General features: G+C 53.9%; 57 protein-coding genes and 1 pseudogene (1 of these 58 running past the window's edge). 48 read left to right on the top strand and 10 right to left on the bottom strand.

The features are described from left to right. Positions 1–228, bottom strand: partial view of a plasmid pRiA4b ORF-3 family protein gene (locus ABS784_RS13515; protein ID WP_011232727.1) — the 5' portion only. 483 nt of this gene lie to the left of the window's left edge; only the first 228 of its 711 coding nucleotides appear in the window; it begins with the start codon at positions 226–228; its stop codon lies off the left edge, out of view. Between the two features lie 120 nt (positions 229–348). Here ABS784_RS13515 and ABS784_RS13510 point away from each other — a divergent pair. The 8 genes and pseudogenes from ABS784_RS13510 to ABS784_RS13475 form a co-directional block, all read left to right on the top strand. Next, positions 349–393: pseudogene (locus ABS784_RS13510) on the top strand (SEC-C metal-binding domain-containing protein); the annotation flags it as partial. 18 nt (positions 394–411) lie between these two features. Continuing rightward, complete coding sequence (locus tag ABS784_RS13505) at positions 412–588, top strand: zinc chelation protein SecC (RefSeq protein ID WP_352512830.1); 177 nt, start codon at positions 412–414, stop codon at positions 586–588. A 410-nt stretch (positions 589–998) separates the two neighbouring features. Beyond that, positions 999–2345: an N-acetylmuramoyl-L-alanine amidase family protein gene (locus ABS784_RS13500; protein ID WP_352512824.1), complete on the top strand. Its 1347-nt coding sequence runs from the start codon at positions 999–1001 to the stop codon at positions 2343–2345. 321 nt (positions 2346–2666) lie between these two features. Then, positions 2667–3977, top strand: coding sequence for a branched-chain amino acid transport system II carrier protein (brnQ, locus tag ABS784_RS13495; protein WP_352512823.1), 1311 nt, complete (start codon positions 2667–2669; stop codon positions 3975–3977). Between the two features lie 223 nt (positions 3978–4200). Next, positions 4201–5574: a UDP-glucose dehydrogenase family protein gene (locus tag ABS784_RS13490; protein ID WP_352512821.1), complete on the top strand. Its 1374-nt coding sequence runs from the start codon at positions 4201–4203 to the stop codon at positions 5572–5574. A 256-nt stretch (positions 5575–5830) separates the two neighbouring features. Continuing rightward, on the top strand, positions 5831–7159 hold the full coding sequence (locus tag ABS784_RS13485; RefSeq protein ID WP_014196895.1) for a helix-turn-helix domain-containing protein: 1329 nt from the start codon (positions 5831–5833) through the stop codon (positions 7157–7159). A 156-nt stretch (positions 7160–7315) separates the two neighbouring features. After that, entirely contained in the window at positions 7316–8545 is a 1230-nt protein-coding gene (locus tag ABS784_RS13480; RefSeq protein ID WP_011232722.1) for a Zn-dependent hydrolase, read from the top strand. A gap of 33 nt (positions 8546–8578) precedes the next feature. After that, positions 8579–9763, top strand: coding sequence for a M20 family metallopeptidase (locus ABS784_RS13475; protein ID WP_352512818.1), 1185 nt, complete (start codon positions 8579–8581; stop codon positions 9761–9763). A gap of 341 nt (positions 9764–10104) precedes the next feature. Here ABS784_RS13475 and ABS784_RS13470 read toward each other — a convergent pair whose 3' ends face one another. Next, the gene (locus ABS784_RS13470) at positions 10105–10335 is read right to left on the bottom strand and encodes a hypothetical protein (protein WP_015375947.1); all 231 of its coding nucleotides are present in this window, start codon (positions 10333–10335) and stop codon (positions 10105–10107) included. Between the two features lie 549 nt (positions 10336–10884). Here ABS784_RS13470 and ABS784_RS13465 point away from each other — a divergent pair. From ABS784_RS13465 to ABS784_RS13395, 15 genes are all read left to right on the top strand, one after another. Continuing rightward, positions 10885–11337, top strand: coding sequence for a VanZ family protein (locus ABS784_RS13465; RefSeq protein ID WP_011232703.1), 453 nt, complete (start codon positions 10885–10887; stop codon positions 11335–11337). A gap of 86 nt (positions 11338–11423) precedes the next feature. Continuing rightward, the gene (locus ABS784_RS13460; protein WP_013146530.1) at positions 11424–11540 is read left to right on the top strand and encodes a DUF3789 domain-containing protein; all 117 of its coding nucleotides are present in this window, start codon (positions 11424–11426) and stop codon (positions 11538–11540) included. Between the two features lie 307 nt (positions 11541–11847). Next, entirely contained in the window at positions 11848–12837 is a 990-nt protein-coding gene (locus ABS784_RS13455; protein WP_011232701.1) for a LacI family DNA-binding transcriptional regulator, read from the top strand. Then, entirely contained in the window at positions 12834–13727 is an 894-nt protein-coding gene (gene rbsK / locus ABS784_RS13450) for a ribokinase (protein WP_014196888.1), read from the top strand. Before ABS784_RS13455 ends, rbsK begins: the two co-directional genes overlap by 4 nt. Continuing rightward, on the top strand, positions 13727–14137 hold the full coding sequence (gene rbsD / locus ABS784_RS13445) for a D-ribose pyranase (protein WP_011232699.1): 411 nt from the start codon (positions 13727–13729) through the stop codon (positions 14135–14137). Before rbsK ends, rbsD begins: the two co-directional genes overlap by 1 nt. A gap of 21 nt (positions 14138–14158) precedes the next feature. Further along, a complete protein-coding gene (locus ABS784_RS13440; protein WP_044732746.1) occupies positions 14159–15652 on the top strand; it encodes a sugar ABC transporter ATP-binding protein in 1494 nt (497 codons plus the stop codon). Then, positions 15649–16593 (top strand): ribose ABC transporter permease, encoded by a 945-nt coding sequence (rbsC, locus tag ABS784_RS13435; protein ID WP_025038926.1) that lies wholly within the window; start codon positions 15649–15651, stop codon positions 16591–16593. The genes ABS784_RS13440 and rbsC overlap by 4 nt, the downstream gene beginning before the upstream one ends. Before the next feature lie 34 nt (positions 16594–16627). Beyond that, positions 16628–17563 carry a ribose ABC transporter substrate-binding protein RbsB gene (rbsB, locus tag ABS784_RS13430; RefSeq protein ID WP_352512814.1) on the top strand — a complete coding sequence of 312 codons (936 nt, stop codon included), beginning with the start codon at positions 16628–16630 and terminating at the stop codon, positions 17561–17563. A gap of 155 nt (positions 17564–17718) precedes the next feature. Next, positions 17719–17904 (top strand): hypothetical protein, encoded by a 186-nt coding sequence (locus tag ABS784_RS13425; protein WP_014196885.1) that lies wholly within the window; start codon positions 17719–17721, stop codon positions 17902–17904. 61 nt (positions 17905–17965) lie between these two features. Then, positions 17966–18349, top strand: a complete 384-nt coding sequence (locus ABS784_RS13420; RefSeq protein ID WP_352512812.1) for a DUF1360 domain-containing protein — start codon at positions 17966–17968, stop codon at positions 18347–18349. A gap of 224 nt (positions 18350–18573) precedes the next feature. Beyond that, on the top strand, positions 18574–18921 hold the full coding sequence (locus tag ABS784_RS13415; protein WP_352512810.1) for an ArsR/SmtB family transcription factor: 348 nt from the start codon (positions 18574–18576) through the stop codon (positions 18919–18921). A gap of 21 nt (positions 18922–18942) precedes the next feature. Beyond that, positions 18943–20010 carry an ACR3 family arsenite efflux transporter gene (gene arsB / locus ABS784_RS13410; RefSeq protein ID WP_014196882.1) on the top strand — a complete coding sequence of 356 codons (1068 nt, stop codon included), beginning with the start codon at positions 18943–18945 and terminating at the stop codon, positions 20008–20010. Positions 20011–20025: 15 nt separating this feature from the next. Continuing rightward, on the top strand, positions 20026–20445 hold the full coding sequence (gene arsC, locus ABS784_RS13405) for an arsenate reductase (thioredoxin) (protein ID WP_352512807.1): 420 nt from the start codon (positions 20026–20028) through the stop codon (positions 20443–20445). 49 nt (positions 20446–20494) lie between these two features. Next, entirely contained in the window at positions 20495–20821 is a 327-nt protein-coding gene (locus ABS784_RS13400) for a hypothetical protein (RefSeq protein WP_025038924.1), read from the top strand. Then, complete coding sequence (locus ABS784_RS13395; RefSeq protein WP_025038923.1) at positions 20800–21237, top strand: DUF4275 family protein; 438 nt, start codon at positions 20800–20802, stop codon at positions 21235–21237. The genes ABS784_RS13400 and ABS784_RS13395 overlap by 22 nt, the downstream gene beginning before the upstream one ends. A 159-nt stretch (positions 21238–21396) precedes the next feature. Here ABS784_RS13395 and ABS784_RS13390 read toward each other — a convergent pair whose 3' ends face one another. Both ABS784_RS13390 and gloA2 read right to left on the bottom strand, forming a co-directional pair. Next, complete coding sequence (locus tag ABS784_RS13390) at positions 21397–22383, bottom strand: Gfo/Idh/MocA family protein (RefSeq protein ID WP_352512805.1); 987 nt, start codon at positions 22381–22383, stop codon at positions 21397–21399. 104 nt (positions 22384–22487) lie between these two features. Then, positions 22488–22883 carry an SMU1112c/YaeR family gloxylase I-like metalloprotein gene (gene gloA2, locus ABS784_RS13385; protein WP_014196877.1) on the bottom strand — a complete coding sequence of 132 codons (396 nt, stop codon included), beginning with the start codon at positions 22881–22883 and terminating at the stop codon, positions 22488–22490. A gap of 654 nt (positions 22884–23537) precedes the next feature. Here gloA2 and ABS784_RS13380 point away from each other — a divergent pair. The 5 genes from ABS784_RS13380 to ABS784_RS13360 all read left to right on the top strand — a co-directional run bounded on the left by ABS784_RS13380 (position 23538) and on the right by ABS784_RS13360 (position 30290). Continuing rightward, positions 23538–24845 (top strand): dihydrolipoamide acetyltransferase family protein, encoded by a 1308-nt coding sequence (locus ABS784_RS13380; protein ID WP_110107493.1) that lies wholly within the window; start codon positions 23538–23540, stop codon positions 24843–24845. Positions 24846–24945: 100 nt separating this feature from the next. After that, a complete protein-coding gene (pdhA, locus tag ABS784_RS13375; protein ID WP_021322689.1) occupies positions 24946–26025 on the top strand; it encodes a pyruvate dehydrogenase (acetyl-transferring) E1 component subunit alpha in 1080 nt (359 codons plus the stop codon). Further along, positions 26026–27003 (top strand): alpha-ketoacid dehydrogenase subunit beta, encoded by a 978-nt coding sequence (locus tag ABS784_RS13370; RefSeq protein WP_044732739.1) that lies wholly within the window; start codon positions 26026–26028, stop codon positions 27001–27003. 109 nt (positions 27004–27112) lie between these two features. Next, positions 27113–28480, top strand: a complete 1368-nt coding sequence (locus ABS784_RS13365) for an FAD-binding oxidoreductase (protein ID WP_011232685.1) — start codon at positions 27113–27115, stop codon at positions 28478–28480. A 373-nt stretch (positions 28481–28853) separates the two neighbouring features. After that, the gene (locus ABS784_RS13360; RefSeq protein ID WP_014196870.1) at positions 28854–30290 is read left to right on the top strand and encodes a glycoside hydrolase family 1 protein; all 1437 of its coding nucleotides are present in this window, start codon (positions 28854–28856) and stop codon (positions 30288–30290) included. A gap of 5 nt (positions 30291–30295) precedes the next feature. Here the strand turns inward: ABS784_RS13360 and ABS784_RS13355 are convergent, their stop codons facing one another. Then, on the bottom strand, positions 30296–31051 hold the full coding sequence (locus ABS784_RS13355) for a MurR/RpiR family transcriptional regulator (RefSeq protein ID WP_011232683.1): 756 nt from the start codon (positions 31049–31051) through the stop codon (positions 30296–30298). Positions 31052–31175: 124 nt separating this feature from the next. On the opposite strand from ABS784_RS13355, the gene ABS784_RS13350 reads away from it, so the two are divergent. From ABS784_RS13350 to ABS784_RS13295, 12 genes are all read left to right on the top strand, one after another. Next, complete coding sequence (locus ABS784_RS13350) at positions 31176–32519, top strand: 6-phospho-beta-glucosidase (protein WP_011232682.1); 1344 nt, start codon at positions 31176–31178, stop codon at positions 32517–32519. Between the two features lie 213 nt (positions 32520–32732). Continuing rightward, positions 32733–33611, top strand: coding sequence for an Rpn family recombination-promoting nuclease/putative transposase (locus tag ABS784_RS13345; protein ID WP_014196869.1), 879 nt, complete (start codon positions 32733–32735; stop codon positions 33609–33611). A 219-nt stretch (positions 33612–33830) separates the two neighbouring features. After that, complete coding sequence (locus tag ABS784_RS13340) at positions 33831–34844, top strand: sugar-binding protein (RefSeq protein ID WP_352512801.1); 1014 nt, start codon at positions 33831–33833, stop codon at positions 34842–34844. A 162-nt stretch (positions 34845–35006) separates the two neighbouring features. Continuing rightward, entirely contained in the window at positions 35007–36476 is a 1470-nt protein-coding gene (locus tag ABS784_RS13335) for a sensor histidine kinase (protein WP_352512799.1), read from the top strand. Further along, positions 36454–37995, top strand: a complete 1542-nt coding sequence (locus ABS784_RS13330; protein ID WP_352512797.1) for an AraC family transcriptional regulator — start codon at positions 36454–36456, stop codon at positions 37993–37995. The genes ABS784_RS13335 and ABS784_RS13330 overlap by 23 nt, the downstream gene beginning before the upstream one ends. A 324-nt stretch (positions 37996–38319) precedes the next feature. After that, entirely contained in the window at positions 38320–39618 is a 1299-nt protein-coding gene (locus ABS784_RS13325; RefSeq protein WP_014196864.1) for an ABC transporter substrate-binding protein, read from the top strand. Positions 39619–39679: 61 nt separating this feature from the next. Further along, entirely contained in the window at positions 39680–40651 is a 972-nt protein-coding gene (locus ABS784_RS13320; RefSeq protein WP_011232676.1) for a carbohydrate ABC transporter permease, read from the top strand. After that, complete coding sequence (locus tag ABS784_RS13315) at positions 40651–41472, top strand: carbohydrate ABC transporter permease (protein ID WP_352512794.1); 822 nt, start codon at positions 40651–40653, stop codon at positions 41470–41472. The genes ABS784_RS13320 and ABS784_RS13315 overlap by 1 nt, the downstream gene beginning before the upstream one ends. 162 nt (positions 41473–41634) lie before the next feature. Then, the gene (locus tag ABS784_RS13310) at positions 41635–42507 is read left to right on the top strand and encodes an ROK family protein (protein WP_042379328.1); all 873 of its coding nucleotides are present in this window, start codon (positions 41635–41637) and stop codon (positions 42505–42507) included. Between the two features lie 207 nt (positions 42508–42714). Then, positions 42715–42855 carry a hypothetical protein gene (locus ABS784_RS13305; RefSeq protein ID WP_013146496.1) on the top strand — a complete coding sequence of 47 codons (141 nt, stop codon included), beginning with the start codon at positions 42715–42717 and terminating at the stop codon, positions 42853–42855. After that, entirely contained in the window at positions 42848–43771 is a 924-nt protein-coding gene (locus tag ABS784_RS13300) for a TetR/AcrR family transcriptional regulator (protein ID WP_352512792.1), read from the top strand. Before ABS784_RS13305 ends, ABS784_RS13300 begins: the two co-directional genes overlap by 8 nt. Continuing rightward, positions 43756–45363, top strand: coding sequence for an MDR family MFS transporter (locus ABS784_RS13295; RefSeq protein ID WP_069304529.1), 1608 nt, complete (start codon positions 43756–43758; stop codon positions 45361–45363). The genes ABS784_RS13300 and ABS784_RS13295 overlap by 16 nt, the downstream gene beginning before the upstream one ends. A 203-nt stretch (positions 45364–45566) precedes the next feature. Here the strand turns inward: ABS784_RS13295 and ABS784_RS13290 are convergent, their stop codons facing one another. The 3 genes from ABS784_RS13290 to ABS784_RS13280 form a co-directional block, all read right to left on the bottom strand. After that, positions 45567–45926: a DUF779 domain-containing protein gene (locus tag ABS784_RS13290; RefSeq protein ID WP_352512790.1), complete on the bottom strand. Its 360-nt coding sequence runs from the start codon at positions 45924–45926 to the stop codon at positions 45567–45569. A 208-nt stretch (positions 45927–46134) separates the two neighbouring features. Then, positions 46135–47655 (bottom strand): aldehyde dehydrogenase, encoded by a 1521-nt coding sequence (gene adh / locus ABS784_RS13285; RefSeq protein WP_131874209.1) that lies wholly within the window; start codon positions 47653–47655, stop codon positions 46135–46137. A 213-nt stretch (positions 47656–47868) separates the two neighbouring features. Continuing rightward, a complete protein-coding gene (locus tag ABS784_RS13280) occupies positions 47869–48456 on the bottom strand; it encodes a hypothetical protein (RefSeq protein WP_014196843.1) in 588 nt (195 codons plus the stop codon). 393 nt (positions 48457–48849) lie between these two features. On the opposite strand from ABS784_RS13280, the gene ABS784_RS13275 reads away from it, so the two are divergent. The 4 genes from ABS784_RS13275 (at position 48850) to ABS784_RS13260 (ending at position 52850) form a co-directional block, all read left to right on the top strand. Then, positions 48850–49284 (top strand): DUF1284 domain-containing protein, encoded by a 435-nt coding sequence (locus tag ABS784_RS13275; protein WP_025039145.1) that lies wholly within the window; start codon positions 48850–48852, stop codon positions 49282–49284. A 273-nt stretch (positions 49285–49557) separates the two neighbouring features. Then, on the top strand, positions 49558–50934 hold the full coding sequence (locus tag ABS784_RS13270; protein ID WP_023634590.1) for an aspartate kinase: 1377 nt from the start codon (positions 49558–49560) through the stop codon (positions 50932–50934). 380 nt (positions 50935–51314) lie between these two features. Beyond that, complete coding sequence (locus ABS784_RS13265; RefSeq protein ID WP_352512787.1) at positions 51315–52214, top strand: processed acidic surface protein; 900 nt, start codon at positions 51315–51317, stop codon at positions 52212–52214. A 6-nt stretch (positions 52215–52220) separates the two neighbouring features. Beyond that, positions 52221–52850, top strand: a complete 630-nt coding sequence (locus ABS784_RS13260) for a class D sortase (protein ID WP_144329780.1) — start codon at positions 52221–52223, stop codon at positions 52848–52850. Between the two features lie 56 nt (positions 52851–52906). Here the strand turns inward: ABS784_RS13260 and ABS784_RS13255 are convergent, their stop codons facing one another. Continuing rightward, on the bottom strand, positions 52907–53347 hold the full coding sequence (locus ABS784_RS13255; RefSeq protein ID WP_013146485.1) for a YwpF-like family protein: 441 nt from the start codon (positions 53345–53347) through the stop codon (positions 52907–52909). 269 nt (positions 53348–53616) lie between these two features. Between ABS784_RS13255 and ssb the strand changes: the two genes are divergently transcribed. After that, positions 53617–53976, top strand: coding sequence for a single-stranded DNA-binding protein (gene ssb / locus ABS784_RS13250; RefSeq protein ID WP_011232661.1), 360 nt, complete (start codon positions 53617–53619; stop codon positions 53974–53976). A 120-nt stretch (positions 53977–54096) separates the two neighbouring features. On the opposite strand, the gene ABS784_RS13245 is transcribed toward ssb, so the two are convergent. Continuing rightward, the gene (locus ABS784_RS13245) at positions 54097–54504 is read right to left on the bottom strand and encodes a helix-turn-helix domain-containing protein (protein WP_014196835.1); all 408 of its coding nucleotides are present in this window, start codon (positions 54502–54504) and stop codon (positions 54097–54099) included. A 208-nt stretch (positions 54505–54712) separates the two neighbouring features. On the opposite strand from ABS784_RS13245, the gene ABS784_RS13240 reads away from it, so the two are divergent. From ABS784_RS13240 to ABS784_RS13230, 3 genes are all read left to right on the top strand, one after another. Next, on the top strand, positions 54713–55222 hold the full coding sequence (locus tag ABS784_RS13240) for a hypothetical protein (RefSeq protein ID WP_011232659.1): 510 nt from the start codon (positions 54713–54715) through the stop codon (positions 55220–55222). Between the two features lie 182 nt (positions 55223–55404). Beyond that, positions 55405–56760: a C40 family peptidase gene (locus ABS784_RS13235; protein ID WP_352512784.1), complete on the top strand. Its 1356-nt coding sequence runs from the start codon at positions 55405–55407 to the stop codon at positions 56758–56760. A 43-nt stretch (positions 56761–56803) separates the two neighbouring features. Further along, complete coding sequence (locus tag ABS784_RS13230) at positions 56804–57583, top strand: hypothetical protein (protein ID WP_352512782.1); 780 nt, start codon at positions 56804–56806, stop codon at positions 57581–57583. The last annotated feature ends 88 nt before the right edge of the window (positions 57584–57671 follow it).

The raw sequence follows: 57671 nt of genomic DNA, 5'->3' as shown, positions 1-57671 counted from the left end.
AAGCTCGTGAAATGTCGCATGTCCGGGAACAAGGACGCGCCGCCAAATCGGCGGGCGGATGCCGTTTAATGTGATTTTCAGCTGGTAGGCTGTTTTGGACCGCCGCCGTTTGGAGGGGGGTGCGCTCTTTGGCGCCTCAACCCATCTGCCGTGTGGACGGTCCCGCTCTGTCGGATGGAACATGGCAGACAATTCGTCGATCAGTTTAGCAAGATTGTCGGGGTTCATAGCCCTCGTCTCCTTTCGGATAAACGTTTTGTATAATAGTAGTTTATCCTGTCCATAGTAGAATTTAAACATTATTGATGGAAATATTGAAAAAAGAAAGATGGGAGAGGAGGATGACGCATGTCGATCGGCTGGAATGACCCATGCCCGTGTGGAAGTAGGAAAAAGTATAAGAAGTGCTGCATGAACAAACAGCAGAATCATGAAATCAAACGGGTGCGCCAGCGCCGCTTTTTTGGCCAAAAATATGAGCTGTCGCAAATGGTGCAGCGATTTTTGGATGAATCGCTGTCTTACAACGAACAAGCAGTGGCGAGACGGACGTTTTACCAAAAAATAGAGGGTGTGAAGTATTTGTAATATTTTGGATTTTTTTGAAACACTTTGGTGCTTGTTCATTCACCGTTTTCCCAATGGAATGCGCGTCATTGAATGGTTCCAGCGCGACAAAGGACACCGTCTCCCGTTGGAGCACGGAGCGCTTTTGGCGCTTCTGCGTGTTTCTTCATGGGGACGGCTTATCCATTCGGACATCGGTTAGAGAAGCGATGGTGGTATGTCGGCCGTAGCTGGATGGTTCGACTGGGTTGCGCGTTGTGGCTGCTGTCGTGTGAAGAGGCATCATGCAGAAAAAGGAGAGCTATTGTCGGTTGATGGATGCCGCCCCGCTAGTTTTGTCGAGCGGTTTTCCCAAGTGACAGACAGGAAATTCCCCGTTGTGCGCGAACGATATAGTAGACAAATTGGAGACAACGGGGGAGGGAATGCGCATGAGGCGAGGAATATGGCTCGCCCTGTTGTTTTGTTTGCTATGGCTGGCTGCGGCTGCTTGGCCGGTGGGGGCGAAAGGGGAAAAGGAAATGGAGGAAACGAAGCGTCTGGCTGTGGTGACGGCGGATCGCGTGAATGTCCGCCAAGGGCCGGGGGTGCCATACCGTCCATTGGCGAACGTTCACCGCGGCGAGGCGTATCGGCTGATCGAGGTCAAGGATGGATGGGTGAACATCGAGTGGAAACCGAATCGAACCGGGTGGATCGCCGCGCGGTACGTCGCGTTGGCAAAAGAGACGGCCATCGTGCAAGAAAACCGACTCCGCCTTCGACAAGAGCCGAGCCGAGATGGGCGAATTATCGGGCATTTGGCGCGGGGAGAAACGGTATGGATCATCAAGGAAGATGGGGAATGGACGGAAGTGATCGCAGACGGTGCGATCGGCTGGGTGTCTTCAGCATACCTCACTGCGGCTCGGGAGTCATCGATTTCGCATCAAACCGGAATCGTCCACGCCAGTTCGCTCAACGTTCGGGCTGAGCCGTCATTGAAGGCAGCGCGCGTCGGACGCCTTGTCCGTGGTGAAGAGGTCGAGATTGTGGAAAAGAAACCGGGATGGTACAAAATTGCCTCCCAAACAGGGCTTGATGGGTGGGTGTCATCCGCATATGTGCAGGTAAAGGGTGGACAAGCTAATGAAAAGGAAGCGGAAGCGCCCCAGTCGGCTGACCGCTCGCTGCTTTCAGCCATCGCGCCTAGCGACTCCCGCCTTTATGTAGACAGCTGGACGCGCGGTCCTGTTCAGGCGCTGGCCGGAAAAACGATCGTTCTTGACGCTGGCCACGGAGGCAAAGACGGCGGGGCCCAAAGTGTCGATGGCATCAAGGAAAAGGAGTTGACGTTGGAAACCGCCAAGCTTCTGAAAAACAAGTTGCAATCTTACGGCGCCCGCGTCGTGCTGACGCGCTCTAGCGATGAGTATGTGCCGCTGTCGGCGCGTGTTGCCGCCGCCCGCCTGTATCAGGCGGACGCGTTTATTAGCTTGCATTACGACAGCGCCGCTGATCCAGATGCGTCCGGCATCACCATTTACTATTACGATCGGTTTGCGGACTACGAATTGGCGCAATCGTTCCAAGGGCTGTTCAGGCAACTTTCCGCATTGCCGTTTCGCGGCATCGCCTTTGGCGACTATTACGTGTTGCGAGAAAACGAGAAGCCGTCCGTGTTGCTTGAGCTCGGCTATTTAAGCAATCGGTCGGACGCTGCGGCTGTGGCGACAAACGGTTATCAAGAAGCGGTGACGACGGCCATCGTGAACGCCGTGCGCCATTATTTTCAATAGTACGCCCCTTTTCTAAAAAGTGGATAACGGATCTACTGCGGCATGACAAAAAGCGCCCCGGATTTTCGGGGCGCTTTTTGTCGCCTCGCCTTGTTTGGATCACCGCTGGCTGACCATAGAGGGCCATTAGCTTTTCAAGGCGTTTGCCTGAGGGCTGCAAGGGCGAAAGGGTGGAAGTTGGTTGACACAATAGTTAAAAAAGTATAATATTTATAAAGGATTAGGATAATAATAATCGACTGTTATCCTAATTGATACTATTGTTTTGTTATATATCAGAATATTTAATTCATTTTCAAAATAATAGAAATGAGGGATACAATGAAAACGAGAGATGTGCTGTTTACTGGATTGATGCTCTTTTCCCTCTTTTTCGGCGCGGGCAACTTGATTTTTCCTCCGTATTTAGGGATGGAAGCGGGAACGGCCGTATGGCCGGCGGTTCTTGGATTTATCGTCACCGGTGTTGGGCTGCCGCTGTTGTCGGTCGCGGCGGTGGCGTTCGCCAAAGACGGCATCCGTTCGCTCGGCAACGCTGTTCATCCGCTGTTCAGCCTTTGCTTTTCACTCGCTGTGTATTTGGCGATCGGCCCGTTTTTCGGCATTCCGCGCGCGGCTAGCGTCGCCTATGAAATCGGAGCGAAGCCGTTTTTCCCTGAGAGCGGATCTTTGGTGATGTGGCTGTTTACGGGTCTCTTTTTCGCCCTTGTGTACTGGCTCAGCTTAAACCCCTCGAAGCTTGTGGATCGAATCGGCCAGCTGTTGACGCCGATGTTGCTGCTTTCCATTGCTGTGCTTTGCCTTACCGGTTTAATCCGGCTTGACGACCCACAGGCGATGCCGGCTGAGAAGTATGCCTCGGCGCCGTTTGTGAAAGGGATGCTGGAAGGGTATTTAACGATGGATACGATCGCGGCCCTTGCCTTTGGCATCGTCGTCATTCATGCGCTCCGTGACCGCGGGGTGGACCGGCCGGCGTTGCAGGCAAAAGCCACGGTGCAAGCCGGATTGATCGCTGGATTGGGACTCGCGCTCGTTTATGGCGGTATTGCCATCATTGGTGCTAGAATGGCTGGTGTCGGCTCATTTGCCAACGGAGCCGAGCTATTGTCATACGTGTCATCGCTGCTGTTTGGCAGCGGAGGGAAGTTGCTGTTGGGCGTGATCGTGGCGCTTGCCTGCTTAACAACGGCGGTTGGTCTAGTCGCTGCTTGTGCGCAATACTTTCAAGAGCTCACCCCGACTGTTTCGTACCGAACGTATGTCATTGTATTAACCTTATTTAGCTTTTTGATGTCAAACCTCGGCTTAAATGCGTTGATCGCTGTTTCCGTTCCAGTGTTGACGATGCTGTATCCATTGGCGATCGTGCTCGTCGCCCTGTCGTTTTTCCGCCGCTTTTACCGTGGTTCGGCGAAAGTGTACGGGATGGCGTTGCTCTTTACCGGCATGTTCAGCCTGTATGACGGTTTGAAAACGATCGGGCTGGAGACGGCATGGTTAGAACCGCTCCTCTCATGGGCGCCGCTGTTTTCAGTCGGGCTCGGCTGGGTTGTCCCTGCGCTGATCGGCGCTGCGCTTGGCTTGATGATCGATCGGCCGTCCGCAACGAAACGGAAACATGCGGCGTAAAGGGCTGACTCGAAAGGTCATGTACGCCCGGTCGGGGGAATAATCTGATGTATATATATGGAAGAAGGGAGGATGCCTCGTTGCTTTTGGGGCATTCTCTTTTTTGTGTGGAAAATAGTTTTTTGTTCGAGCAACGGGGCGGAACCCGTGAAAACCGGCAGGCGATTCGATATAATGAGGACAAGCGACGATCGCCGCAATGGATGAAAAGGTGTGAGGAATCGTGAAGATAGCGATTGCGGGAACGGGATATGTTGGACTTGTGACCGCGGCTTGTCTAGCCGATAAAGGGCATGATGTGACATGCGTCGATGTGAACGAAGAGAAAATTCGCCTATTAAATGAAGGGATCGTCCCGATTTATGAGCCGGGGCTTGACTCGCTTATTCAGCGAAACGGCGTTCGCCTTCGCTTTACCACAGACGATGCGGAAGCGTATCGATGGGCGGAAGTGATCATGGTCGCGGTCGGCACCCCGCCGCTGCCGGACGGATCGGTCAAGCTCGATGACGTATGGGAAACGCTGCGCCGCATCGCCGCGTCGGCCGAACGCGACTGCCTTGTGGCCATCAAATCGACCGTGCCAGTCGGTACGGGAGACGAAGCGGCTCGCTTTTTGGCGGAACACGGACGCGGCGGGGTGCGTATCGATGTCGTTTCCAATCCGGAGTTTTTGTCACAAGGAACGGCGGTGCGCGATACGTTGCAGGCGCCGCGCATTGTGTTAGGCGTCGAATCGGAGAGAGCTGAGCGGATAATGAAGGACCTCTACGCCCCGTTTGCGCTCCCGTACGTTGTCACCGACCGCAAAAGCGCAGAGATGATCAAGTACGCTGCCAATGTGTTTTTGGCGCTGAAAATTTCGTACATCAACGAGATCGCCAACGTATGCGAGTTGGTAGGGGCCGACATTCAGGCGGTGGCGGAAGGAATCGGCATGGATCCGCGCATTGGCCGCCGCTTTTTGCGCGCCGGCGTCGGCTATGGCGGCTCTTGCCTGCCGAAAGATACGAAGGCGCTTTATGCGTTGGCTGCCTCCCATGGCTATTCGCTCAAAACCGTGTGGGCGGCGATGGACGTCAATGAGAAACAAAAATGGAAACTTCTTGACAAAGCGCGTCTGCACATTGGGGATTTCCGCAACCGGACGGTCGCCGTGCTTGGCGCCGCATTCAAGCCGGGCACCGATGATGTGCGCGAGTCTCCTGCCTTGGCGAACATCGAGCGGCTCATTGCCGAAGGAGCAGTCGTGCGCGTCTGGGACCCAGCCGCTCTCGAACATGTCGTCCGCCGTTTTGGCGATGCGGTTGTTTGTTGCGAGACGATCGAGGAAGCCATTCGCGGCGCGGATGTTTGTTTCATTTTCACCGAATGGCCGGCTGTGCTGCAATTTGACCTTCACTGCTACAAGACGCTGATGAATCGGCCAATTGTGCTTGACGGGCGCAACTGCTACGACCCGAAACAAGCCGACGCCGCCGGCCTCATCTACGAGTCGATCGGTCGGCCGGTGGGGCATAGGCAGCTGAAAGTGGATCGGGCTGTTGACGTTCTCCAGTGCGCCTCAGCTGCCTTTTTCCACAAACAAAGTGAATAGGGATGCCGCTTAATTGTCCCGTTCGCATCGCCACGACGGCTTTTTTGTAAAAAAGGGAATAAGGCGGTCTGTCCGTTCGATGGAAGTGGGATAGTAGACATGCCGGCGGGCGCGGGGCATCAATCGCCGTTTCAAAGAAAGAGAAGGTTATGTTTCCAGTGGTTTTATGGGAAAACGTGGGGTCGTGGCCCGCCACTTTGAAAGCGGAGACAGGCGGGGAAGAGAGCGGCTGAAGAAGCCGTCTTTTCCCACCGCTATGGGCAGGCGGCAAAAGGAGGGATGTATCATCCGCATTCGCTTAGGTCTGTTTGGTGCGGACGATTCGCTGTCAATTATTCAGGCGGTGGCGCAAGAGTACAAAGAGCTTGTTTGCGTTCCCGTTGTGTATTGGGATGAAAGTGAAGTGATCGATTTGATCCGCCCGCTCGCGTCAGAAGTTGATATGTGGCTGTTTTCCGGACAAGTGCCGTATTCGATCGTCAAGCAGTCCAGTGAGGTCGATGCGCCGCTGTTTTATGTGCCACATATTGGTGCCAGCTTGTACCGCACACTGCTGCAGGCGCACTATACGGAGCAGATTCCGGTCAGCCGGCTTAGTTTTGACACGTACGAGCGCCGCGAAATCGAACGGCTGCTCGAAGAGGCGGGCATCGAGGAGCCGATTCCATACGTCAAGCATTACGAGGGAGGCATTTCGGCCCAGGAACTGTCCGACTATCATTACACCCTTTGGAAACAAGGGAAAACGGAAGCAGCGGTCACCTGTTTGCGGACAGCCCATCTCGAACTGGAGAAACTCGGAATGCCGGTGTATCGGGTATTGCCTGCCCGCTCGGCGGTGGAAGCGGTCATCCAAACCATCATTCGCACCGGACAGATGCTGCAGGTGCAAGATGCGCAAATCGCCGTGCAAATGATTGAAGTCGATGCGATGCAGGCGGCCTCCCCAGAGACATTTTCGACCGATGACATATATCGTCTGGAGATGAAGACAACGGAAAAATTGCTACGGTATGCAAAAAAAGTCCAAGGGTCGCTGAAAAGCGCCGGGCCGGGCCGCTATGTCATTTTTACGACAAGGGGCGCATTAAAAGAGATCACCGATGGCTATAAAACGGTCCCCTCGGCGGAGGAGACGGAGCTCTTGTACAGCGAGGTCATCGCGTGCGGAATCGGCATCGGCCGAACGGCGTATGAGGCCGAAATTCAGGCTGGGAAGGCGTTTTTGCATGCGAAACAAAGCGGACGGGGTGCGTGGATGGTGGTGTTTGATGACGGAACGATCTCGGGTCCGTTAGGAAAAAGTGTGCACCTCCGCTATTCGCTCGGCGGCGGAGAACTGCGGCAGCTGGCGGAGCGGACGGGATTAAGCGCCGCGACGCTCTGCAAATTGAAAGCAATATTGCAAAAACGAGGAACCAACGAGATCGAAGCGCATGAGTTGGCCTCTTACATGGGGATTGTGCCGCGCAGCGCCCGCCGGATTTTAAACCAATTGGAGACCGTGGGCCTTGCCGAAGTGGCCGGGGAAACAAACCCGTATCCGCGCGGGCGTCCGCGCAAAGTATACCGCATTTTCTTATAATTGCTCGATCAGCTTCTGCCTTTAGCGACAGGCAGAAGTTTTTTGTTGTCTTGAAGGCGTTTGTATTATTTGTATTATTTGAAAATTTCCTCTGTTTCCATTATAATTAAGGACATATCCGAAAATTATCCGTAATTGGCGTGAGGGGAGGATAGCTTGATTCAAGGGGAACGTCTTTGGCAACGGCTCATGGAACTAGGGGAGGTCGGCAAGAAACCAAGCGGCGGCGTCACGCGCCTCTCGTTCACTGCTGAAGAGCGGAGGGCGAAAGACTTGGTCGCTTCCTACATGCGCGAAGCCGGGCTTTTCGTATATGAAGACACGGCTGGCAACTTGATCGGACGGAAAGAAGGGGCGAATCCGGATGCCCCGGTCGTCCTTGTTGGATCTCATCTCGATTCGGTTTACAACGGCGGCTGCTTTGATGGACCGCTCGGGGTGTTGGCCGGCGTGGAAGTTGTTCAGACGATGAACGAGCACGGGGTTGTGACGCACCACCCAATTGAAGTAGTGGCGTTTACGGACGAAGAAGGAGCGCGCTTTCGTTTCGGCATGATCGGAAGCCGGGCGATGGCGGGGACGTTGCTGCCGGAAGCGCTCGAGTGCCGCGACGCGAACGGAATTTCTATTGCGGAAGCGATGAGACAGACGGGGCTTGACCCGGACCGTTTGCCGCAGGCAGCACGAAAACCAGGAACGGTGAAAGCCTATGTCGAACTGCACATCGAACAAGGACGGGTGCTGGAGGAGGCTGGTCTTCCAGTTGGCATCGTCACTGGCATCGCCGGGCTGATTTGGGTGAAGTTTATCATCGAAGGAAAAGCGGAACATGCCGGAGCGACGCCGATGTCATTGCGGCGCGACCCGATGGCGGCAGCCGCCCAGATCATCACAGTGATCGAAGAGGAAGCAAGACGAACAGGGACAACGGTCGGTACTGTAGGACAGTTGCATGTATATCCGGGCGGTATTAATGTCATTCCGGAACGGGTCGAATTTGTGCTCGATTTGCGCGACTTGAAGGCTGAGGTGCGCGATCAAGTATGGAATGACATAGCCTCGCGGGCAGAGACGATCGCCAAGGAGCGGAACGTTCGCCTCACGACCGAGCGACTGCAAGAAATGGCGCCGGTGTTATGTTCCGAGGTGGTGAAACAGGCCGCGGAAAGAGCGTGCAAGCAGCTCGGGTATCCGCCGTTTTGGCTGCCGAGCGGCGCAGCCCATGACGGCGTACAGTTGGCTCCGATTTGCCCGATCGGGATGATTTTTGTCCGCTCCCAAGACGGGGTGAGTCATAGTCCGGCGGAATGGAGTACTAAAGAAGACTGCGCCGTTGGAGCAGAGGTGCTTTATCATACGGTGTGGCAACTGGCCCAAGGGGAATAACGAAAAAGACAAACGAACAGGGGGAGACTATGGATGACAAAGGAAGAAATCAAACGGCTCGTCGATGAAGTGAAAACGGACGTCATCGCCTGGCGCCGCCATCTGCACGCCCATCCTGAATTGTCGTTCCAAGAGGAGAAAACGGCGCAGTTTGTTTTCGAGGCGCTGCAATCATTCGGCCATCTTGAGTTGTCGCGGCCGACGAAAACGAGCGTCATGGCGCGGCTCATTGGCCAACAGCCAGGCCGGGTCGTCGCCATTCGTGCGGATATGGACGCCCTGCCCATTCAAGAGGAAAACACGTTTGAATTTGCCTCCAAAAACCCAGGCGTCATGCATGCGTGCGGGCATGACGGCCATACGGCGATGCTTTTGGGGGCAGCGAAAATTTTCGCCCAGCTGCGCGATGACATTCGCGGTGAAATCCGCTTTTTGTTCCAACACGCGGAAGAATTGTTCCCGGGTGGGGCGGAGGAGATGGTGCAAGCCGGCGTCATGGACGGGGTGGACGTCGTCATCGGCACTCACCTTTGGTCGCCGCTTGAGCGCGGAAAAATCGGCATTGTGTATGGGCCGATGATGGCCGCACCCGACCGCTTTTTCATCCGCATCATCGGCAAAGGCGGCCATGGAGCGATGCCGCACCAAACGATCGATGCGATCGCCATCGGAGCGCAAGTCGTGACGAACTTGCAGCACATCGTCTCGCGCTATGTCGACCCGCTCGAGCCGCTTGTTCTGTCCGTGACGCAATTTGTGGCGGGTACGGCGCATAATGTCCTGCCTGGGGAGGTCGAAATCCAAGGGACAGTGCGCACGTTTGATGAGACGCTGCGGCGCACGGTGCCGCAATGGATGGAGCGCATTGTCAAAGGAATCACCGAAGCGCACGGCGCCTCGTATGAGTTTCAATTTGACTACGGCTACCGCCCGGTCATCAACTACGATGAAGTGACCCGCGTCATTGAGGAAACAGCGCGCGAACTATTGGGCGAAGAAGCCGTCGCCCGCTTGAAACCGAACATGGGTGGCGAAGATTTCTCCGCCTTTTTGCAAAAAGCGCCGGGCAGCTTCTTTTACGTCGGCGCCCGAAACGAAGAAAAGGGGATCGTGTACCCGCATCACCATCCGCGCTTTACGATCGACGAAGACGCGCTTGAGATTGGCGTGCAAATGTTTGTCGCCGCGACGTTGAAACTGTTGGCGGAAGCAGAGTAGGATGCTTCCGCTTTTTTGTACATCATAAAGGCGGATCGATATATTGCATCTCATATTTCGCAACCTTTGCATAATATACAAAAAATAACCAGAATATTCGCATAAAAATAATTTTTTATAAAAAATGTAAAATAATTAATTTTTATTCGGTCAAATCGGGCTTATTTCGAATTTTTATTCAGGGTGCGAAATGTGAGTTGCATGCTCTTTCTCTGTCGCTAATTCACATGGTTGAACTTGGTGTAGCTCACATGAGTGGATAAAGGAAATAAAGAGAGCATGGGGACTCTTTGCCTTCCTTAATGTTTGTTTTGGACTTCGATTCGATCAAGACGACAAGGCTAGGCGATTTTGACAATTTTTGTGATCGGTGCTAGGTCGAGGTCTTGGTTGTAAAGAGCGTGGACAAAATCGCCGTCAAGCGTAGCGAAGTAGTCATAATGATGATATGTTGCAATGGCGTAGTGCAAGGCATCATAGGCTTCGAGCTGAAGGAGCCGCATTTGAGCCAAGGCTAAATCTTGAATGTTGGCAAGCATCGATGTATATAGACGCTTGTCCAAAATGTTCATCTATGGCATCTTCATATGTCATCACAAACGACATAATCGGCTACCGTCCTTGTTTGTAGATGTCTACTAATTTTTTGCCAAAGGGAGAAGGTTTGGCTATTTTTTTTCGTAATTCGGCAAATGAAAGATCCTTATTCGGTTTGTTGGCCTGTTCCGTGCAAGATAGTGTCACCCTCATTTTCGTTTCCAAAGCGGAGGGCATATTGATCACCTCATTGATTCTCCTTTCTAAAAATTATAATGCTGGCCAGAAAAAATGTACAGATTTTTCTTTTACTACTATACCCTTGTTCATGAAAACATAAACACGGAGAGAATCTCCCTTAAAAGGGGAATGGGTGAAAGAAAAGGGGAACGGAAAAGAAGTCTTCTTTCCAGCCTGTGAGCGAACGATTTTAAAACAACGGTGAAGAAGCTTTCAAAAAAGAAAATGGAAAAATATCACCATCCCTGTTATGATGGTAAAGGGTTTAGCGAACAAGGTGTCTACTTTCGTTTGTTGTTTAGGTACCTTGTTTTGTTGGTAAAAAGGTGTTGGCAGGTGAAACGATGAGAGATTTCCTTTCCCGCTGGCTTCCTGTCATTCTCTGGTGTGTCGTCATTTACACGTTCAGCGAGTCTTCCTGGTTCACTGGGGCGAATACGGCGCATGTGCTGCAGATGATTTTATCGTACTTGCCGTTTGGCGGCGGGGATGAAGAGGGGCCGCCATTTTTGAACTTTTTGATTCGCAAAGCGGCGCATTTGACGGAGTTTGGCATTTTGGCCGCGCTTGTGTGGCGGGCGCTGTTGCCCAAGCGGTTTGCGTATGCAGGCGCTTGGCTGTTTGCGACCGCCTACGCGGCGACCGATGAGTGGCACCAATCGTTTGAACCAGGGCGGACGGCGACGCCAAAAGACGTGGCGATTGATTCGTGCGGGGCGCTGATTGCGCTTTTGATCGTCTTTGTTTGCCGCCATTGGTTAAGGACAAAGCATTGTGCGGTCAAACGCGGCGTATAATAGAATGAGCTCTCCCGATGTATCGGCTTAGATGTAAAAGGAAAGAATGGCAAATAACAAGTTTGCGAGAAAAGGGAGAGAGAGCCATGGTCGCGTTTATCGCGGGAATGTTTGTCGGCTCGTTCGTGATGCTCGTCATCATGAGCATGATGGTGGCCGCGAAACGGGCGGATGAAGCGAGCGAACGGTGGAGGGAAAAGTGAGAAGTCCCTTGCGGCAGGCAAGGGATTTTTTTTGAAAATGCTGTGCGATCATGTTTACGTCAGCTTGAAAAAAAGGCCGCACATTGTTTGAGAACCGCCGTGAAAGACCGGCGAAGCACAACGGATTCGAAAAGTTGAAGGGGATAAAATTATGTTTTTTTGTAAGGTTTTTTAGTTTGAGAAACGTTGCTGGGGAGCAACATTTCCCCTTAAATCACTAGTATTTAAAAAAAGCTTGATGGCGCACAAAAAATAGGATATACTATGTGTAACCGGTTACACATAGACAGAAAAGAAGGAAGCGAACATGGCAACGATTCGTGATGTGGCAAAGCGTGCAGGTGTCTCCGTCGCCACCGTTTCGCGTGTGTTAAATCAAAATGGATATGTTAATGAGGAAACGGAAAGACGGGTTAGACAGGCGATGAAAGAGCTCAATTATAAACCGAATGAAGTGGCGAGAGCTCTGTTTAAAAAGACATCGAAAACAGTCGGACTCATTGTCCCTGATATTACCAATCCGTTCTTTCCCGAACTCGTTCGCGCGGTGGAAGATGTGATGAATATTTATGACTATACGGTCATTCTATGCAATTCCGATGAGAAAGTAGAAAAAGAACGAGAATACATCGAAGTGTTAAAGCAAAAATATGTGGACGGCGTCATTTTGACCACGAATCAGTTCGCGCCGGAAGAAGTCGAGGAATGGGATGTTCCGATTGTCGTGCTCGACCGTCCGTTGCATGAGCGTTATCCATCGGTGGTCGCGGATAATTACGAGGGAGCTCGTTTAGCGACGCGGCATTTGTATGAAGTGGGCTGCCGGCGGATTGCCCATATTCAAGGGCCCAACCACGTGGTGAACGCCATGGAGCGTTTCCGCGGCTATCAAGATGAAATGAGGGCGTTAGGGTTGGGAGATCGTCAGCTCGTCATTCAAGGGAATTACCAGTTGAAGCAGGCGAAAGAAGCGGTGATGGCCGCGTTGGCTGAACATGATATGGACGGGATCTTTGCCGGCAACGACGCGATGGCGGTCGGTGCTTTGAAAGCGGTTCAGCAATGCGGGCTGCGGGTTCCGGATGATATTGCCATTATTGGCTACGACGGCATCCCGCTGACGGAAATGACAACACCCGAACTATCGACCGTGTCTCAGCCTATTTACGAAATGGGGGCCATGGCGGCAAGAATTTTAATTAAACAAATTGAGGGGAAGCCGCTTGAGAAGCTCCATTATCAACTTCCGGTTCAACTTGTGGTGCGGCAGTCGACGTCAAGGAGGGGATTGACTTGAACAAACCAACCATTACGGTGATCGGCAGCATCAACATGGACTTAGTCACTGTGGCGGCACGGTTTCCAAACCAAGGGGAGACCATCTTGGGTGAGCGGTTTCTCACCACTCCCGGCGGCAAGGGGGCGAATCAGGCGGTGGCAGCCGCCCGCCTCGGCGCCAACATTCGGATGATTGGCGCAGTGGGGGATGATGCGTTTGGTCAAGAGCTCATCCGTTCGTTACAAAATGAGGGCATTTCCGTCGATTATGTGAAACCGGTTACACATGGGAGTACAGGCATTGCTTCCATTACGATTTCTGAGCGGGACAATCGGATCATCGTCGTTCCTGGGGCGAATCATGCGCTTACGCCGGAAGATCTCGATTCATGTGAATCCGTGATCGCCGAAAGCGATGTTTGCTTATTGCAGCTCGAGATTCCGCTTCCCGTTGTGGAACGGGCGGTTTCGATCGCTCATCGCCATGGCGTGCGCGTCATCGTCAACCCCGCTCCGGCCCAGCCGCTGCCGCCGTCGGTGCTTGAGCAGGCGAGTTTCTTGACGCCCAATGAACATGAACGGACGATTTTGTTCGACAAGATGGACGAAGAAGCGTTTGCCGATAAGCTGATTGTCACCGAAGGGGCAAAAGGGGTGCGCATTTGGCAAGATGGACAAGAACGGCTCATTCCAAGTTTCCAAGTTCCCGTCGTGGATACGACGGGCGCGGGCGATACGTTTAACGGTGCGCTTGCCGTGGCGTTGGCAGAAGGGAAGCCGCTTGATGAAGCGTGTCGGTTTGCCAATGCGGCGGCGGCCTTGTCGGTGACGAAACTTGGGGCGCAAGCTGGGATGCCGAGACGGCAAGAGGTCGAATCATTTTTGTCCAGACAGAAGGAGAGTCACTGATGAAAAAAAGCGGGATTTTGAATAAAGAATTGAACACGCTGCTTGCCTCGCTCGGGCACACCGATACGATCGTGATTGCCGATTGCGGGTTGCCGATTCCGAACGAACAGGCGCGCATCGACTTGTCTCTCGTCAAAGGGTTTCCGCCCTTTTTATCCGTGTTGGATGCGGTTGTTGATGAATTGGAAATTGAAGCAATCGTACTAGCCGAGGAGATCAAAGACCAGAATCCGGATTTATACGAAAGCATCAGGGCAAGAATGGGTGGTGTGCCTGTGCAGTTTGTTCCCCACGAACAATTCAAAGCGATGACGAAGCAGGCGAAAGCGGTGATTCGCACAGGAGAGGCAACCCCCTATGCCAATATCATTCTGCGTTCCGGTGTAAGTTTTTCATCGAAAGATTTCTGAAGGAAAAGGAGGGCAGAAACGATGAGGCCCTTGATTGACATGCGGTCGATTCAAAAATCGTTTGGCGCCAATATCGTTCTGAATGGCGTTGATTTTGAAGTGCTTCCTGGAGAAGTGCATGCGTTGATGGGAGAGAACGGAGCGGGGAAATCGACGCTCATCAAGGTGTTGACCGGCATTTATGAGCGGGATGGGGGAACGATTGTTGTCAACGGGCGCGAAGTGCATTACCGTCATCCGAAAGAGGCGGAACGCGACGGGATTGTCGTGATTCATCAAGAGTTGAATGTCATTCCAACATTGACGGTGGCCGAAAACATTTTTCTTGGCCGCGAGCCGAAAATCGGGAGAACGGGTGTCATTCGTTATAAAGAAATGGAGCAACAGGCCGCTTCCTATTTGCGGAGATTAGGGATGGACCTTGACCCACGAGAACTCGCCGGTCGGTTGTCTGTCGGAAAACAGCAAATGATCGAAATTGCCAGGGCCATTTCGACGAATGCGAAGTGCCTTATTATGGATGAACCGACAGCGGCGCTGACGGAACGGGAAATTCAGGCTTTATTTTCTGTTATTCGCACCTTGAAACAGCAAGGCGTCGCGGTTGTTTACATTTCACATCGGATGGAAGAGATTTTTACCATTTGCGACCGGATTTCGGTTCTCCGCGATGGCCAGTTCATCGGAACGAAACGAGTAAAGGAAACGAACTTCGATGAAATTGTTCAAATGATGGTCGGCAGGCAAATTGGGGAACGTTTTCCAAAACGGCGCGTCACCATTGGAGAAGAACGGCTGCGCGTAGAGCGGCTCACGAAAAAAGGGTTGTTTGAGAATGTATCGTTTTCCGTGCGAGCCGGTGAAGTGCTTGGTGTGGCGGGACTGATGGGATCGGGGCGAACCGAGATCATGGAAGCGATTTTCGGAGCCAGACCATTCGATGAAGGAGACATCTATATCGACGGGCGTCCTGTGCGCATCCGTTCTCCGCGCCAGGCCGTCGAACATGGCATCGCCATGATTACCGAAGACCGAAAGCAAAAAGGGCTCATTCTCGAGATGAGCGTCCATGAGAATTTGACCTTGCCGAAGTTGGAACAATTAGCAACAGCGGGATTCATCCAGTCATCGAAAGAACGGGACGTGGTGTTGACATACATTCATCTGTTGAATATTAAAGCCTCTTCCCCAGATTTACCCGTGAAAGCATTGAGCGGCGGGAATCAACAAAAAGTCGTATTCGGCAAATGGCTGGCGATGAACCCGCGCATCCTCATTTTGGATGAACCGACTCGCGGCGTGGATGTTGGGGCAAAGAAAGAGATTTATGAAGTGATCAATGAATTGGCTGCCCAAGGCGCCGCGATCATTATGATCTCTTCTGAACTGCCGGAAGTATTGGGCATGAGCGACCGCGTTATGGTCATCCATGAAGGGAAAGTGCAAGCGATCTTGGAAAACGACGGGTTGGATCAAGAAACCATCATGCGGGCGGCGACAGGGGGGAATCGATGATGGGAGCAAAGCGAAAATGGGATGTGAAAAAACTAGGGCCTTTGATCGGGCTGTTTCTGCTATGCATCGTGCTTTCCATATTGAGCGATGACTTTTTGACGATGGACAACTGGCTCAATCTCCTGCGGCAAGTATCGATTAACGCGCTCATCGCCTTTGGCATGACGTTTGTCATTTTAACGGGAGGCATTGATTTATCGGTCGGTTCGGTGTTGGCGTTATCAAGCGCGATCACAGCAGGAATGATGGCGCAAGGGGTCAATGGATTTGTTGCGATATTCGTCGGCTTATTAGCAGGCGCGGCCATGGGCGTCTTGAACGGAGTCTTGGTCACCAAAGGAAAAGTGGCTCCTTTTATTGCCACGCTGGCGACCATGACGGCGTTTCGCGGCTTGACTCTCGTTTACACGGACGGTCGCCCGATTACAGGGTTTGCGTCTGATGACATCCTGTTTCAGATGATGGGGCGCGGTTATTTCTTCGGCATTCCCGTACCTATTATATTGATGCTCACGGTCTATATCGCTTTGTATGTAGTATTGAAAAAGACTACATTTGGCCGCCATACGTACGCGATTGGCGGGAACGAAGAAGCGAGCCGTCTATCGGGACTTCGCGTTGATCGACTCAAAATATATGTGTATGCCCTAACAGGGGCGTTATCTGCTTTGGCGGGGCTCATTTTAACTTCCCGTTTGAATTCCGCGCAGCCGACAGCGGGAACGGCGTACGAGTTGGATGCCATTGCGGCCGTTGTTTTAGGCGGCACCAGTTTGTCAGGAGGAAGAGGCTGGATTTTCGGCACGTTAGTCGGCGCCTTGATTATCGGTGTATTGAACAATGGATTGAACTTGCTCAATGTGTCGTCGTTTTACCAGCAAGTCATCAAAGGAGCGGTCATTCTTCTTGCGGTGCTGTTAGACCGCCGCAAAGAAGTATGATAGATGTTATCAAAAAATAAGGGGGAGTATGAAAATGCGAAAAGCAGTTGGTTTGTTAGCCACATTGTTGCTTGCAGGCGGCGTGTTGGGTGGATGTTCGCTCGACCAGAACAACGCATCGAGCGACAAAGGGAAAACGAAACAGGATGGGGAAGTGAAAATCGGTTTGTCCATTTCCACCTTGAACAACCCGTTCTTTGTCACATTAAAAGAAGGGGCTGAAAAAGCCGCCAAGGATGAAGGGGCAGAGCTGATTGTGGTTGATGCCCAAAATGATTCGGCGAAACAAATTAACGATATTGAAGACTTGATCCAGCAGAAGGTCGATGTGCTTTTGGTCAATCCGACGGACTCGAGCGCCGTGGCTTCTGCGATTGAATCCGCCAACAGCGCCAACATCCCGGTCATTACGGTCGACCGCAGCGCGGACGGCGGGAAAGTGGTCACCCATATCGCTTCTGACAATGTGGCTGGTGGGAAAATGGCGGCCCAATTTCTTATCGATCACTTGAAAAACGGTGGAAACATTGTGGAATTGGAAGGGATTCCTGGTTCCTCGGCCGCTCGTGAACGTGGAGAAGGATTTCACCAAATCATTGACAAAGCAGCCAATATGAAAGTTGTGGCCAAACAAGCGGCAGATTTTGACCGGGCGAAAGGACTGGCGGTCATGGAAAACATTTTGCAAAGCCATAAAGACATTCAAGCGGTTTTTGCGCATAATGATGAAATGGCCTTAGGGGCGTTGGAGGCCTTGCAAGCGCATGGAATGAACAACGTCCTTGTCGTTGGATTCGACGCGACCGATGATGCAGTCAAGGCGGTGAAAGAAGGCAAAATGGCGGCGACGGTCGCGCAAAAACCGGCATTAATTGGCGAAAAAGCTGTGGAAGCCGCCATTCGCGTTCACAAAGGGGAGAAAGTGGAAAAATTTATTCCGGTTCCGCTCGAATTGGTTCAAGGGCAATAACGCGTAATATTCTTTCGCGTGAACGAGATGTGCGCCGCAGAGGGAGCTCCCGTTGAGGCGACTGTTTGCACATCTCGTTTTTTTGTGGTTGTTTCAACGTTTGGAATCGTCAAGTGACATTTTAAGTTCGACAGGTTAAAGGACATTGCAGGCACATGAAAAAGGTCAAAATGCTGTTTGCCGAGTCACGCCAAACTTGGGGTGAAGAAGATAAGTTATACCAGAAAATGATTGTGCCCAAGAAGAAAAACAAAGAGGAGGGTTTCATGCGGACGTTTTGTGGCTGCGCAAAAAGGTGGACAGCTGGCTTTGTTCCTCCTGGTATTGTGGCGGTCATGTGATAATGAAACGACTTTTGGTCCATAATACAAGGGACGAAATGTAAAAAGAAAGGGACTCGCCATGCTTCGCGAACTCGACTGGATGACGTACATCATGATGATTTTGGCCAGCTATAGGTTCACCCACTTGATCGTCTTTGATAAGATCACCGAATTCATTCGCAATCCGTTTATGAAAAAAGAGACAATCCGGCATGAGGACGGCCATACGGAAATCAAAAAAGTGCCGAAATCGAAATTCGGCTATTTGTTGAACTGTTACTGGTGCGCGGGGGTGTGGAGCGCGATTTTTCTCGCGCTTGGGTATTTATTCATCCCGAAGATCGCCATGCCGTTCATTTTTATTTTTTCGATCGCTGGGGCGCAAGCGATTTTGGAAACATTCGTCGGGGTGGGGACGAAGGCAATCGATCTTCTGTCGGCGGTGAAAAAGCGGATGGACTAAGGTGTGTCGGCGGCAGAGGGCGGGAAACATTTGCGGGCGTACGGCGGAAACATGCGGCACGCCCGCTTTTCTTGCTTTTGTCGATACATCATGGTTGACTTATATAAGTACTTAATTATATAATGATTGGCGGAAACCATTTCATTGGTTGGCGTGGCCGTTTCATGATGGTTGTTCGTTTTTATATAAGCAAATCATGATATGATGATGAACGGAGGGGTGATATGCCGCAACTCGCAATGGAGATAGGAGCGGCCGCCCGGGTGTTGAAGCTGCTTGGCGATCCGACGCGGCTGACGATTTTGGCCATTTTAAACAAGCGAGAGTGCTGTGTGTGCGAGCTGCTCGAAGTGTTTGCGGCAAGCCAGCCGGCGATCAGCCAGCATCTTCGCAAGTTGAAAGATGCCGGGCTGATCAAAGAAGAGCGGAGGGGGCAATGGGTGTATTATTCGCTCCGGCCGCAAAGCGAATACTACTCATTGTTGCAAGCGGTGTTGTCGTACGTTCCGGACCAAGGCGAAAACATTCGCAAAATCGAGACAGCGAATCCGACGGCCCGCTGCGGGTGCTGATGTTGAATGACGAGGTGAATGATGGTGGATTGTTGCGAACCGAAGCGGTTGTCGTTTTTAGACCGCTTTTTGACGGTATGGATTTTTCTTGCGATGGCGGTCGGGATCGCAGTCGGAATTTGGGCTCCTGGGTTGGTGGATGGATTGAACCGCCTGCAAGTGGGGACAACGTCGATTCCGATTGCGATCGGCTTGATTTTGATGATGTATCCGCCGCTCGCGAAAGTGCGCTACGAAGAGATGGGGCGCGTGTTCAAAGATGTGAAGGTACTCGTCTTATCCCTCGTGCAAAACTGGGTGATCGGTCCCATTCTCATGTTTTTGTTGGCGGTCGTCTTTTTGCCTGACAAGCCGGAGTATATGATTGGTTTGATTTTAATCGGGCTCGCCCGTTGCATCGCCATGGTCATCGTCTGGAATGACTTGGCGCGCGGTGACACAGAGTACGCAGCGGGACTTGTCGCCTTCAATTCACTGTTTCAAGTATTGTTTTTCTCGCTATATGCGTACGTGTTTGTGACAGTCATTCCGGAATGGCTCGGGCTTAAGGGGGCGATTGTTGAGATCACGATGGCGGAAGTGGCGAAATCGGTGTTTATTTATTTGGGAATTCCGTTTTTCGCCGGCATGGCGACAAGGTTTACGCTTGTGAAAGTGAAAGGCCGGTCATGGTATGACACGGTATTCGTTCCGAAAATCAGCCCGCTGACGCTCGTTGCGCTTTTGTTCACGATCATCGTAATGTTTTCGCTCAAAGGCGATATGATCGTCAACTTGCCGTTTGATGTCGTCCGGATTGCCATTCCGTTGCTTCTTTATTTTGTTATCATGTTTTTTGTGTCGTTCTTTTTGGCGAGAAAATGGGGGGCTGGTTATCCGGTGTCGACGACGCTCGCGTTTACGGCGGGAAGCAACAACTTTGAGCTGGCCATTGCCGTCGCCATTGGGGTGTTTGGCATTCATTCGGGCGCGGCGTTTGCGGCGGTCATCGGTCCGCTTATTGAAGTGCCGGTGATGCTCGCGCTTGTCAACGTCGCTTTAGCGTTTCAGCGAAAGTATTTTTCCTCTGCTGCTCCAGAATCAAAATAAAGGTGGGAATCAACGATGAAGAAAAAAATCATTTATTTCTTATGCACAGGCAACTCATGCCGCAGCCAAATGGCGGAAGGCTGGGCCAAACAACTGTTAGGCGATGAATGGGATGTGTACAGCGCCGGGATTGAAGCGCACGGGCTCAATCCGAATGCGGTCAAGGTGATGAAAGAAGTCGGCATCGATATTTCGAAGCAAACGTCTGATGTCATCGCCCCGGACTTGCTGAACCGTGCTGATTTGGTCGTGACGCTGTGCGGCCATGCGGCCGACCATTGTCCGGTCACTCCGCCGCACGTGAAGCGCGTCCATTGGGGCTTTGACGATCCAGCGAAAGCGGAAGGGACAGAAGAGGAGAAACTCGCGGTGTTCCGCCGCGTGCGCGATGAAATTGGCGCGCGCCTCCGCCGGTTTGCTGAGACGGGCGAATAGGAACGGGGCGGCAAGGCGCAGAAACGGTCGCGCATAGGGTGCGCGGCAGTTGCTCATCGAAGTGCGGACGGAAACAGGGAAGTGGCTGAACGGACGAAAACCGCTCGGCGCGAAAAAGATGGTGAGAAGCCATCTTGTCGATCCATCGCACATTCTGACAGACGAAATGAGCACACCAATGAAGGCGGCGCCGCATCAGGTCCCTGGAAGGCTGGTGAAAAACAACGGATTCGCTCGGTTTGTGCGAAATCGTAAGGAAGGAAGTTATGGTGTTGCAAGGTTTTTCAATTTGAGAAACACTGTTGGAGAGCAGCATTTCCCCTTAAATCACCAACCTTCTGGGAGAGAAACCGAATGGAGTTATTTCATCAGTTAGCTCGCCGAAACATAAAAATCAGCAAACAATCCGGTTTCGGGGAGCAATTACGACAACAGTGGGAAAAGGTGTTTGCCGGCCATTTGACTGCGGAAGAAAAACAACACATCCACCTTCATAATCGGAATGGAGTCAACGGCTACTTATGGCATGTGTTCAGCTATAAAATGAGAGACTGTTTAACGGAAGAAGAAGCGGAGACGGCGTTTGATCAAGAAGAGAAAACGTGCTGCTATCTTTTCTTTCAATATGGTGACGATGCGTTCAAAGTGGAGGACGCTTCCGTCTTGAAAGCCGCTGATCTGGCAGCGGAAAACGCCAAGATCGATCTATACGTGGTGGACAGCGAGTTCAACTGGACGTTTGTCATCACGCACGAAAGCGGATGGCTTGGCCCGTATTTTAGCAAAAGGTGACACCGTGGTTTCCAGTCAGGAGCTCGGTCCTCAGCTCCTTGGTTGGGTGCAAATACACGCTACTGGTTTTGCTTATCAACGGAATCCGATGAGGCAGAAAAAACGCCTGAAAAAAGAGTTCCAACCGGTCCGCGTACAGACTCGGTTGGAACGTTTCGTTTATCGCTCGTCGGCGGGAAAGAGGATGCCGGTTTGTCTTCGCGCTTCGTCCATGATTTCGATCGTCCAAAGCGAATGGCGGTGTGAGTTGATGGACGACTCCCGTTCCCCGCTTTCGATGAGACGGATAAACTCTTCCGCCTCGTAATACATCGGCGGTTTGTCTTGCGGGACGGTGATGTCCTCGACGCGCCCGTCGCGGTAGCGGATTTCCGCTTTGGTCGGCGTATGGATGGCGTCAATGATCATACTTCCTTCTTCTCCTTGGATTTCCGCCGGCAAGTAGGAATTGGCGATTTTCGAATAAAAGACGATCCCATCCATCCCCCCGTAGTCGAAGACGATTGTTCCTTCGCCGTCTACCCCCGATTCAAGCTTGAGGCTTTGTGCTTTGAGGCTCTTCGGCTTGCCAAACAGCACCACCATCGGGTACAGGCAGTAGACGCCGATATCCATCAATGCTCCGTTCGAAAAAGCCGGATTGAAGGCGTTGAGCACCGTTCCTTGCTTATAGGCGTCATAGCGCGATGAATATTGGCAGTAGCTCGCCACATAACGGCGGATGCGGCCGAGTTTCGGCAAGTGCTCGCGGATGGACCGGAATGTGGGGAGCAGTGTCGCTTTCATCGCTTCCATCAACACGACGCCGTTTCGCTCGGCCGCTTCGATCATCGCCTTTACTTCTTTGGCGTTCGAGGCGAGCGGTTTTTCGCATAAGACGTGTTTGCCGTGGTTCATGAGCAAGATCGCCTGCTCGGCATGAAGTGCGTTCGGGCTCGCGATGTAGACCGCATCAATGTCAGGGCTGCCCGCCAGTTCGTGTAAATCAGTGAACGTGCGCGGCGCTCCGACTTTCTCGGCAAAACGCTTCGCTGTTTCCTCCGTCCGCGAGTAGACGGCGGCGAGTTCAATGGAATCGACGAGCTGCGCGGCGCCAATAAACGCTTCGGTGATCCAGTTTGTGCCGATTGTCGCGAATCGCACCATATTGTTTCCCTCCTTGATCGTATCGACCCTCATTGTACCATAAATTAACGGAGGGGCTTCGTTTTGTCATCGTCATTGAGCAAGTGCGCTTTTCTCTCTAGTTTTCATACAGCTCGATTTTCATACAGCTCGATCGGCAGCCCGTCCGGATCATGGAAGAAGGTGAACCGTTTTCCGGTCGCTTCATCAACGCGGACGGGTTCGGCATCGATGCCATGTTGGCGCAAGTAGGCAATGGCTTCATCGAGGTTGTCCACCGCCAAAGCAAGATGGCGCAGTCCGCACGCTTCTGGGCAACTTGGGCGCTTTGGCGGGTGTTCGAAGGAGAATAACTCAATCTGAATGCCGCCGTCCGCTTCTAAATCGAGTTTGTACGAGCGGCGCTCGGCGCGGTATTGCTCACGGATGGGGCGAAAACCGAGAATTTCAGTGTAAAATCGTTTCGACCGCTCATAGTCCGAGCAAATAATGGCGATATGGTGAATCGTGGCAAGACGCATGTCGACTCCTCCTATATAAGACGGGTGATGTATTGCAAAATACCGTTGAACTTATCCGTTTTTCAATTAGAGAAACCTTGTAGAACCAACTTTTTTTAAAAAATGCCGCTGATTTGCGCGTGACAGCCATTTTTCATTGGCCTTCTAGAAGGCTGGTGATTTAGTGAAAAGTCGCGGAAAACGGAATCTCTTCTCAAATTGAGAAATCCTGTAAAATCAACGCTTCTCTTTCAGCCGAAAGCAACGGGTTCGGCGAAATCGGTCGTTTTTCACCAGCCCTCTAGGATGTCGTTAAAAAGTGGCCTCCCACCGATGAAACCTGCATCGTTTTTACCAGCTTTCGATGCTTGGGGCGAATCGAACCGACAGTTATTATTTTGCGATAATGGAAACGCCTGTCGATGATTGTCGAAGCAGGCGAAAAATGTCCGCTCTCCTTATATTGACAGCCTGACAATCTATATACTATCATAAATCTTGTAGGTTAGAAAATTTGAAATATTCATTTGATATTTTGGCAGAAAAAGCGAATGTTCACCACGTTTTTTGTAAGCGCTTAACCGTTGTACTGCCTCATGATCGCCACACCATCGATGCTGCACCATTGTTTTTGTTTCCAATCACAACATGAGAACAAGGGGAAGGGGATATCACATGATCTATGAATTTAAATTGCCCGACATCGGTGAAGGGCTGCATGAAGCCGAAATCATCCGCTGGCTCGTCCGGGAAGGGGATGTGGTCAAGGCGGATCAGCCGATTGCCGAAATTCAAACCGATAAGGCGATGGTCGAAATGACGACGCCGGTCGCTGGCAAAGTCGTGGCGCTTGCCGGACCGGAAGGGGCGACGGTGAAGGTTGGAGAGCCGTTGATTGTCGTGGAAACCGAGGCGTCGGTCGCGGGGGAAGCCGCGCCCATCGAAGATTCGGTTCGGGAGCCCGTGCCTGTTCTGCATGGAGAAACGCCTCGTCCTGCGCGCAAACGGGCGATTGCCGCGCCGTCTGTGCGCAAGCGGGCGCGGGAGATGGGTGTTCCGATCGATGAAGTGGAAGGAACGGGCGAAGGCGGTCGGGTGACGCTCGCCGATTTGGAGCGGTATGTCAGGGAGCGCGAGGCGGCCGCTTCGGTGGCGGAGGCGGCAAGAAGGGAAGCGAACGAAGCCGGCGTTCTGCCGACCGGCAGCGCGAGTGCGGCCGGAGGACGGCAGGAGAGTATAGCCTCATGGACATCCATCGCGAGTTTGGATGCGGTGTTTGAAGAAGAAGAGCGAATCCCGCTTCGAGGCTTGCGCAAAAAAATCGCCGAAAAAATGGTGAAATCGATGTACACGGCGCCGCATGTGACCGGCATGGACGAGGTGGACGTCACGAAGTTGGTGGAAATCCGCAAGCACCTTGCCAATCAATTGGCGGAAGAACGTATCAAACTGACGTATTTGCCGTTTATTATTAAAGCGGTGACAAGGGCGCTGAAGCAATATCCGATGTTTAACGCTTCGCTCGATGAAGAGACGAATGAAATCGTGCTGAAAAAGCGCTATCACATCGGCATCGCGACGGCGACGAAAGCCGGTCTCGTCGTCCCCGTCATCCGTGACGCCGATCAAAAATCGATCCGCGAGCTCGCCATCGAAATCGCGAAACTGTCAGAAAAAGCGCACCGCCAGGCGCTTCGCCTTGAGGAGCTGCAAGGAAGCACGTTTACGATCACGAGCACCGGGGCGGGCGGGGGCTGGTTTGCGACGCCGATCATCAACTATCCGGAAGTGGCGATTTTCGGGGCTCATGCGATCAAACGGCGCCCGGTTGTCGTCGGCGATGAAATCGTCATCCGCGATATGATGGGGATGTCGCTCACCTTTGACCACCGCGTCATTGACGGCGAGCCGGCCGGGCGGTTTATGCGGACGGTGGCGCACTATTTGGAAAATCCGGAAGTGTTGCTCTTGGACGTGCGGTAGGCGGCGCTCGGTTAGGAGGACATGTCTTCGTGCTGGAAGAGAGCGAGCGCCAAAGAGAAGCAGCTGGGCCGTGATGAAAAAATGATGAGGAGGGAAGCCCATGTTTGACCCGGACAAATTGCCGGTCGAGATCGTGCGAATTCTCGATGAAAACGGAAATGGCGATGAGGAGAAGTTAGCGGCGTTTTCCGATGAGTGGCTGCTTCGTGCCTACCGGGAAATGCGGCGGGCGCGCGTCATTGATGAGCGGCTTTTGCGCATGCAGCGGCAAGGGCGGATCGGGACGTATGCCCCGTTTAGCGGTCAAGAGGCGGCGCAAATCGGCAGCGCCCTTGCGCTTCGAAAAGACGACTGGATTTTCCCGAGCTACCGCGAAGTGGCGGTCTGCTTGATGCACGGCATGCCGCTTGAGCAGTTTTTCCATTATGTGCAGGGCCGCCTGTCGGGAAAGCGGATGCCGGAAGGATTGAACATTTTCCCAACGCAAATCATTATCGCGGCGCAGACGTTGCATGCGGTCGGCTGCGCGTGGGCGTCGAAATTGAAAGGCGAATCGCAAGTATCGGTTGCGTATTTTGGCGATGGCGCGACGTCAGAGGGCGATTTTCATGAAGCGATGAATTTTGCCGCGGTGTACAACGTGCCGGTCATCTTTTTCTGCCAAAACAACCAGTACGCCATTAGCGTCCCGTACCGGAAACAGACGGCAAGCCGGACGATCGCGCAAAAAGCGCTCGCTTACGGAATGAAAGGGGTGCTCGTTGACGGCAACGATGTGCTGGCGGTTTATGAAACGATGAAACAGGCGGTCGAAGCCGCCCGCCGCGGCGAGGGTCCTATGTTGATCGAGGCGCTCACCTATCGGCTTGGGCCGCACACGACGGCGGACGACCCGACGAAATACCGCCGGCCGGAAGAGGTGGAAGCATGGCGGACGAAAGATCCGCTTTACCGTCTGCGCGTGCTGCTTAAACGGCGCGGATTATGGACGGAAGCGCAAGAAGAAGCACTTGTCGCCCAAGTGAATGACGAAGTGACGGCGGCGTACGAGGCGGCCATCGCCAGCAAGTCCGGTTCGATTGTCGATGTATTCGATTACGTGTACAGCGAAGCGCCAACATTGCTTGCCGAGCAAAAAGAAGAAGTGATGCGGCGCAAACAACGGAGCGGGGTGAGATAAATGGCCGAGCTGACGATGATTGAAGCGATCAATGAAGCGATGCGCCAGGAGATGGAGCGCGATTCGCGCATCATCGTGCTTGGCGAGGATGTCGGCGAAAACGGCGGCGTTTTCCGGGCGACGGACGGGCTGCTTGAGCAATTTGGCGAGGGGCGTGTGTTTGATACGCCGCTTGCGGAATCGGGCATTATCGGCACGTCAATCGGTTTGGCGATCAATGGCATGCGGCCGATTGCCGAAATTCAGTTTCTCGGGTTTGTGTACCAGGCGATGGACCAGCTGGCGGCCCAGGCGGCGCGCATCCGCTTCCGCTCCGCCGGGAGGTTTTCGTGCCCCATCGTTGTGCGCAGCCCGTACGGCGGCGGGGTGCGGACGCCCGAATTGCATTCGGATGCGCTCGAGGCGCTGTTTGCCCATTCCCCAGGCTTAAAAGTGGTCATGCCGTCCAATCCTTACGATGCGAAAGGGCTATTGATTTCCGCCATTCGCGATGAAGACCCGGTTTTGTTTTTGGAGCCGATGAAGCTGTACCGGGCGTTTCGGATGGAGGTGCCGGAAGAACCGTACACGATTCCGCTCGGCCAAGCGCGGGTCGTCAAAGAAGGAGAAGATGTGACGATCCTCACGTGGGGGCCGACCGTACCGCTTGTCGCCAAACTGGCCGATGAGATGCGGACGAAAGGGATTGACGCGGAAGTGATCGATCTGCGCTGCCTTCAGCCGCTCGATATCGATGCCATCCTCGCCTCGGTCGAAAAAACGGGGCGGGTGATGATCGTCCATGAAGCGGTGAAAACAGGCGGGTTTGGCGCGGAAGTGGCGGCCTTGATCAGCGAGCGGGCGCTATTCGCCCTCTCGGCCCCCATCGTGCGCATCGCCGGCTACGACACGCCGTACCCGGTGCCGTCGGTCGAGGATGATTGGCTGCCGAACGCCGAACGCATCGTGGAAGGGATCGAAACGCTGCTGCGATACTAAACGAACCATGCCATCCGGGTCGATCGATCCACCATCAGAGTGCGTCAAGAGAAAAGGTGGCGCATCGATGGATGGCACCGCTTGATCCGATCGGGTGAGGAGGAGAACGATGAACGTATACGAATCACTGCTGGAATTGATCGGCGACCGCGAGCGGGTGAGCATCAATGAAACGGTGCTCGAACACCACAGCAAAGGCATCGCCTACCATGCGCCGCATGCGCCAGATGTCGTCGTGTTTCCGAAAACGGCGGAGGAAGTGAGCCGGGTGATGGCGTTTGCCAACGAGCACCGCATCCCTGTGACGCCGTTTGGCGCCGGCACGAGCTTGGAAGGGCATGTCATTCCAGTTGCGGGCGGCATCAGTTTGGATTTGACGTTGATGAACAACATCATCGACATTCGCCCGGACGATTTTCTCGCCATCGTCGAGCCGGGAGTGACGCGGTTGCAACTGAATGAGGCGCTGAAGCGATATGGGTTGTTTTTCCCGGTCGATCCGGGTGCGGACGCGACGATCGGCGGCATGGCGGCGACGAACGCGAGCGGCACGAACTGCGTGAAATACGGCGTCATGCGCGATCAAGTGCTCGGATTAGAGGTGGTGCTCGCTGACGGTTCGGTCATGCAAACGGGCAGCTTGGCGGTGAAATCGTCGGCCGGCTATGACTTGACCGGCTTGTTCGTTGGATCGGAAGGGACGCTTGGCGTGTTCACCCGTCTTATTGTCCGCCTGCATGGCATTCCGGAGGCGACAACGGCCATCAAAGTGTGCTTTCCGTCGCTTGAGGCGGCAGCGCAAGCGGCGTTTGCCGTGCTGAAAGCGGGCGTCGGTCCGGGGAAAATCGAGCTCGTTGACGAGGCGACGATCGCGGCGGTCAATGCGTACAAAAAAACCGATTATCCAGTGAAACCGACGCTGTTTATTGAACTGAGCGGCAGCCCGTCAAGCGTCGAGGACGGAACAAAGCTTGTCAACGAATTGTGCGAAGGGGAGGGCGCCGTTTCGTTTGTGGTCGAGACCGACTCGCTCGCCCGCGCGAAGCTTTGGGAAGCGCGCCACCATGCGGCGTTCGCCATTCAAGCCGCCTATCCAGGCAAGGCGATGCTCTCAACTGATGTGTGCGTGCCGCTGTCCGAGCTGCCGGGGGCGATCGCCGATACGCGCCGGCTTGTCAACGAGCAGAACATGACCGCCGCGATTTTCGGCCATGTCGGCGACGGCAATTACCATACGGTGCTTGCCTTTGACCCGAACGATGCGGATGAGATGGCGCGGATCGAACGCGTGCACGCCCATATCGTCCGCTATGCCTTATCGCGCGGCGGCACGTGCACGGGAGAGCACGGCATCGGCATTGGCAAACGGGCGTTTTTGCGTGAAGAAAAAGGAGACGCCGTGCTTTGGATGAAACGGTTGAAACAGCTGTTTGACCCGAACGGCATTCTCAATCCGGGAAAAATCTTTTTGCCGTAACGCTTCATCTGTATGGCGGCTCGATGGATTAGGTTGAATATTTCTCCCAAACATAAATGGGCTGAAGACGGGCCTTTATGGGGAAAAGGGTGCTCTCAATGGAACGGAGCACCTTTTTCTTCTTGTGTTTCTCTACAAGGATGGAGAGTGCCGTTGCTCGCATTTCATGAAACGTCCTCACGGTTGCTTTTTGCATACTGCGCGCTTGCTTTTCTTATCCTTTTTGTAACAGTTTGTTACTCCGAAGAAACAATTGTTTTTCACGTTCGTCTCGTTACAAAAAGCCGCCGCGCCCTTTACTTTTTTCGCCAAACACGGTTTATTGGTGATAGAATGATTCATCGACGTTGTTGCGAGAAAGGAGACGATCTGAATGGAGCATCGCCATCTGAAACCGTTTCCGCCCGGGTTTTTATGGGGTGCGGCATCAGCTGCGTATCAAGTCGAAGGGGCGTGGAACGAAGATGGAAAAGGATTATCGGTATGGGATGTGTTTGCCAAACAGCCGGGCCGAACGTTTAAGGGGACCAACGGCGACGTCGCTGTCGATCATTATCATCGCTATAAAGAAGATGTAGCATTGATGGCGGAAATGGGGTTGAAAGCGTATCGGTTTTCGGTGTCATGGAGCCGCGTGTTTCCGGATGGAAACGGGGCCGTCAATGAAAAAGGGCTCGATTTTTACGACCGCTTGATTGAGGAGCTGCGAACCCATGGGATCGAGCCGATTGTGACGTTATACCATTGGGACGTGCCGCAAGCCTTGATGGATGCCTATGGGGCATGGGAATCGCGGCGCATCATCGATGATTTTGACCGGTATGCTGTGACATTGTTTCAACGGTTTGGCGACCGGGTCAAATATTGGGTGACACTCAATGAACAAAACATTTTCATTTCTTTGGGCTACCGGCTTGGCTTGCATCCGCCGGGCGTAAAAGACATGAAACGTATGTATGAGGCAAACCATATCGCCAATTTGGCGAATGCGAAGGTGATTCAATCGTTCCGTCATTACGTGCCTGACGGAAAAATCGGGCCGAGCTTTGCCTACTCGCCAATGTATCCGTACGACAGCCGTCCGGAAAATGTGCTCGCTTTTGAAAACGCGGAAGAATTCCAAAACCATTGGTGGATGGATGTGTATGCGTGGGGAATGTACCCACAGGCGGCTTGGAACTATCTTGAATCGCAAGGGCTCGAGCCGACGGTGGCGCCGGGCGATTGGGAGCTGCTCCAAGAGGCGAAGCCGGACTTTATGGGAGTCAACTATTACCAAACGACGACCGTTGAGCATAATCCGCCAGATGGCGTCGGCGAAGGCGTGATGAATACGACGGGAAAAAAAGGAACATCCACTTCGAGCGGCATTCCAGGACTGTTTAAAACCGTGCGCAATCCGTATGTCGATACGACGAACTGGGATTGGGCGATTGACCCGGTTGGCTTGCGGATTGGCCTCCGCCGCATTGCCAATCGTTACCGGCTGCCGATTTTGATTACAGAAAACGGCTTAGGTGAGTTCGATACGCTGGAACCAGACGATATCGTGAATGATGATTATCGAATTGACTACTTGCGCCGCCATATTCAAGAAATTCAACGCGCCATCACGGATGGGGTTGATGTGCTCGGTTACTGTGTTTGGTCGTTCACCGATTTGCTCAGCTGGCTGAACGGCTACCAAAAGCGGTACGGATTTGTGTACGTCAACCGTGACGATGAATCGGAAAAAGATTTGCGCCGCATCAAAAAGAAAAGCTTTTATTGGTATCAGCGTGTGATTGCGACGAACGGTGCCGAGCTGTAGCTTTGTCACCGCCCGCTCGGCCCGCGGTCAGTCTGCGTCGGCAGCAACCGGTACATTTCCTTCGCGAGCCGCTCAAGCAAATAAACGACCGGCAGTTGTGTTGTCACATCCGTCTGTCCCATCCGCTCGGCGGTGGCATAATACGTCAAGTTGTAGTCCGAGATGTTCGCGAGTGTGCAATGTTTCCGGTTGGTGATGCTGATGATCGTGCTGCCGTTTTCCTTGAACCGGTGCACTTGGGCGAGCGTATATGACGTCTCTCCAGACACCGACAAGGCGATCACGGCGCAGTTGTGGAAATAATGGCCGTAAATCGGAAAAAACGGGTCCTTGATGTAGACGGAAAACTTTTGAAAGGCAGAAAAATAGCGCGATCCGTATTCAGCCAAAATGCCGGAGCTGCCGGAGCCGACAAAAATCACGTGATCCGCCCGGGCGATCGCGGCTGCCGCATCCAGAATGGTCCGCTCGTAATCGGCGGTCAGCGTCCGTTCGAAAAATTCCTTAAGCGCCTCTTGACTGCTGATGATCGCGGTTCGCTTTGTCTCGCGCAAATACAGCTTCCATTTCGTTTTAAATTCACTGAACCCTTCGCATCCGACCTTTTTGCAAAAGCGGAGCACGGTCGGCGGCGAGACATGGACGGCCTCGGCGAGCTCGCGAATGCGCATGTACGCGACTTCATGAGGATGTTTCATCACATAGTCGTAAATGGCGTAGTCGAGCTCGGAGAACTGGGCGATTTGTTCAGGAGTGAACATCGGGACACCTCGCTTTCATGGGACGGAACGTGCGATAGCTGGGAAAGGATGGCGCTTCCAAGCCCACTGGTTGATTCCTACATTGATTATACCATGCCCAACAGGGCGAAAGGGGAAGAGGAGTATGGATAAACGATTGAAAATGGCGACGATCGGCGGCGGGTCGAGCTACACGCCGGAATTGGTCGAAGGGTTGATCAAGCGTTATCATGAATTGCCGGTCGGGGAATTGTGGCTTGTCGATATTCCGGAAGGCAAAGAAAAACTCGAAATCGTTGGCGCACTGGCCAAACGGATGGTCGAAAAAGCCGGTGTGCCCATTGAGATTCATTTGACACTAGACCGCCGCCGGGCCTTGGAAGGAGCAGACTTTGTTACGACGCAATTTCGTGTCGGCGGCCTAGAGGCACGGGCGAAAGACGAGCGCATCCCGCTCAAATACGGGGTGATCGGCCAGGAGACAAACGGCCCGGGCGGATTGTTTAAGGGATTGCGGACGATTCCGGTCATTTTGGACATCATTCGCGATATGGAAGAGCTTTGCCCTGATGCATGGCTGATCAACTTCACGAACCCGGCTGGGATGGTGACAGAAGCCGTCTTGCGCTATACGAAGCAGGAGAAAGTCGTCGGGTTGTGCAACGTGCCGATCGGCATGCGCATGGGCGTCGCCAAGCTGCTTGGCGTTGATGCCGACCGCGTGCACATTGATTTTGCCGGCTTGAACCATATGGTGTTTGGCTTGCACGTCTATCTGGACGGCGTCGAGGTGACCGAAAAGGTGATTGATCTCGTCGCCCATCCAGACCGCTCCGGTGTGACGATGAAAAACATCGTTGACCTTGGCTGGGAGCCGGATTTCTTAAAAGGGTTGAAGGTGCTGCCTTGCCCGTACCACCGGTATTACTACCAAACAGACAAAATGCTCGCCGAGGAGCTGGAGGCGGCGAAAACGAAAGGGACGCGCGCCGAGGTTGTGCAGCAGCTCGAAAAAGAGCTGTTCGAGCTGTACAAAGACCCGAACTTGGCCATCAAGCCGCCGCAGCTCGAACAGCGTGGTGGGGCGTACTACAGCGACGCCGCGTGCAGCTTGATCAGCTCCATTTACAACGACAAGCGCGACATTCAGCCGGTCAACACGAGAAACAACGGCGCCATTGCGAGCATCCCTCCGGAATCGGCGGTGGAGGTAAACTGCGTCATCACGAAAGATGGACCGAAACCGATCGCCGTCGGCGATTTGCCGGTCGCGGTGCGTGGGCTCGTCCAGCAAATCAAGTCGTTCGAGCGCGTCGCTGCCGAGGCCGCGGTCACCGGCGACTACCAAACCGCGCTCGTCGCCATGACGATCAACCCGCTTGTCCCGTCTGACACCATCGCCAAACAAATGTTGGACGAAATGCTTGAAGCGCATAAAGAACATTTGCCGCAGTTTTTTAAACAGGCCAAAACAGTAGCTGGAAACTAAATCGTTTGGAAAAGCGATTGACAAAGCCGCCTGTCGCCGGGGCGGCTTTGTCATTTCATCGTGAAAAGCCGCACAACACAAGAGCTTTCTTCCCATTCACATTCCCCTTATTTTAGACAAAATCAATGCTTTTCACCAGCCTTTTCGGCAGGATTTTGCCCAAGGCGCGGCGAAGAAAATAAAGAAAGTTCAAATATCACAAGGAGGGAGACCGTGTCCGAAACGCGAATCGATCACGACCGGTTGTTTAAGGAGTTGCTGTCGACGTTTTTTGAAGAGTTTTTGCTTCTGTTTTTTCCGCACGTGTATGAACAAGTCGACTTCCGCCACGTCTCCTTTTTGTCCGAAGAGGTGTTTACGGATGTGGCGGCCGGCGAAAAGCACCGTGTGGATCTATTGGTGGAAACAAAATTGAAAGGGGAAGATGGGCTGATCATCGTCCATATCGAACACCAAAGTTACACGCAGCCGACGTTTCCCGAGCGCATGTTCATTTATGTCAGCCGTTTGTTTCAAAAATACCGCCGTCGCATTCTTCCCATTGCCATCTTCAGCTATGACGAACACCGCGATGAACCGTCCTCGTTCACCATCAAGTTTCCGTTCCTAACCGTTGTCGATTTCCGCTTTCTTACTGTTGAACTGCGCAAACAGCCATGGCGTGAGTACATTCGCCGCGACAACCCGGTCGCGGCCGCCTTGTTAAGCAAAATGGGGTATAATGAAAGTGAGAGAGTGGCAGTGAAAAGAGAATTTTTGCGCATGCTCGTCCGCTTGGAGCTTGACGAAGCGAAACAGCGGCTGTTGTTTGGATTTTTCGAGACGTATTTGACGCTGTCCGAACAAGAGGAAATCCAATTGCGAAACGAGGTGAACCAAATGGGAACGAAGGAAGCGAAAAAAGTGACGGATCTCATCGTGTCGTATGAGCAACGGGGGATGGAAAAGGGAATCGAAAAAGGAATCGAAAAAGGAATCGAAAAAGGCAAGATGGACATCGCGAAACGGATGCTAGGGAAAGGATATGATGTGCCAACGATTTGTGAATTGACTGGACTGTCGGTTGAGGCAGTGGAAAAGTTGAAAGGATAAACGAGTGGAGAGACCCCGTTCCGATGCAGCGAGCTTGTTTCGGAACGGGGTTTTTTTGCTCGCTCTGCACTTGATGATGGGCATGGCCATCGCCGTATGGCGAATGATGCCGGCCGGACTGACCCCTATTTGGATTTCATATAGATGCAATTCATCCATTTTCTTTTGTCTAGGCTAGCGCCCCGACGTTCGTGTACAATGGCGGTAGGAGGGATCAAGATGCGCGATTGGTGGAAACGGCTGTTTTACGGGGGCGGCATCGCCGCGCTGATTGGAAGCGCTTCCTTCACCGCCTATTGCGCTTGGAACGTGTATGCGTATCCGAAATCAGAAAAGGAACGGGTTCCGGAAACAACAAAAGAGGCCTATCATTTCGTGCTTGTGCCGGAGGAACTCGATAATGATTACTGGCGGCTCGTGGAAAAAGGAGCGAAAGCGGCGGCGAAAGAACTGGGGGTTGACCTCGAGTATATCGGCCCGCGGCAGGCGAATATTGATGAGCATTTGCGCATTTTGAAAAAAGCCGCGGCAGCGAAAGTCGATGGGATCATCACCCAAGGGTTGACGGAAGCGGAATTTGTCCCAGTGATTAACGAAATCACGGACAAGAATATTCCTGTGGTGACGATCGATACGGATGCTCCAACGAGCCGACGCGTCGCCTATGTGGGAACGGATAATTATTATGCCGGTTTTCTCGCGGGACGGGCGTTGGCTGAGGATACAAAGGGCAAGGCGACGGTCGCGATTATTACCGGCAGTTTGACGGCGGCGCACCAACAGCTGCGAGTGCGCGGATTTGAGGATGCAGTGAGACAGGAAAAAGGAATCCGCATCGTTGCCATCGAAGAGTCGCACATTACGCGTGTGCAAGCCGCGGAAAAGGCGTATACGATTTTGAAAAAGCACCCGGATGTGAATGCGTTTTACGGCACGAGCGCGCTTGATGCGATTGGCGTTGCCAAGGTGGTCGAGCAGTTTCATCGGGAGCAAAAGACGTATATTATTGGCTTTGACACGCTGCCGGAGACGATCCGCTATTTGCAAAAAGGAACGATTGCGGCGACGGTGGTGCAGGAGCCGTATGAAATGGGATACAAGGCTGTCAAAATGATGGCCGAGATCGTCGCCGGGAGAGACGTGCCGGTGGTGACGAATACGGAGACGAAAGTCATTCGGAAAAAAGACTTGCCGCTGCGCCCGGCGCGCAATTATGAGGTCAACACGCCATGAAGGGGCCTGCCAGGCCTCCGTAGGGAGGGGGCTGAAAGCGGAGAAGGGTTGGCGAGCGCTAAAGCATGAGAGATGGCCGTCCTTGACGTTCGAACACGTTCGACTTGAAGCGGCAGGACGATGCAGGCAACAAAGCGCCGGTGACAGCGGGGTGGAATTCAGATGAACATTCGGACGAAGATGCTGCTTTGCTTTACCGTTTTTTTGCTTTTGCTGAACGGAGCGGTGTTTCTTTTGTATCAGACGAGCGAAGAGATGATGAGCGATTATGATCAACGGATGCGCCGATTGTTGTTGCTCAATGAGGTGTCGCAGCGGGCAAACCGAATGATGGAACAGCTCAATGCGTACGTCTCGGAAAAAGAAGGACGGTATGCACGCGCTTATGAGCGGGAGTTCCGCTGGCTGCAGCAACGCCGCCGGCAGCTCGGCGCCATCTTGCCAGTGCTGTCCGACCGGCTGGCGGCGGAAAACTATGAACATATGATTGAAAGTTTGCTGGAGGAGGCGGCGCTGACGGTCTATCATTTTCAAGCTGGAAATATTGGCTTGTACTCATCCCACTTGCATGAAACGATGAACATTGCGTCCTTTTTGCAAGAGGAAACGTTAAACTTGATTGACGATGAGCTGACGGCCTACCAACGGCGGTACGATGAAGTGGAGCGGCGCAACCGCTATTTCCGCTATATGGGAATGGGATTGTTTGTCACGACGTTGTTGCTTGGCGCCTTGCTGGCGGTGTTCTTTTCCGGCCACTTAACGAAGCCGATCATTCTTCTCTCGCGCGCTGCCCGATCCATCGCTGACGGGCGGCTGGACGGGCCGGATATTGAGCCGATGACCAACGATGAGCTGCGGCTGTTGACGATCACGTTTAATGACATGCGCCGCAATTTAAAGCAGCTGATTGCGGAGATGAAACAAAAGGCTGAGCTCGACCGGCTGGTGAAGGAGCTGGAACTCAAAAGCTTGCAAAGCCAAATCAATCCGCATTTTTTATTCAATACGCTGAACACGGTTGCGAAGATGGCGTACTTGGAGGACGCCCAGCAAACGTCGCGGCTGATTGAAGCGGTGGCGGCCATTTTGCGCTACAACTTGGGTGATTTGCAGCGGACGGTGACGCTTGCCGATGAGGTGCGCATCGCCCGTGAATATTTCTTCATCCAGCAGACGCGGTTTTTTGATCGGATCAAGTTTTCGTTAGAGGCGGAACCATCTTGCCTCGATCAACCGATTCCGCCGCTCACGTTGCAGCCGCTGATTGAAAATGCGTTCATCCATGGCATTGAGACGTACGAGCAGGGAGCCGAGCTGTCCGTGTCCGTTTTCGCCGAAAACGGGCGGGTCGTTGTGGAAGTGCGCGACAATGGCGTTGGCATGGATGAGCAGGTGAAAGCGGAGCTTGAAGCGTTGATCCGCGGCGAAGAACCGCGGACGCGCCGTGAGCAAGGGCGCGGCCATTCAACCGGCATCGGCTTGCACAATGTCATTCGCCGACTGCAGCTGTTTTACGGAGTGATGGATGTGGCCGAAATCGAGTCTGCACCAGGAAAAGGAACGACGGTGCGGTTATGGCTGCCAAGATGGCAAGGGGGGATGAACGGTGAAAGTGGCGATCGTCGATGATGAGGCGTTGGAGCGAAGAGCGCTTTGCAAAATGATTAGCGACCACCTTCCGGATATCGAGGTGGTCGCCGAGGGCGCCAACGGGCGCGAGGCGGTCGAGATCGCCAAGCGTTATCGTCCGGATATCATGCTGATTGACATCAAAATGCCCGGCCTTGACGGGCTGCAAGCGATCGAAGCGATTCGCCAAGACGGCCTCGATCTGGAGTTCATTATTGTGTCGGCGTTTGATTTGTTCGACTATGCGAAACAAGCGATGCGGTTTGGCGTCAAGGAATATTTATTGAAACCGAGCCGGAAGGAGGAGGTCATTTCGGCTTTGGAACGGGTCAGCCAAGAAGTGGCGGCCAAGCGGCGACACGAGGAGAGCAGCCGCCAGCTCGAGGAGCAGATTCGCCGGTTGCAGACGCTTGTGGAAAGCGAATGGCTGTCCGTCCTCATGACAGAAGACGTATCGGCTGATGAGTGGGAGCGATGGAAGGAACTGCTGCCGTTTTCGATTGCGTCGGGGATGTTCCTCGTCATTCAGTTCCCGGATGCAGGGGTGGCTGACGAATGGAAATCATGGCTGGACAAGCAGCTTAGCGGGAAGGAGCCAACGCGCTATTGGATCGGGCGGATGGCGAACCGGCGCCTGCCGGTCTTGTTTTTCCGCAGCCCAAACGATGGCGAGCCAGCCTGGAAGCCCGTCATCCAGGCATTGGCGCTCGATTTGGCGCGGCAGTTTTCGGCCCGGTACGGCGCCGCGCTGTATATCGGGCTCGGCTCCCCGTTTTCCCGCCTTGACCAACTTCGTTCCTCGTACTATGAGGCGCTGTCGGCCGCTCATTATTACGCCGACCGGCAAAAAGCACAAGTGGGGTTTCTGCCGGCGGAAGCGACGCGCGCCGGCGGGGAAGCGGAACGGGATAAGCAGCTGTTTGAAGCGCTGCGCCTTGGCGACATCGAGCAAGCCCGGATGATTTGTCTGACGTATATAGAGGAACTGGCCTCTTCTCATTCACTGCCGGCCGCCGGCCGCAAAGCGGAAGAGACCTTTGTGTGGCTCGGGCGTCTTCTATCGGAGCTGGGCATTCGTTATGAGCGGCTCGCTTCCTTTGCTTCCTGCCGGTCGGCGGCAGAATTGAAGCGAGCGGCGCTTGATGAACTGGACCGCATCGCCGCTGATCTCGAGGTTTGGCGCCAGCAGCAAGCTCACGGCAAACTCGGCAAGGCGAAAGACTACATTGACCGTCACTACGCCGAGCCGCTGACGCTTGAGGAGGTGGCGGAACAAGCGGGCATCAGTCCGTACTACTTCAGCAAACTGTTCAAAGAGCAGTTTGGCATCACCTTTATCGACTACGTGACGAACGTGCGCATCGAACGGGCGAAGGAGGCGCTCGCCCGCACCGATCTCAGTTTAAAAGAAATTTGTTTTTCCGTCGGCTACAACGACCCAAACTATTTCAGCCGCGTCTTTAAAAAGCAAACCGGCCTGTCGCCGAGCGAATACCGGAAAAAAGTACAGGCGCGCTGACAAGGGGAGTGCTGTCTCCAACAAGGAAGGTGCATGGCAAGTCAAAAGGTAAGTCCCGCGGACAAAGCAGGCTCCGCCCTTCTTCCGGCGTCCGAAGCGAAGCCCGCCCCCCTGATGGGGAGACGGGCTTTTTTCGCGCCATGGAAGCGAACCGGCCGTTAGCTGTACCAGCGAGCCTTCCGTTTGCCCAACAGGAGAAAGGAAAACAAAAAAGTGAAGAAAAACGCAAAAAAGTGAAGAAATCAAGCCGCCGATTGATAAGCGGCCCATGGTACACTCAACATTGAAAGGGGTTTCAAAAACAAACGGAAAAGGGGGAGGAACATGAGAAAGAAAGCATCCGCATGGCTGGCGTTGGCGCTTGGCGTCGGTATGGCACTGTCGGGCTGCAGCAGCTCGAACTCTTCTTCGTCCGATGACGCCAAACAAGGCAGCCAAAAAGCGGGAGAGAAGCTCGAGATTTTCAGCTGGTGGACCGGAGCCGGTGAGGAAGACGGCTTAAAAGCGCTCATCAAACTGTTCCAAGAAAAATATCCGGATATTGAAGTCGAAAACGCGGCGGTGGCCGGCGGGGCGGGAACGAACGCCAAGGCGGTGTTGGCGAGCCGCATGCAAGGAAACGATCCGCCATCGACGTTCCAAGTACACGGCGGAGCGGAGCTGAATGAAGGCTGGGTGGCCGCCGGCAAAATGGAGCCGCTCAACGATTTATATGAAAAAGAAGGCTGGATGGACAAATTCCCGAAAGCGTTGATTGACATGGTGAGCAAAGACGGCAACATTTACTCCGTGCCTGTCAACATTCACCGCGGCAACGTGCTTTGGTACAACAAAAAAGTATTTGCCGACAACGGGCTTCAGCCGCCGAAAACATTCGACGAGTTTTTCCAAGTGGCCGACAAGCTGAAAGCAAAGGGCATTACGCCGCTCGCCTTAGGCGACAAAGAGCCGTGGGCAGCGACGCACCTGTTTGAAAACGTGCTGCTTGGCACGCTCGGAACGGAAAACTACAAGAAACTTTGGACGGGAGAATTATCGTTTAACGACCCACAAGTGAAACAAGCCGTTGAGACGTTTAAGAAAATGCTTGGCTATATTAACGAAGACCATAGCTCGCGCAACTGGCAAGACGCCGCCCAGCTCGTCGCCGAAGGAAAGGCGGCCATGTACGTGATGGGCGACTGGGTGAAGGGCTATTTTGTCAACGATTTGAAATTGAAGGTGAACCAAGACTTCGGCTATGTGCCGGTGCCGAATACGGAAGGCAAGTTTATGGTCATTACCGATACGTTCGGCCTGCCGAAAGGCGTGAAAAACCCGGACGATGTGAAGAAGTTCTTATCGGTGCTTGGTTCGGTGGAAGGGCAAGATGCGTTTAACCCGCTGAAAGGCTCCATCCCGGCCCGCATCGACGCGGATCCGTCCAAGTACGATGAATACGGCAAACAAACGATGCAAGACTTCAAGACGGCGGAGCTGGCGCCGAGCTTAGCGCACGGTTCAGCAGCGCCGGAAGGGTTTGTCACGAAGGTCAATCAGGCCGTCAACATTTTCGTGACGCAAAAAGATGTGAAGACGTTCATCGACACGTTGGCATCGGCCGCCGCAGAACTGAAGAAGTAATCGGGAAAAGGGGACGGGAGCCATTCTCTTCCCCTTTTCGTCATCATGAGGAGGGATCTTAGTGGAAACGGTCAACATCACGCCAGCCGAGAAGACAGCGGCTGTCCCCGCGGTGCGGAAAAAGCGGAAATGGACGGCCGATCATTGGCTGGCAGCGGCGTTTTTGGCACCGTCGGTCGTACTGATTTTCTTATTTGTGTACGGGTTTATCGGCTGGACGGGGTATGTGTCCTTGAGCAACTGGAATTCGCTCGTGCCGGATTGGTCGTTTGCCGGGTTGAAAAACTATCTGTATTTGTTTCATGATTTCCGCTTCCAGGCCGACTTGCGCAATACACTTGTGTTTACGGTGTTGTTTATCGCCGCCGTCATTGTGCTCGGCCAACTGCTTGCCATTTTGCTTGACCAAAAACTGCGCGGCGAGTCGCTGTTCCGCAACATTTTCTTCTTCCCGATGGCCTTGTCATTTGTCGTCACCGGAGTCGTGTGGCAATGGCTGTTCAACCCGTCAACGGGCGTCAACTTGTTTTTAAAACCGCTTGGCTTGGATGGAAAATGGTATACGGATACGAACATTCTGTTCGGATTTCATTGGGGCAAGATTGAGTTTGGCATCCCGGTCGCCATCATTGCGGTGGTCGTGGCGGCTGTTTGGCAAATGACTGGCTTTGCCGTCGCGATGTATCTCGCCGGCCTGCGCGCCATTCCAGATGAAGTGCGGGAAGCGGCGCGGATGGACGGAGCGACCGAGTTTCAATTGTATTGGAAAATCATTTTGCCGCTGCTGCGGCCGATCACTGTCAGCGTCATCATCATCATGGCTCATATTTCGCTCAAAATTTTCGATTTGATTTACGCCATGACCGGGCCGGGGGCGAACTTTGTCACCGATGTGCCGGGCGTGTACATGTTTGAAACGACGTTCCGCGGCAACTATTACGCCAACGGCGCGGCGATTGCGATCGTGATGCTACTGTCGGTCGCCATCTTTATCGTTCCATATCTCATCTCAAGCCGCAAGGGGGGATCGTGATGGCGAGATCCATGTGGGCGCGGCCGTTTTTGTATTTGTTGGCCCTCGTCATGAGCGTGTTTTTCCTGTTGCCGGTGTATGTCATGGTCACAACGAGCTTGAAGCCGCTCGATGAAGTGACATTGGCCGATATGTGGAAGCTGCCGTCAACGATCGATTGGAGCAGCTACGCGACGGCATTTGACAAGCTCGCCCCAAACTTTTGGAATTCGATTTTGCTCGTCGTGCCGGCGACGCTGCTCTCCGCGCTGCTGGGGTCGCTCAACGGCTATGTACTGTCGAAATGGAAGTTTAAAGGAGCGGATACGCTCTTTACGCTCATTTTGTTCGGGATGTTCATTCCGTATCAAAGCATTCTCATTCCGCTCATCCAATTTTTGCGCGAAATCGGGCTGTACAACACGATTCCGGGGCTTGTGTTCGTCCATGTCGTCTACGGCATTCCGATCACCACACTGATGTTTCGGAATTTCTACGCGGCGATCCCCGATGAAATGATTGAGTCGGCGAAAATCGACGGCGCTGGGTTTGTCCGCATTTTTCGTGATATTATGCTTCCCTTGTCCATCACCGGATTTGTCGTTGTGGCAATCTGGCAGTTTACGAACATTTGGAACGAGTTTTTGTTTGCCGTGACGATTACGACCTCGGACAAACAGCCGATCATGGTCGCACTGCAAAACTTATCCGGCAGCCAAATCGTGCAATGGAACGTGCAAATGGCGGGAGCCCTGTTGGCGGCGCTGCCGACCTTGCTTGTGTACATCTTCCTTGGCAAATATTTTGTCCGTGGGTTGTTGGCTGGTTCGGTGAAGGGGTGAGCCAATCAGCAGTGTAGATCAACAAACCCGGTAGACAATAGAATCGATTGCGCTATGTTTCAAAAAGCCGCTGATCAGCGGCTTTTTGTCATTGATGCCCTCTCCCTTTTTCTAGTAAGATAGATACAAGAAAAGAGCAGATGAAGAAAGAGAGGCGTACATATGATCCTAGGAGCCATTGAAGCTGGAGGCACGAAATTTGTCTGCGCCATCGGCGATGAACAGGGGAACATCCATGAACGAGCGGTGTTTCCGACGACGGCGCCGGAAGAGACGATGGCGCACGTCATCGACTTTTTCCGTCCGCACCGCATCGAGGCGATTGGCATCGGGTCGTTCGGCCCGGTCGATTTGCGTCCGGACAGTCCGACGTACGGGTATATTACGAGCACGCCGAAACAGGCGTGGGCGCAGTTTGATTTTGTCGGCACGATGAAGCAGCATTTTCCCGTGCCGATCGGCTTTGACACGGATGTCAACGCGGCGGCGCTCGGCGAGCTGCGCTGGGGGGCGGCGCAAGGATTGGATAGCTGCCTATATATGACGGTCGGGACAGGCATTGGTGTCGGCGCCGTCGTGGAAGGGCGTCTGCTTCACGGGATGCTTCATCCAGAAATGGGACATATGTTCGTCCGCCGCCATCCGGATGATGCGTTTGCCGGCATCTGCCCGTATCATGGCGACTGTTTGGAAGGCATGGCGTCCGGCCCGGCGATTGAGCGGCGTTGGGGGAAAAAGGGGGCGGAGCTGGCCGACCGGAGCGAGGTGTGGGAGCTTGAGGCGTTTTACTTAGCCCAAGCGATCGCCAACTACATCCTCATTTTATCGCCGAAAAAGGTGATCACGGGCGGGGGCGTCATGAAGCAGACGCACGTGTTGCCGCTTGTGCGCCGTCATGTGCAGGAGTTGCTCAATGGGTATGTTCAGCACGAAACGATTCTCGAGAAGATCGACGAGTACATCGTCCTCCCAGGGCTTGGCGACAACGCCGGTGTTGCGGGTGCCTTGGCGCTCGCAGCGGCGGCAAATGAATAGCAAGAACGGCCGTCCACCGTCTTCAATCAGGCGGTGGGGCCGTTTTTTTTTGTTTGAAGGCAGGGATGTTGACTGATTGTTCAACAAATTTAGTCTGAAAAAATGACTATTTGGTCAAAAAATATCGTTTTTGAGTTGCATACCTTTATAACAGTAGTTTATAATCGTTTTGACCAAATGGTCATATGGGATATGGAGGCGAGGACAATGACCGATGTTCGACGGTTGGTTGAATGGCTGCAACAGCGCGGCGTACGGGTTGATTTCGTGAAACCGCGCGCGGTGTTGCCGTCGTATCGGCAATGGATGACAGCGAATGGGAAAGGAATGAGTCGTTGCCATGGATGAACGGCGCGTCCAATTTATTGAGGCGGCAATGAAATTGTTTGCCGAAAAAGGGTATCATGAGACGTCGATTCAAGATTTGGTCGAGGCATGGGGGATTTCCAAAGGAGCGTTTTATCACCATTTCGCCTCGAAGGAAGATTTGTTGCTGGCGGTGCTCCGCTACTACAGCGAAAAAATGGTCGCTGATTTCATGGCGGGCGGCGGGGAAGGGACGGAAAAAGAACGGTTTACTCGCCAGCTGGCCGCCCATTTTTCTCACATTCGCGAGTACAAAGACTTTTTGCGTATGATGATGTCGGAGCAATTGCCGAAAGTCAATCCGGAAGTGGAACGGTATATGTTCCGCCAGCATGGGCGCCTGTTTTTATGGTATTGCACCCGTCTGGCGGAGGTGTACGGAGAGGAAGTCTGTCCGTATGTGTATGATGTCGCCATGATGACCAACGGCATCATCCGACAATATTTGTTTTACTTCTTTTTTCGCGAGGAGGCGTTTGATGCGGACGCAGCGGCTCGTTTTCTCGTGCGCCGCATTGATGCCATTGTTGCTAGCTTTGCGGCCGGCGAGCGCCCGTTGTTGACCGAGGAGGCGCTCGTGCCATGGATAGAACTCGAAGAGCGCGAGCGCAAGCGCCAGCGGGAGCGGCTGGCTTCAGCGTTCGCCGCCGTCCGGGAGGCCGCCAACGGGCTCGATCCGAAGCAGGCGAACGATGTGCTTGAAGCCGTAGCGGCGCTGGAGGAGGAAGTGCTTGGGCGCAATGAGCCGCCGCGCGCCTATATCGTTGAAGCGCTGCTTTTGTATTTGCGCCATCAACAGGCGCCTCGACTTGCGTCGGCTTTGGACGCACTGAGCCAAGAAATGGAAGCGTATCAACGACTCAATGGATGGGAGAGAGAACCATGGAAAAAGCGTTAACAGTGCCAGCGAGCACCATTCGTCATCGCCCGTTGCTCATTACCGGGTTGATCATTGCCATGCTGTTTGCGGCATTAGACGGGACGATCGTCGGCACGGCGATGCCGCGCATCGTCGGGGAGCTTCACGGATTGGGGATTATGACGTGGCTGACGACAGCGTATATGTTGACGTCGACGACGGTCGTGCCGATCGCCGGCAAGCTCGCCGACTTATTGGGCCGTCGGATTGTCTATGTGAGCGGGTTGGTCATTTTTATGGCTGGTTCAGCGCTTTGCGGCATGGCGAACGATATGACCGAGCTCATCATTTACCGCGGCATTCAAGGACTGGGCGGCGGGATTATGATGCCGATGGCGATGATTGTCATCGGTGACGTGTTCACCGGCAAGGAGCGGGCGAAATGGCAAGGGGTGTTCGGCGGTTTGTACGGTCTCGCTTCAGTGCTGGGCCCGCAAATCGGCGGCTTTATCGTCGACCATTTGAACTGGCGCTGGGTGTTTTACATCAACTTGCCGGTCGGCATTCTCGCCACGGTGCTGATTGCGATGGGGTTAAGCAAATATAAAGCCGAAGGGCCGGTGAAATTTGACATCGCCGGGATGGCGACGTTGACGGCGGGCGTCGTCAGCTTGTTGTTGGGGTTGACGTTTGGCGGCGACCGATATCCGTGGGGGTCGTGGCAAATCGTTTCGTTGTTTGCGGCCGCGGTTGTCTTTTTCGCTTTGTTTGTTTGGGCGGAAAAACGGGCGGAGGAGCCGATCATTCCGCTTCGGTTGTTCCGCAATCGGACGTTTACGCTGCTCAATGGCATCGGCTTTTTCATGAGCGTCGGCATGTTTGGCGCGATTATGTTTGTGCCGTTTTTTATGCAAGGCATTGTCGGTGTGAGCGCCACCCAATCCGGGACGATTATGACGCCGATGATGATCACGATGATCATCGGCAGCGTCCTTGGCGGTCGACTGGTATACCGGATCGGGGTGAAGCCGCAGCTGATCATCGGCATGGCCGTTATGGCGTCCGCATTCGGGCTGCTTGGCACGATGGATGTCGAGACGTCGAAATGGACGGCGACGATGTATATGATCATTCTCGGTCTTGGCACAGGGCTCGTGATGCCGATTTTGACGCTCGCCCTGCAAGAAAGCTTTCCAAAATCGGAGCTTGGCGTCGTGACGTCTTCAAGCCAATTTTTCCGCTCGATCGGCGGGACGTTTGGGATGACGGTGCTTGGCGCCATCATGAACCACCGGTCGAGCGCCTTGCTTGACGAGCGGCTCATGCCAAAGCTCGAAGCGCTGCCGGCGCAGGCGAAAGGGCTTGTCGACCGCTTTGCCGGCATGATCCATGATGATCCGCAAGGGCTGTATTCCGTTCTGCTCAGTCCGGAAGCGATGGCCAAGATTCCAGCGCTGCTGCGCGACATGTTCGTGCCGGTGCTGAAGCAATCGCTTGTCGATTCCCTGCAAGCCGTCTTTTGGTTCGGGCTCGCGTTTATCGCGGTCGGCTTGCTTTTAGTGTTCGGCTTGAAACGGATTGTCTTGTCTGATCGGGCAGAGGCGATGAAGCAGGCAAAAGAGGCTGAGTAAAGAAAAGGACATGGCGGACCACGCCTCATTTGGTCAGGTGGCGGACCGCCATTTTTTTGTTGCGACGAACAAACCGCTCCGAAGGGGATAAAGCATCTGGGAACGGGGGCGAAGGGGAGCGGTCGAGCTCCGTGCTTTTCATTGGACAAGCGATTCATACATCGCACATGGCGGGTTCACAGCGGCGTCCCGCAATGGGCGGCTTACGGCGCACCTGCATCCTCGCTTTGGCCGAAGACGCGCGAGCGGGTGAGAAAGCGGATGCCTTCCGGGCCTTCCAGTGAAAACATGCCGCCGCGCCCCGGAACGACATCGATGATGAGCTGTGTATGCTTCCAATATTCGTATTGCGCCTTGGCGATGTAAAACGGGCAGCCGCCGATTTCGCCAAGCAAAACGTCGGAATCGCCGACGATCAACTCACCGAGCGGGTAGCACATCGGCGAGCTGCCGTCGCAGCAGCCGCCGGATTGATGGAACATGAGCGGCCCGTATTTCGCCTTTAATTTTTCAATCAATTTTAACGCCGCTTCGGTGGCGATGACTTTCGGTTCATTAGGCATCGGATGCACCTCCTTTCGCATCACGGTCAAAGACAGGCGCCGGCCTGGCGCAGCTGCGCTGAATTCGTCGAATGGAACGGTTGCTGCGTTGTTTTCCATTCCATCATCAAAAGGCGTTTGCGTGGTTTTGGCGGCAATGGATGCAACAGTGGGCAAAAGGCAGCGCGTCGGCGCTGCCTTTTGCTGTGGAAGAGCAGGTGGACCAATGTCAGAACAAGCCAAGTTTTTTCGGCGAATAGCTGACGAGCAAGTTTTTCGTTTGTTGGTAATGGTCGAGCATCATTTTGTGCGTTTCGCGGCCGATGCCGGACATCTTGTAGCCGCCAAATGCCGCATGGGCCGGATAAATGTGATAGCAGTTCGTCCACACGCGGCCGGCCTGGATGCCGCGGCCGAACCGGTACGCGGTGTTGATGTCGCGCGTCCAGACGCCGGCGCCAAGGCCGTACAGCGTCTCATTGGCGATCGAAAGCGCTTCGTCGTGATCTTTAAACGTCGTGACCGCGAGCACCGGGCCGAAAATTTCTTCTTGGAAGATGCGCATTTTGTTATGTCCTTTGAAAATCGTCGGCTTGACATAGTATCCGCCGGCGAGTTCCCCTTCCAGCATGTTCCGTTCGCCGCCGATCAAAAGTTCGGCGCCTTCCTGTTTGCCGATGTCGATGTATGACAAAATTTTCTCGAGCTGCTCGGACGAGGCTTGGGCGCCGATCATTGTTTCCGTATCGAGCGGATTGCCTTGCTTGATTTGCTTGACGCGTTCAAGCGCCCGTTCCATAAAGGCATCGTAAATCGACTCGTGGATGAGGGCGCGCGACGGGCATGTGCACACTTCGCCTTGGTTTAGAGCGAACATCGTAAACCCTTCGAGGGCTTTATCGAGAAACTCGTCATCTTTGTCCATCACATCAGCGAAGAAAATGTTCGGGGACTTGCCGCCAAGCTCAAGCGTGACCGGCACGATGTTTTGCGAGGCGTACTGCATGATGAGCCGTCCGGTCGTCGTTTCACCGGTGAACGCCACTTTCGCCACGCGTGGATTCGAGGCGAGCGGCTTGCCGGCTTCTAAGCCAAAGCCGTTCACAACGTTGACGACGCCAGGCGGAAGCAAATCTTCGATGAGTTCGATGAGAACGAGGATCGACGTCGGCGTTTGCTCCGCCGGTTTCAACACGACGCAGTTGCCGGCCGCGAGCGCTGGCGCGAGCTTCCAGGCCGCCATTAAAATCGGGAAGTTCCACGGGATGATTTGTCCGACAACGCCGAGCGGTTCTTTGAAATGATAGGCGACCGTGTCATGATCGATTTCCGAAATGGTGCCTTCTTGCGCGCGGATGCAGCTGGCGAAATAGCGGAAATGGTCGATGGCGAGCGGAATGTCAGCCGCGAGCGTCTCGCGGATCGGCTTGCCGTTTTCCCACGTTTCGGCGACGGCCAGCATTTCCAAGTTTTCTTCCATCCGATCGGCGATTTTGTTCAGCAAACGGGCGCGCTCCGCTGGAGACGTGCGTCCCCATGCGTCTTTTGCCGCATGGGCGGCGTCAAGCGCCAGTTCGATGTCCGCCGCTTTTGAGCGCGGCACTTCGCAATACGGCTGTCCGGTGATTGGCGTGATATTTTCGAAATACTCGCCGTCGACCGGCGGCACCCATTTGCCGCCAATGAAGTTTTCGTAGCGCTTTTTAAATGTGACAAGCGCACCTGGCTGGCCTGGTTGTGCGTAGATCATCCCCGATTCCTCCTTCATTTGAGTTTTTTGTATTCGCTTACAAACGAAAGAATATTATAAAAATTCTTTCCAATGAATACAATATCATGGCTGGACAATACTGTCAAATCGAAAATGCCAATGCGGCAGTATAGATGGTGATGAGAAAAGGCGCCCCGCCGCTTTTGGGGCACCTTTGGTTGGCTTCAAGGACTTGAATCGACGGTTTGTCCATCAATCGACTTCCAGGCCTTCCAGCCAGCGGCTCGCGTAGACGCTGCAAAGATGATGGAACACTTCGATCGCCTCGTTCGGGTCGGCGGCGAAAAAGACGCTCGCTGCCGTTTCGTTTTCTTCGCGGACGAACTCAAGCAAAAAGTCGGTGGCGATCCGGTTGAACAAAAGAAGCGCACCGTAGGAGCGCTCAAGCTGGCGTTTCCGCTCGAGCGGGTCATCGATGGACAAAAACGGACGCTCATAGCGGGCCGTCATCTCTGACAGCCGGCGCTGGATCTTGCGCTGGGCGTCAGTGAGCATCGCCTCGATCGTCTGTGGCGATAGAAAGGTTTGCTCGCGCAGCATATAGCCCCAAATTTGCTTGAGCGCATGAGCCGATTCGCTCGCAAACGCGATGTTGCCGAGCAGATCGGCAACGTATTGGTCGTCGTCATCGGTTTGAATGCGCAGTTTCATAATGATTTCGAGCACATCGGAATGAATTTTTTCTTTCCGCCATGATTTCGTCAGCTCATGAAGCAAGACGGAAAGCGAGCGTGCCAATTCTTCTTTCGTCATGATCAGCCAGTCCTTTCCCAGCAACATCGTTCCCTTTCTCATTGTATCATGACGGCTGTCTGTATAAAGCAGATCCGTTATTTTTCCGAATTGACCGAGGAAAACGGCGGTTTGGGCGAAGGCCGGGAGCCCACCGTTTCATAGACGATGCATAGGTCTGAAAGGGATGTCGCTTAGCTGTCCGCTGCTGGTTATCGAGGTGCCAGTTGCTCAATGAAAAGAGTTGACGTATGATGGAGTCAAAAACGATAGAAACGATTGGGCCGGGCGGCATATGTCTGAAGAGAGGAAAGAAGGCAGCGTCAAAAGTTCTATGAAAACTCCACACGAGCCATCCCGTTGGGCATCGTAGGGTATTCTCAGAGCCAGATTCGCCCTTGACCAATACCCGCCAAAGGAAAGAAAGGAAGGGGAGAGAAGATGAAACCGGTTCGTTTGCGCGGCCATCATTTGCTTTGTGTGCACGGGTTTCGCGGCATGGGCTACAGCCCGTCGTTCGTGGAAAAAATGTGGGAGATCGTGGCCCGCATTCGCGATGAACACGACGATTTCCCGATTGAAGTCGTCGCGGCGCTCGATGAAGCGTGCCTCGCCTGCCCACATCATGGGGAGACAACGTGTGAAGCCGGCCCGAATTCCGATGCCCACGTCCGTTCGCTTGACGGAAACGTCATTCGCCATTTAGGCTTGGAGCCGGGCAATGTGTATTGGAAGTCCGAACTGATCCGGCGGACGGCGGAACGGGTCAAGCCGGATGATTTGGACGAGTTATGCCGCAACTGCTCGTGGCTGCCGTATGGCGTCTGCAAAGAAGGAATCGCCAACGTCCGCCGCGGCAATGTGGCACAAACGTGAGGCAGAGCGGCCGTTTTGGGAAAAATCAAGGAGGAACGATGGAAAAACGGCGCTGTGCTGAACCATCATCCGTTTGTCAAGGCGGGGGGCTGTTGCAGCACCGTCTTTCCATTGACGAAGCACGGCGCCATCTGTTTTGAAGAGAGTCATGGCCGGCGATGGCGGCGTTTTGGGACGTTCGCGGAAATTTCTAAAAAATGAATAGTTCCATGGGCGGAAAAATGTGATATGATAAACAATTATAGAGACTTTCGACAGAAAGGGTCATGAACGATGAAAGTAGCCAAATTCGGTGGAAGTTCGGTGGCGAGCGCTGCACAATTCCGTAAAGTGGCCGACATCGTCAGCTCGGATATCGAGCGCCGCATCGTCGTCGTGTCGGCGCCGGGGAAACGGTACAAAGACGATGTGAAAGTGACCGATATGCTCATCCAGCTGGCCGAACAAATTGTGGCTGGCGAGCCGCATGAGGAAACAATGGAAGCGATCGTGAAGCGGTATGCTGACATTGCCAATGAGCTGGGGCTGGAAGCCGACGGCTTTTTGGCCGAGCTTGTCGATGACTTGCAGTCGAAAATCAGCGCCTATCGAAGCGAGCCGCCTCGGTTGTTTGACGCCATTAAAGCGAGCGGCGAAGACCATAACGCAAGGCTCATGGCGCTCTATTTGCAAGATTGCGGGCTTGAGGCGAGCTACGTCAGCCCGCTTGAAGCCGGCATCATCGTCACCGATGAGCCGGGCAACGCCCAAGTGCTGCCGGAGTCGTACGACAAACTGAAGCAGCTGCGCGAACGTCGCGGCGTTTTGGTCATCCCGGGATTTTTCGGCTATTCTCGGTCGGGCCATATCGTCACGTTCCCGCGCGGCGGGTCGGATATCACGGGCTCGATCGTCGCCGCGGGCGTCAAAGCGGACGTGTACGAAAACTTTACCGACGTCGACTCGATTTATTGCGTCAATCCGTCGATCGTCGCTGATGCCCGCAAGTTGAAAGAAATCACGTACCGCGAGATGCGTGAGCTGTCGTATTCCGGATTTTCCGTCTTTCATGACGAGGCGCTTGAGCCGGTCTATCGCGCCGGCATCCCCGTTTGCGTAAAAAACACAAACAACCCGGCCGCTCCAGGCACGTGGATCGTCGCCAAGCGCAATCATATCGACGAACCAGTCGCCGGCATTGCGAGCGACACTGGCTTTTGCAGCATCAACATCAGCAAATACTTAATGAACCGTGAGATAGGCTTTGGCCGGCGTGTGCTGCAAATTTTAGAAGACGAAGGCATCTCCTACGAACATACGCCGTCCGGCATCGACAACATGTCGATCATTTTGCGGGCAGATCAGCTCGTGGATGGAAAAGATGAGCGCATCCTCGCCCGCATCCGCGAGGAGCTTGCCGTCGATGAGGTGACGATTGAGTACGGCTTGGCGCTCATTATGGTCGTCGGCGAAGGGATGGAAAAAACGATCGGGATGGCGGCGAAAGCCACGACTGCGCTCGCCAACGCCAACATCAACTTGGAGATGATCAACCAAGGTTCGTCCGAAGTGAGCATGATGTTCGGCGTCAAAGAAGAAGTCGTCAACGAGGCGGTTCGCGCCTTGTACAACGCCTACTTCCAACAGGCAACCGTAAGCCCCCTTTCCTAACGCGAAACAGGCGTCCGAAACTCGGGCGCCTGTTCTTATGTACCGAGAAGCCCCCGCTTTCACGCGATCAGCCGAAGGGGGGAATGAATCAGCGTCTTCCATCATGGATGTCCCCCAACGCCGCTCAAAATATCTTGAAAGAAGGACTTCGTTGGAACAGTCAAGTCACAGGGACAGACGGGAATGGTCTGGCTGGCAGTCTGCCTTATGGCAGGTGTCCCCGAGAATCTCCCATCTCTAAGCGTTTGCGTAGGTGGGAGAACGTTCAAGCGCTCTAAGCCGAGCTTTCTTCTTTTTTCGCTGGTTGGCGTACATAAGAGCGGCATGTTCGGAAAATACTACCAATGTACGTCAAAGAAAGCGGAAGGGAGGAAGAACGAATGCGGCAATGGCTAGGAATGGCTGTGCTTGTCGCCGTTTTCGCTTCGTTTCCGGCTGGGGCGGCGGCCATCAGCCGAAGCGAGCTTGAGCAGTACGCTGAGAGCGTCGGCTGGACAGTGAGCGACCTGTTGGCTTATTTGGATCAATACGGCTTGACAGCCGCCGATTTTCGCACCATGGATGAGATGAAACAATGGCTCGGCACGCCCATCACTGACGAGCGGCTTCATGCCGTTCTGCGCCGGCACGGGCTGACGGTTGAGGAGCTCGAGGCGCTGCTTGGCCAGTTTGGCGAAACGGTGCAAGACTACACATTTATCGAAGACTTAGACCGGGCCATCCGTTTTTACTCGCAGCACAACGCCGCCATGCAGCAAATCAACGACTTGCTTGGGGCGCTCGGGATGACGGAACAAGAAGTGCGCGCCCTCACCCGCCATATTGCCTCGCTTGACGACCCGCAGTTAGCTGGGCGGCTGGTGGCGCTTCGTGAACGGCTGCGTCCGTTTGCGGAGATGGAAGGGCCGTGGAAGGAAACAGAGCGCCGCAAACTGCGGGCGATGTGGGAAGAGGGGCTTCGCTTGCTTAAACTTGAGGCGGACGAGCCGGACATAAAGGCGGCCGGAGCGGAGCCGATCCGCATTCGATTGTACAACCGCCAAGGCGAGGAGGTCGCCGATATCGCCATAACGCGGGAGATGTTGACATCAGGCTACATCGTCCGCGCGGGGGAGAAAGGCATTGACGCGGGGCTGCTCGCTGTAGAGATGAAAGGAAAGATGTATGGGGAAAAACTGCCGGAGACGGCGTCGCCGTATTTGACCTATACGTTGGCCGGACTGATGCTCGCTTCCGCCGGGTTCCTTCTTTACCAGCGGGTCGGGCGGCTGAAAGGGTGAAGGAATGTGAACGGCAAGCCTGCGCAGTTTTCGTGGGGGCGCCGGGCCGCCCAATGGGCGGCGCTGGCGGCGATCGTCATCGGGGCGGCGATGGCCGGTTGGAACGGCTATTGGTACACCGTCGGCTGGATGGCGGTCAAGCGGGATGCTCCTGCGCCTTCCTCACCGCCGGCCGCAAGCCTTCCAGCGGAACGTTCGGCGCAAAAAGACGCACCGCTTGGCGTCTACCTTGGTGAGCTCGCCATCCCAAAGCTCGGGGCGGCGATTCCCGTGTATGAAGGCGTCCGCGAACAAGAATTGCGCCGAGGTGTCGGCCATTATCCAGCGAGCGATTGGCCGGGGGGACGAGGGCATGTCGTGCTATCCGGGCACCGGGATACTGTGTTCCGCCGCTTTGGCGAGCTTGAGATCGGCGATGCGCTTATCATTCGGACGGATCGCGCCGCCATCCATTACCGCATCGTCAACATTCGCATCGTCGATGACAACGACCGGACCGTTTTGGTCGAGAAAGCGCGCCCAACGCTGACGGTGACAACGTGCTACCCGTTTCGCCTCATCGGCCGCGCTCCGAAGCGCTGCATCGTCACCGCCCGCCCGGTTCGGGTTGATGCCCTGGCGTTTCCAAGAGGATGATCCACTTGCCTGCAGGAAGGCAAACAAAAAGGCTGGAAAGTGCGCTCTCCAGCCTTTTACCTTTTCCGTTCCTGCGGCGCCTTGGCATCGATTCGCTCATGCATTTGCTGGCGAAACTCTTGAAGCAGCGCCTCGCCTTGCAACCCTTTCTTGACAAGGCCGGCCAGCACGACTTCCGCCAAATGGGTGCGCCGCGGGATCATCAGCCCTTCCATCAAGACGCTAATGTGGCCGTTCATTTTCGTGATCGAACGGACGGCGACGAGCATGTTGGCCGGGTCGTTGCTCGTGTGGGTGATCGTCACTTGCAGTTGAAACTCTGGACGCCGCTGCAAGCTCACAAACATTGGCTCATAGTCGTCATCCAAATACGCCTCCACGAGCCAGCGGTTTTGCCCGTCTTCTTTGTTGATGATCAACCCGTCAATAAACGGGATATCTTGGCGGTGCATGTCGTCGTCGATGACAGAGAGCCCGACAAGCTTGAACGTTTTCATCTCGTCCACCTCGTTACCGTTGTCTTATCCAAGATTATAGCACAGGCGGACGAGGGAAGAAAAACGGGATGCCGCCCTTCCTGCTGAAAAACGATCTGCATATTTTCCGGCGGATGGCAAAAACGCCATTTTGCCCCGCCATTGTCGACGAAGATTTCGCCTTTTTCGCTGAATTGTATCCATAGAGTGCGCCAAAAAATGCAAAAATCGCGATTTTACGACCCAAAACGAGATTCGTTATCATAAAGGTGCGGTGGAGGAAAGGGGGGATGCGCCAACACATGATCAACCAAGTCGTGTTGGTCGGCCGGTTGACGAAAGATCCCGAGCTTCGCTACACGGCCGAAGGGGCTGCCGTCGCGACTGTCACGCTGGCGGTGGCGAGAAATTTCCGCAACGCGGAAGGGGGGATTGACGCCGATTTCGTTCCATGCGTTTTATGGCGGAAAACAGCGGAACATACCGCCAATTATTGCCGAAAAGGATCGATGGTGGCGGTGACGGGGAGAATCCAAACGCGCCGCTACGATAAAAAAGACGGTCAACGCGTCTATGTCACCGAAGTCGTCGCGGAGTCCGTCCAATTTCTCCACTCCGGAAAGAAACCAGAATGGCCGGAGCACGTATAGTCGTTTCCCCATACATGCCTTTCAAAGCGAATCCCCAAGAGAAAGAACGTGTCCCCAAACACTCCCCAACGGATGGCGCTAGCACGTCGTTGTTAGCGCTTTTTTTCAGCATGAGGGGAGCTACATGAGCTCGGAGCACTCTTTTACGATCGTCACGATCATCGTTTCGACATGTTTTCGCTTTTTATCCGGCAGCTTCGCGAGCGTGTACACCGCTTCGCTCATCTCTTGGTTATGAAGCAAGTAGTCCAACGCCGCGAGCACCGTTTCGTGCACGTCCGCCGTTCCGTATATGTCTGTCACTTCGCGCAACAGCTCGCGTTGGCGCGTTTCGCCGCCAAGCAAAAAATCGGCGCTGACATCAAACAGCTGGCATAGCTTCTCAAGCGACTGCACATCTGGAAGCAAGCTGCCGTTTTCCCATTTGCTGATTTGCGAACGCGACACGTTCAGCTGCTCGGCCAGCTCTTCCTGTGTCCAGCGCCGTTGTTTTCGCAGTTGTTTGAGCGTCTCCCCCAAGTTTGTCATCGTTCGTCACCACGCTTTTCATCATTACTCTTTAAAGATAGAAAAGCATGGAGTCAATGGTTGTTCATTTTTCGCTCATTTCTATCTTTGTTTCTAAATCAGAACAGATTTGTCCGTGATTTCGTCGTTCGGCATCTTTTTTGTCCAGGAAGGACATAGTACAATTAGTTAAAAATGGGAAATTACGAACCAAAAAGAGGGGGTCAAGGTGAACATCTATCTTGCCGATTTTGTCATTTGTGAACGAAACGGGGAGAAACACGCCCAAAAAATGTACCACATCTATATTAAGGAAATGAAAAATCCGTTTTCCGTGCGGCTGAAAACGATCGCCCCGGCCAGTTTCACCGATTCGCTGCGCTCGCTGAAAAACGAAGGTGGACGGATGCGTTTTGCATCGGAAGGCGAGGCGCTGTTCCGCACGATCACCTGCTCAAAGGAAGCCCAGCTCTATTTTGTATTTAAATGCACGAGCCAGCTTTACATGTTTATCGTCAAGCTCGATCTTCGCCAAAAAAAGTTTACCGTCGCCCTTTATGAGTGGAACGAACCGAGGCAAAAATACATCCCGATCCGCGCAGATGAATGGCTGGCGATGGAAAAACAGCTCATTTATGAAGTGCTGCAGTCGATTTACCTTGTCGACGATCGATGCGTGTCGTATTTGTTCACGTATCCGTCGCCTCCGAAGCGAAGCATGCCCCGTTCCGGCGCATAAACTTCTTCCTTCTTCCAATAAAAAAAATCGTTTCCTTTCATGGCTTTCGTCCGTTATACTGAAAATATAGAACATTACTATTTTTGGCTGCGGGATGTCAAGCCGGCCTGAGGAACTATCCCGCATGAGGCCTCGATGAAAGATGAAAAACGAAACAGACGGCGAAGGGAGAGGGCGCATCCGTGAAACCGAATCACGTTGTTTTCGCCGCTGCCATGGCTTCTGCCTTTTTTCTCGCGCCGGACGAGAGCCAAGCGGCGGAATGGAAGAAAGGCATGAGTTCTCCTGAAATCAAACAGCTCCAGCAGCGCTTGAAAGAAAAAGGCTTTTTCACGTATCCGCAAGCGACCGGCTACTTTGGCGCCATTACCGAAGAAGCGGTCAAAGCGTTCCAACGGGCGATGAACTTGCCAGCCACCGGCATCGTCGATGACGCCACCTACGCGAAGCTCAAAAGCGCGCCTGCGTCAAACGACACGCTCGCCATCGGTTCCCGCGGCGCGGCCGTCAGTGATTTGCAACGCCGGCTGAAACAGCTCGGCTATTTTCGCTATCCGCAAATCACCGGCTACTATGGCGCGGTGACGGCCGATGCCGTGAAGCAGTTTCAACGGGCGAACGGGCTTCCCGCCACCGGGCGGGCGGACCGGGCGACGCTTGAGCGGCTGAAGCAAAAAGCAACAAGTCAGCCGGCCACGTCATCTGACGCGCTGACGATCGGTTCGCGCGGCGACGAAGTCCGCGAGCTGCAGCAACAGCTCAAACAACTCGGCTACTTTACGTATTCGGACATCACCGGCTACTATGGGGTGCTGACGGCCGACGCCATCCGCCGCTTTCAACGCGACAACGGCCTGCCAGTGACCGGCGCGGTCGACAACCAAACCGCTGCCCTCCTTGCGAGCGCAGTAAAAGCGAAAACACCCCCGCCTGCACCGATCGAGCGCGAGCGCCTGGCGGTTCGCCTCTCAATCGGCGCGCTCGGCGAAGACGTCAAGCGCATTCAGACAAAGCTGAAAGAGCTCGGCTACTTCTACACGGCCATCACCGGCTACTACGGCACTGCCACCGCCGATGCCGTCCGCCGTTTCCAACAAGCGGCCAAACTCCCAGCGACCGGCATTGTTGACGGCGAAACATACGAGCGCCTGATCGGACAAGCCCCTGCGGCGAAGCTGGACGTCATCGAACTCGTCGCCGATGCGGCTGAGCTGCTCGGAACCCCATACGTTTGGGGCGGCGATGCGCCGGAAGAGGGATTTGACTGCAGCGGCTTCATTTTCTACCTTTTCCAGCAACAAGGCGTCACCGTGCCGCGCACCGTCGCCTTGATGTGGAATGCGGGCACGGCCGTTTCCGCCCCGGAAGTCGGCGACATCGTCTTTTTCGCCACGACTGTAAGCGGTCCGTCGCACGCCGGCATCTATATCGGCAACGGCCAGTTCGTCCACAGCGGCGCCTCCACTGGAGTGACGATCAGCCGCCTGGACCAATCGTATTGGAAGCAGCGGTATTTAGGGGCGAAACGATTGTTCTAGCATGCCAAAACGGCCACGATGATCAAGTGAGGAGGAACAGAAAATGAAGCATGCATCGCGAATGGCGGCCGCCGTTTGCCTCGCCGCCGCCATCGCCCTCGGAGGAAATGGACAAGCGGCTGACGCTGCCGTCCAATGGGGGCAAGTCCAATGGAAACAAGGGATGATCGGCAAAGTCGTCATGTTGCGCGATACGTCCCTGTACCGCCTGAACGGAACGACATGGCAGCCCGCCATGACAGCGAAACAAGGGCGCGAGTATCGCGTCTACAGCCAAAAACGGGCAGGTGACGCCGTCTATTACAGCCTCGGCGGCGGGCTGTATGCCAAACAAGGGGACGCCATCCAGTACGTGCCGTTCACAAAAGACGAGCTTCTCGCCCTTGTCACCCGCTCATTGAAAGGGCAGTACATTCTGCAGGCAGGAAATGAATCCGTCCCGTTTGTCATCGAGCGGCAAAAAGGAAATCGTCTGTTCGGCTGGTACTTATACGGCCAAAATATGTCATTGCCGCTTGAAGGCCGCATCGACGGCGCAACGGTGACGCTCTCCATTTATTTCAACGACAACGCCGAAGCGATCGCCGACTCGATCTCTTACTTAAAAGCGTACAACGTGCCGAAGGAAGAGATCGAAAAAATCGCCGAACAGCTCGCCAACAGCGGCGATTACGCAATGCAGCTGCAATTTTCCATCACGAACAGCCCGGAACAATTCGCAGGACAGTTCCGCTTTCTCGATTTGTACTTGAATGACCGCTATGACGTCGTCAAAATGACGCTTGGCCAACCGATGGACGTCACGGTGAAGAAAAACGATTGATGTTTTTGCACCACGAGTGTTGATTATCCAAAATTAGACATACGCCTTCCATAAATTTGGGCATACTCAAACAAAGCAGCGGCCATCC

Origin of the sequence: Geobacillus sp. G4, from assembly GCF_040327975.1 — a bacterium.
Taxonomy (GTDB): domain Bacteria; phylum Bacillota; class Bacilli; order Bacillales; family Anoxybacillaceae; genus Geobacillus; species Geobacillus thermoleovorans.
This window is presented reverse-complemented; position numbering and strand designations above follow the sequence as displayed.

Excerpts from the sequence above, each read along its gene's own strand:
- ABS784_RS13505 (WP_352512830.1), top strand. The coding sequence starts at position 412 with ATGAACAAACAGCAGAATCATGAAATCAAACGGGTGCGCCAGCGCCGC.
- ABS784_RS13500 (WP_352512824.1), top strand. The coding sequence starts at position 999 with ATGAGGCGAGGAATATGGCTCGCCCTGTTGTTTTGTTTGCTATGGCTG.
- brnQ (WP_352512823.1), top strand. The coding sequence starts at position 2,667 with ATGAAAACGAGAGATGTGCTGTTTACTGGATTGATGCTCTTTTCCCTC.
- ABS784_RS13485 (WP_014196895.1), top strand. The coding sequence starts at position 5,831 with ATGGGCAGGCGGCAAAAGGAGGGATGTATCATCCGCATTCGCTTAGGT.
- ABS784_RS13475 (WP_352512818.1), top strand. The coding sequence starts at position 8,579 with ATGACAAAGGAAGAAATCAAACGGCTCGTCGATGAAGTGAAAACGGAC.
- ABS784_RS13470 (WP_015375947.1), bottom strand. The coding sequence starts at position 10,335 with ATGAACATTTTGGACAAGCGTCTATATACATCGATGCTTGCCAACATT.
- ABS784_RS13465 (WP_011232703.1), top strand. The coding sequence starts at position 10,885 with ATGAGAGATTTCCTTTCCCGCTGGCTTCCTGTCATTCTCTGGTGTGTC.
- ABS784_RS13460 (WP_013146530.1), top strand. The coding sequence starts at position 11,424 with ATGGTCGCGTTTATCGCGGGAATGTTTGTCGGCTCGTTCGTGATGCTC.
- ABS784_RS13455 (WP_011232701.1), top strand. The coding sequence starts at position 11,848 with ATGGCAACGATTCGTGATGTGGCAAAGCGTGCAGGTGTCTCCGTCGCC.
- rbsD (WP_011232699.1), top strand. The coding sequence starts at position 13,727 with ATGAAAAAAAGCGGGATTTTGAATAAAGAATTGAACACGCTGCTTGCC.
- ABS784_RS13440 (WP_044732746.1), top strand. The coding sequence starts at position 14,159 with ATGAGGCCCTTGATTGACATGCGGTCGATTCAAAAATCGTTTGGCGCC.
- rbsC (WP_025038926.1), top strand. The coding sequence starts at position 15,649 with ATGATGGGAGCAAAGCGAAAATGGGATGTGAAAAAACTAGGGCCTTTG.
- rbsB (WP_352512814.1), top strand. The coding sequence starts at position 16,628 with ATGCGAAAAGCAGTTGGTTTGTTAGCCACATTGTTGCTTGCAGGCGGC.
- ABS784_RS13425 (WP_014196885.1), top strand. The coding sequence starts at position 17,719 with ATGAAAAAGGTCAAAATGCTGTTTGCCGAGTCACGCCAAACTTGGGGT.
- ABS784_RS13420 (WP_352512812.1), top strand. The coding sequence starts at position 17,966 with ATGCTTCGCGAACTCGACTGGATGACGTACATCATGATGATTTTGGCC.
- ABS784_RS13415 (WP_352512810.1), top strand. The coding sequence starts at position 18,574 with ATGCCGCAACTCGCAATGGAGATAGGAGCGGCCGCCCGGGTGTTGAAG.
- arsB (WP_014196882.1), top strand. The coding sequence starts at position 18,943 with ATGGTGGATTGTTGCGAACCGAAGCGGTTGTCGTTTTTAGACCGCTTT.
- arsC (WP_352512807.1), top strand. The coding sequence starts at position 20,026 with ATGAAGAAAAAAATCATTTATTTCTTATGCACAGGCAACTCATGCCGC.
- ABS784_RS13395 (WP_025038923.1), top strand. The coding sequence starts at position 20,800 with ATGGAGTTATTTCATCAGTTAGCTCGCCGAAACATAAAAATCAGCAAA.
- ABS784_RS13390 (WP_352512805.1), bottom strand. The coding sequence starts at position 22,383 with ATGGTGCGATTCGCGACAATCGGCACAAACTGGATCACCGAAGCGTTT.
- gloA2 (WP_014196877.1), bottom strand. The coding sequence starts at position 22,883 with ATGCGTCTTGCCACGATTCACCATATCGCCATTATTTGCTCGGACTAT.
- ABS784_RS13380 (WP_110107493.1), top strand. The coding sequence starts at position 23,538 with ATGATCTATGAATTTAAATTGCCCGACATCGGTGAAGGGCTGCATGAA.
- pdhA (WP_021322689.1), top strand. The coding sequence starts at position 24,946 with ATGTTTGACCCGGACAAATTGCCGGTCGAGATCGTGCGAATTCTCGAT.
- ABS784_RS13370 (WP_044732739.1), top strand. The coding sequence starts at position 26,026 with ATGGCCGAGCTGACGATGATTGAAGCGATCAATGAAGCGATGCGCCAG.
- ABS784_RS13365 (WP_011232685.1), top strand. The coding sequence starts at position 27,113 with ATGAACGTATACGAATCACTGCTGGAATTGATCGGCGACCGCGAGCGG.
- ABS784_RS13360 (WP_014196870.1), top strand. The coding sequence starts at position 28,854 with ATGGAGCATCGCCATCTGAAACCGTTTCCGCCCGGGTTTTTATGGGGT.
- ABS784_RS13355 (WP_011232683.1), bottom strand. The coding sequence starts at position 31,051 with ATGTTCACTCCTGAACAAATCGCCCAGTTCTCCGAGCTCGACTACGCC.
- ABS784_RS13350 (WP_011232682.1), top strand. The coding sequence starts at position 31,176 with ATGGATAAACGATTGAAAATGGCGACGATCGGCGGCGGGTCGAGCTAC.
- ABS784_RS13340 (WP_352512801.1), top strand. The coding sequence starts at position 33,831 with ATGCGCGATTGGTGGAAACGGCTGTTTTACGGGGGCGGCATCGCCGCG.
- ABS784_RS13335 (WP_352512799.1), top strand. The coding sequence starts at position 35,007 with ATGAACATTCGGACGAAGATGCTGCTTTGCTTTACCGTTTTTTTGCTT.
- ABS784_RS13325 (WP_014196864.1), top strand. The coding sequence starts at position 38,320 with ATGAGAAAGAAAGCATCCGCATGGCTGGCGTTGGCGCTTGGCGTCGGT.
- ABS784_RS13315 (WP_352512794.1), top strand. The coding sequence starts at position 40,651 with ATGGCGAGATCCATGTGGGCGCGGCCGTTTTTGTATTTGTTGGCCCTC.
- ABS784_RS13310 (WP_042379328.1), top strand. The coding sequence starts at position 41,635 with ATGATCCTAGGAGCCATTGAAGCTGGAGGCACGAAATTTGTCTGCGCC.
- ABS784_RS13305 (WP_013146496.1), top strand. The coding sequence starts at position 42,715 with ATGACCGATGTTCGACGGTTGGTTGAATGGCTGCAACAGCGCGGCGTA.
- ABS784_RS13300 (WP_352512792.1), top strand. The coding sequence starts at position 42,848 with ATGGATGAACGGCGCGTCCAATTTATTGAGGCGGCAATGAAATTGTTT.
- ABS784_RS13295 (WP_069304529.1), top strand. The coding sequence starts at position 43,756 with ATGGAAAAAGCGTTAACAGTGCCAGCGAGCACCATTCGTCATCGCCCG.
- ABS784_RS13290 (WP_352512790.1), bottom strand. The coding sequence starts at position 45,926 with ATGCCTAATGAACCGAAAGTCATCGCCACCGAAGCGGCGTTAAAATTG.
- adh (WP_131874209.1), bottom strand. The coding sequence starts at position 47,655 with ATGATCTACGCACAACCAGGCCAGCCAGGTGCGCTTGTCACATTTAAA.
- ABS784_RS13280 (WP_014196843.1), bottom strand. The coding sequence starts at position 48,456 with ATGTTGCTGGGAAAGGACTGGCTGATCATGACGAAAGAAGAATTGGCA.
- ABS784_RS13275 (WP_025039145.1), top strand. The coding sequence starts at position 48,850 with ATGAAACCGGTTCGTTTGCGCGGCCATCATTTGCTTTGTGTGCACGGG.
- ABS784_RS13270 (WP_023634590.1), top strand. The coding sequence starts at position 49,558 with ATGAAAGTAGCCAAATTCGGTGGAAGTTCGGTGGCGAGCGCTGCACAA.
- ABS784_RS13265 (WP_352512787.1), top strand. The coding sequence starts at position 51,315 with ATGCGGCAATGGCTAGGAATGGCTGTGCTTGTCGCCGTTTTCGCTTCG.
- ABS784_RS13255 (WP_013146485.1), bottom strand. The coding sequence starts at position 53,347 with ATGAAAACGTTCAAGCTTGTCGGGCTCTCTGTCATCGACGACGACATG.
- ssb (WP_011232661.1), top strand. The coding sequence starts at position 53,617 with ATGCGCCAACACATGATCAACCAAGTCGTGTTGGTCGGCCGGTTGACG.
- ABS784_RS13245 (WP_014196835.1), bottom strand. The coding sequence starts at position 54,504 with ATGACAAACTTGGGGGAGACGCTCAAACAACTGCGAAAACAACGGCGC.
- ABS784_RS13230 (WP_352512782.1), top strand. The coding sequence starts at position 56,804 with ATGAAGCATGCATCGCGAATGGCGGCCGCCGTTTGCCTCGCCGCCGCC.